The sequence below is a fragment of the Luteibacter sp. 1214 genome, from assembly GCF_031455395.1.
Taxonomy (GTDB): Bacteria; Pseudomonadota; Gammaproteobacteria; order Xanthomonadales; family Rhodanobacteraceae; genus Luteibacter; species Luteibacter mycovicinus.
On the sequence record NZ_JAVDSQ010000001.1, the window covers coordinates 516,348 to 574,018 of the forward strand.

Below are 57,671 nucleotides of genomic sequence, written 5' to 3' on the forward strand. Positions count from 1 at the left end.
AGCGTTTTATCGCCAAGCACACCCGGCTGATGAGCGCCGATCAACGGCGTAACCACCGGAACATCCAGTACGTCATGAACAAGCAGCGACCGCCCCTGGGCGACATCGCCCGGAACATCTCCGTCGGCGGCTACAAGTCGACGCTGAAAGTGTTGCTGCACAAGTTCTTCGGCGTGGCGATCGGCTGACCGGCATGGCATTGGCGATCAACAAGACGCGCGGCGCCGCCATCGTATTGCTGGCGATGCTGTTCGTGCAGATTCCGCTGGGGCACAGCACCACCAGCAAATCGCACGTCAACGTCTACCACCTCCTGTTGCTGCTCATGCCGGTGCTGTACATCCCGGCGGCACGCTACCTCAAGCTCAACCCCGCCACGGCGTTTATCGCCACGATGACGGCGACGGCTATCGCCGCCTCCGCGACCTATGGCGGCGGCGTCCGTTCCACGCTGATCCTGTTCGTGGCGGCGTCGTATTTCCTCGGCGTGGTCTTCGGGCGCAAGCTGCAGGATATCGAGCTGCGCAAGATCTTCATCTGGATGCTGGGCTGCTGCCTGACCTTCGTCATCCTTCGCGATCTGGTCTACGCCGGCAGCCTGGGCGCGGTCTATGCGCGTACCGAGGGCGCGTCGAGCATCCTGTACATGTCGACCGGTGGCCGCAACATCGAGGCAAGCCTGCTTGCCCTGCTTTCCATTCTGTTGCTTGGCACCCGTGTTTATCCGATCGCGGCGGGCATCGCGCTGCTGACCAGCGGCATGATGCTGTCGCGAGCGGGGCTGGTGGGTGCCGCCGTGTCGATCGGCATCGCCTGCTGGCGTGCACGCAAATCCCGCCACTATTACTTCTTCAACTTCTTCGGCATCGCGATGGGCGTGCTGCTCGTCGGCCTGGTGCTGTCGTCGGTGATCGACATCCCCGTGCTGGACCGCTTCAACCTCAACGCCGAGACCCAGCTCGCGCACAAGAACGTCGGCCGCCTGGCGCTGTGGACCACCGCGGGCACCGCCCTGCACCAGAACATTCTCGGTTACGGCGTCGGCAACGGCGTGCCGGTGATGGAGCAGCTGTCCGGCCTCACCTTCGTCGAGAACAACGTTCACAACATCTACCTCCAGTTCCTTCTGGAAGGCGGCGTGCAGTCGTTGCTGCTCTTCCTGCTGATGGCGGCACAGATCCTGTTCACGCGTACGGAGGGCCAGCAGCGCAACATCAAGTTCTTCCTGCTGTGCTACCTGATGTTGGCCTTCATCGAGTTCAGCGGTTACGAGGCCTACTTCTGGTTTTTCGTCGGCATGTTCTACGCCCGCCACGACCTGCGCAAGATTCGCCTGCGTGAGGAAGCGAAGGAGCGGATGAAGATCCGCGCCAACGTACTTAAGCATCGCGACACCCTGCCCGCTCCGGATCCGAACCATGCTTGATGATTTTCGCGCCGACGTACGCCGCCTGAAGTCGCTGCCCGGTTACCGTGGCCTGGTCTGGTGGATGCTCGACCAGTCGTTCTGGGTGATCCTGACCTATCGCCTGATCTCCGGCACCCGGGGCACGGTGTTGCACACGCCGTTCCGCGTCTTCGAGAAGATCGCGGAATTCATGTTCAAGTGCTATGTGCCGTCCACCGCGACGATCGGTCCGGGGCTGGTGATCTACCACGCGTTCGGCATCATCATCAACGGCAAGAGCACGATCGGGTCCAACTGCACGATCTACGCGCGCGTGTGCCTTGGCAACCGTTTCCCCGGCGACGGTACGCCCACCATCGGCAACAACGTGACCATCGGCACGGGGGCCTGCATCTTTGGGCCCGTGGTCATCCCCGATAACTACGTGGTGAAGGCCAACGCGGTCATCACCCCATCGTCCTTCACCCCGCCCAACGTTGGAGCACCGTCATGAGCGAGGCCGATGTGCGCCTGTCGATCATCATCATCACCTGGAACGAACTCGGGAACCTGGAGCGCTGCCTCCACTCCCTGATGGACAAGGTGGATTTCAGCCGCGACGAAGTGATCGTCGTGGACAACGGCTCACGCGATGGCAGCGCCGAATTCGTGGCCACGCTGCCCCAGATTCGTTATTTTCCGCTCGACAGCAATTATGGCGTCGGCCCCGCACGTAACCGGGGCCTGTTCCTCGCGCGCGGCAAATACTGCATGACGCTGGATAACGACACGATCTTCCTGACCAGCGATCCGGGCACCATCGTCGACGAATTCTTCCAGTCGCATCCCGATGCGGGCGTGGTCGGTTTCGAACTGCTGAATGTGGACCGCACCCGGCAGGACTCCACCCGCCGCTTCCCGCGTTTCTATCAGCCCATCGCGGCGCGTATCGCGGCCACCCGTAAGCTCGGCTTCGTGCAGCGCGAACTGGACCGCCACCTGATGGTGGACACCACCTTCGACGACAGCAACGATCCGCTTGAAGTCGACTACGTCCTCGGCGCCAACCAGACGTTCACCAAGAAGGTCGCCGCCTTGCTGATGGGTTATGACGACCGGATCTTCTTCGGTCCGGAAGACGCCGAGTTCTGCGTGCGCACCCGCAAGCTGGGCCTGCGCAACTACTACAGCCGGAAGATCTCCGTCGTGCACGACTACAAGCGTCGAACACGTAAGTTCTCCCGCCTCACCATCAAGCACCTCGCCGGCTTCGCCTACATGCTGAAAAAGCATGGCGGCGTGTACCGCTACTCGCTGAGCGAGCGCCGCTGATACCGGAGACGTCACCATGCACCGTCGCAGTTTTCTTCGTCAGTCCGTATGGGCCGCAGGCGCGATCGCCGTTCTGCCCCTGACCTCGCTTCGCGCCGCTGGCGCGGGCACCGGTAAGACTTACTACGTGGATGGCGGCGGGGGTAACGACGGACACGACGGGAGCAGCGCCACGCAGGCCTGGCGTAGCCTCGACCGACTGAACAAAACCCGCTTCGGGCCGGGCGACCGCATCCTGTTCAGGCGTGGAAGTGACTATCCGGGAGCGTTTCTGCCGAAGGGCTCCGGTAGTGCGAACGCGCCCGTCGTCGTCGATGCCTATGGCGAGGGAGCGCTGCCGCATCTGCATGCGGACGGTGGCGCCCCGTCGACCCTGCGCCTTCAGAACGTCGAATACTGGACGGTGCGCAATCTGGAGATTTCGAACAAGGGACCGCAGATGGCACCGCGGCGCACGGCGGTGCACCTCTATCACGAGGACTTTGGCATCGCCCACGGCATCGTCCTGCAAGGTCTGCACATCCACGATGTGAACGGCACGCCGGTCAAGAAGGACGGCGGTGGCAGCGCGATCCTCGTCCAGGCAAAGACGAAAGACAAGCCCACGCGCTACCAGGACCTGTCCATCACCGACAACACGATCGAGCGCACTGCACGGGACGGCATCCTGTTCCTCGGCGCCGGCAGCCGCAAGGCCGGGCTGGCCACGGGTGTGGTGGTGCGCGGTAATCGCATCAGCGGCGTCCCCGGCGACTGCATTCTGGTGAAAGGCTGCGACGGCGCGCTGGTAGAGCGCAACACGGTGAGTCGGTGTGGCGCCCTTCCCCGTGGTGAAGCGGCCGCGGGCATCTGGCCGTTCGACAGCGACAACACGCTGATCCAGTACAACGAAGTCAGCGACCATAAGGCGTATGCCGACGGCCAGGCGTACGACGCGGACTTCAACTGCCGCGGTACGGTGATCCAGTACAACTACAGCCACGACAATATCGGTGGCATGGCGCTGGTCTGCAACGATGGCCGCAACGCGTCCGACGTCGGCAACACCGGTACGATCGTGCGTTTCAACGTCAGCATCAACGACGCCCTGCGCAAGACCGACAGCGCGTCGCTGAGGATCTCGGGCCCCGTGGCGGGAAGCCAGATCTACAACAACATCATCATCATTCCCGAAAAGCCGATCGCCGGCGCCGAAGTCACCGTCTTCAAGGCGACCAGCTGGAAAGGGGTGCCCGACGACACGGCGATCCACGACAACATCGTAGTGTCGCCGCAAGCCCCGGGCATCGACATGAGCAAAGCCACCCAGACGAAGCTGGGGGATAACGCCGTCTTTGCGGACAGGGATGTCACGGCGTCGGCCAGCCAGCTCCGCACCGCGCGTGCCGACACGGGTATGCTCGCACGCTTCCGGGAGCACCGGCCCTCGCTGGCCCAGGTCAATGCGCTGGTCAAGGCCTGTTTCGCCAACGGCAAGCCGGTACCCAATGCGCTGGAGCTGATCGGCAAGCTGACCGGCTAGGGTCAGGTCCGCGGTACGGTGGCCCGGTCCGGCGCGGGTGCGCGGCGGGCCGCCAGCCGCTGGATGAGGCGCTTTCCGAGCGCCTGACCCGGCACCTCGACGAGGTGATAGGTGATCGTGGCTAGCACCACCGTCCCCGCCAGAGCGACGACGACCGTGGCGCCGAAGTACATGTCCGGACTCAGGTGATCGCCGGCATGCACCCTCGCCAGCAGCTTGCGGGCCACCTGCAGCATGAAGAAATGCACCAGGTAACCGCTGAAGCTGATCTTCCCTATATGCCTCATCGGCACGGTCACCAGCCAGCGATACGGCTGACGGTAGAGGCACAGCGTGATCAGGCCGAAAGCCAGGCCGTACAGAAAGACGGCCCGCGGATCGTCGGTCAGCTGCGGAACGACCAGCAGGGTCAGGACGCCCAGCGCGAACAGCGCCGCATTGGCACGCCGATTCCCCTCGTGGAAGAACCTCGTCAGTGCGCCGGTTTGCCCGAACAGGATGAAGTAGGCGCAGATGCCGCACAGGAAGATCGGCAGCTGGTTAGGCAGCCAGACAAAGACAAAGCGCTCCCAGAGGTCGCCGTCGGCGATCGGCGGATGGGCGACGAGCGCGGGCCAGGTCAGAACATCGATGAGCAGGATGACGCAAAGCGCTGCGAAGGCTTTGGGGAAATCGCGAAGCGCAAGAAATACCAGCGGGAAGACGATGTAGAACGACATCTCCACGCCGATCGACCAGCCGCCGGGGACCACATCGTTCGCGCCCAGAAGCCACGCGGGGTTCCATCCGTTAATGAAGCCGAGCGTACCCAGCAGCGTTCCCGGCGGCGGTAGCGCCTGACCTTTCATGACCACCGGTGCCAGACAGTAAACGCCGAACGCGATGTAAAACATCGGTGCGATACGGAAAAAACGGCGGATGTAGAAGTTCAGCCACTCATGCGACTCGCCGCCACGCTTACCGGCGGACAGGAACAACGTGAGCGCGCTGACCACGAAGAACAGCTGCACTCCACGCGCGCCCTGGGCGGCATAGCGACTCAGCCATCCCGACATGCTCGCCTGGTGCCCCATGGCCTGGTACATCTCGACATTGCGCTGCGCATGGCTCAGCAGCACACCGATAATGGCGACACCACGCAGGGCATCGATGAAATCGAGCTGTACCCTGGGCCGCGCCTGCATCAGCCGAAGCCGGGGTCGAGATGCCAGCGCCACGCGCTGGCGAGGATGTCGTCGAGGCGCGTAATGCGTGGCTCCCACCCTAGCTCGAGCCGCGCCAGTTCACTGGATGCGACCAGGGTCGCCGGATCGCCGGCGCGACGTGGCGCGATCTCGTGAGGCACCGGCTTGCCGGTTACGCGCTCGGCCGCGGCGATGACCTCCCGTACGCTGAAGCCTTCGCCATTGCCCAGGTTGAAGCGGAATGCGCCTTCATGGGTGGCAAGGTAGTCGATGGCGAGCAAGTGAGCCGACGCCAGGTCGTTGACGTGAACGTAGTCACGGACGCAGGTCCCGTCGCGGGTGTCGTAGTCGTCGCCGAACACCTTCAGCGCCGCGCCCTGCCCCAGCACCGCCTTCAGGACGTTGGGAATCAGATGGGTCTCGGGGTCGTGCGCCTCGCCGATGGAACCGCCGGGATCCGCACCGGCCGCGTTGAAATAGCGCAACGCGACCGACCTGAGTCCGTACGCGCGGGCCGCATCCTCGAGCACGTGCTCGATCATCAGCTTGCTCTGGCCGTACGGATTGATCGGCGCCGTGGCGTGACCCTCGTCGATGTGCTCCGCGTGGGGATTGCCGAATACCGCCGCCGTCGACGAGAAGACCAGACGCTGGACACCCGCCTCGTTCATGGCGGAAAGAAGGACCAGCGTATTGGCCACGTTGTTACGGTAGTAAGCGTACGGATCGACTACCGATTCACCCACCAGCGACCGCGCGCAGAAGTGGATCACCGCATCGAAACGATGCGTCGCGAAGACGCGAGCCAGCCGCGCCGCATCGCCGATATCGCCATGGGCGAATGTCACGCCCCTGGGGACCGCCTGACGGTGGCCTGTCGACAGATTGTCGTAGACCACCACCTCATGCTGGTTGGCCAGCAGGTAACGCACCATATGCGAGCCCACATAGCCCGCACCGCCACAGATCAGAAGCTTCAAGCGATATTCCCGGTTTCGTGGATGGAGTGCTGGCTCAGCGCGACTCTTCGACCGCGGCCGAGGGTGTCGGCAGCGCCGCGTTTCCGGGTGACGGGGAGGCGCTGCCGCCCTCGCTATGCACAAACCCCTTGAAGATCGTGAGGAAGATGATGCGAAGATCGAACGCGACCGACCAGTGGTTGATGTAATAAAGGTCGTGCTCGATGCGCTTGACCAGATCGGTGTCGCCACGCCAGCCGTTGATCTGCGCCCAGCCGGTGATACCGGCCTTGACCATGTGCTTGTGCATGTAGCCCGCGATCTCGCCCTTGAACTTCTCGACGAACATCGGACGCTCGGGGCGCGGACCCACGATGGACATGTCGCCGCGGAGCACGTTGAGGAACTGCGGGAGCTCGTCCAGGCTGGTGCCGCGAATGAAGCGGCCGAAGCGGGTGACCGTCTTGGCCGACGCATTGCCCCACTGCACGGCCTTGTTCTTCTCCATGTCCACAGGCATCGAGCGGAACTTCAGCATTTCGAACTCTTTGCCGTCCAGGCCAACACGACGCTGGCGATACAGGACGGGACCGGGACTGGACAGCTTGACGCCGATCGCAAGCGCGACCATCAGCGGCGAGATCATCAGCAGGATCGCGCCGGCGATCAGGCGGTCCTCGATGTCCTTGAGCAGCCAGGCATTGCCCAGTAGCGGGCTCTCGCGCAGCGTGACGAGCGGCACGCCCGCCACGTCTTCCATGCGGTGATTGATCAACTGACGGCCCAGCATGTCCGGCACGAACTTCACCGTCATGACGTGCTGGTCCATACGATCGAGCACGTAGTTGATCGCGCGGTTGGCGCTGACCGGCAGCGCGACGAGAACCTGGTCCCACTCTCCCGACGCCAGCACTTTGTCCAGGTCCAGCAACGCACCTGCCAGCGGCACGCCACTTGGCACGCCGTTGTCGTAACTCGTGCGCACATAAGCGGTGATCTTCATGCCGAGTGCCGGGCTGGACTCGACCTGGTCGATCATGTGCAGTCCGGAATCGGTCGCACCGATCAACAGGCACCGACTGATGCCCACGCCGCGCTCGCGAAGGCGGTGCGTGGCGCGATGGGCGACGACTCGCACCAGCGCCATGAATGACAGGCCCAATATAAACGTCAGCGACACCCAGCCACGCGAATACAAATCGCTGACTTTGAGCAGATAGCCGAGCGCGATGAGCGCAGCAAAGGCGACAGACCACGATGCTGCGATGCGGCAATATTGCCCGACGGGGCGCTCACCGATGGGCTGATCATAAACACGGAATGCGGCCGATGCGCTGAGCGTCGACAACAACAGTATAACGAGCGCCACTGAATAGACGCTGTTCATCGCTACCGTGTCGAATCGGACGTAGTAGGCCAGGAAACCGGCCGATACTGCGCAGATAGGATCGCTCGCACGGAGCTCTAGATCCACTAACGCATTGAATTTGGTCAGTTGCATGACAGGTACCTTCTTCCGACGCGACAATGCCGTGATTAACGGCCTGCCCAGGTACGTGCCCCCTGTGGAACCGGGTTGTCCTGTCCGGGGACGCCCAACGGCCCAACACGTTTCAGATGGACTCCGGCATTCCGCCGGAATCCGTCATTCAACACTTCTCAGTGTGAGTCTTTCGACAACTCATGCTGCACCGCCAGAAAATTGGCGGCAATCCAACATATCCTAATTTGCGGCTCGCGTCACAAAAAGAATCGCCCCATTCTGTCGTTCAGCTGATTGCCTTGCACTTAACATCGATATGGCAGTGAATGGATCCCGCGTTTGCGCGAATAAACCGCGTTCATGAATGTCTGCAACGCGTGTACGCATCGATTCACCCACTGGAGATGACGACCATGAGACGTCTGCTTTTTGCTTGCGCGATTCTTGCCGTTGCGGCTCCGATCTGGGCTCAGAGTCAACGTGCCACAACCCAGCCCGGCACGCCTGAGAACCCGCAAAACAACGGCCAACAGCCCCGCGTGGCCGACCCGAACCAGGCACGCCAGGCATCGAAGGGCTCACTCGCACCGGCCCGTGTCGGACCAGGCACCGCAGCGATGGCGGCTGCTACCGGAGCAACGGCCAACAACACCAGCGGCACCGGAAATGACGGTACGGGTGGCACCGGCGGTACGGGTGGGACGGGTGGAACCGGAGGCACCGGCGGCACGGGAGGCACGCGCTGAGCGGGCATCGACTCAGGTTCTGGACGTCTAAATGTCCATTCACGTTCCCGAGCCATTAATGCTCGATCGGTTTAAGTGGGGCGTTAAGCAATCGCCGCCTGGCGCTCCGACTGAAGGATCCCGTACACGATGAAGTTCCTGCCGATTCTCGGTCTGGCCGGGTGCCTGCTATTGAATGCATGCGTCCTGGCACCCGGCCAGCACATGAAGACCGGTGAGTTGAACGACAAGGAAAGCGCGACCGGAAGCCGCTACCAGCTCGTTCCGATCACGCCCAAGCTGATCGCGATGGATCGCGCCACCGCCACCGGGCGGGGCGTCGACCCCAGTCTCATCTCCTACCAGCCGGATCCCTATCGCATCGGTCCGGGAGATTCGCTGTACATCACGATCTGGGAGCACCCGGAACTCACCTCCCCCGCCGGTTCACAGCAGCAGACGGGTGCCAATGGACGACTCGTGCGGCCCGACGGCACGCTCTTTTATCCCTATGTCGGCTTGATCAACGCCGGTGGCATGACGGTGGAAGAACTTCGCCAGGCCATCACTGACCGCCTGACGAAGTACATCGAGAAGCCCCAGGTCGACATCAGCATCATCAGCTACGCCAGCCAGCGGGTCACACTGGGCGGTGCCTTCGTCAGGACCGATCCACAGAACATCACCGTGACACCGCTCACGCTCGCTCAGGCGGTCGGGACGGCAGGCGTCAATGCCCAGCTGGCCGACCTGTCGGATGTCGTGCTCCGGCGTGATAACCGGGAATACCACATCGATCTGGACGCACTGTCGCGCTCGCGCGACGGCGGCAAGGACATCTACCTGAAGGGCGGTGACAGCGTTTACCTGCCTTACAACGACCGGCACGAGGCATACGTTATCGGTGAAGTGCTGAGGCCGCAGGCGATTTCTTTCAAAACCAGCGACCTCACTCTCACCCAGGCCCTGGGCCGCACGGGCGGTCTCAGCCAGACCAGCGCGAACGGCAAGTCGGTCTATGTCATCCGTGGCGTCGAAGACATGGAGAAGGCGCCGGCGACGATTTTTCAGCTGGACAACACCTCCCCGGCGTCCTTCGCCGTCGCATCGCAGTTCTCAGTCAAACCGGGCGACGTCATTTTCGTCGGGCCCGCTGGAATTACGCGCTGGAACCGCTTCATCAGCCAGCTGCTGCCGCTCTCGGGGCTGATCAGCAATGCCGCCACGACGCAATACAACCTGGATCGCGACAGCCAGCTCTAGCTCTGATCGCGTTCCGCTCCATTTTTACGAGCTAAACAGGCGACATCGATGAAGGTCACTATATTCGGCACCGGTTATGTGGGACTGGTCACCGGCGCTTGCCTCGCGGAAATGGGCAATCACGTGGTGTGCGTGGACGTCGACGAGGCCAAGGTGGAAGGGCTTCGCAAAGGCGTCATTCCGATCTACGAGCCCGGCCTCGAGCCGATCGTCAAGCGTAACTATGCTTCCGGGCAGCTCGATTTCACGACCGATCCGGAACCCGCTATCGCGCACGGCGAGCTGATTTTCATCGCGGTGGGTACGCCACCCGATGAAGATGGCAGCGCCGATATGAAGTACGTATTGAGCGTTGCCCGCACCATCGGCAAGCATATCGATGGCTACGCGGTGGTCGTGAACAAATCCACCGTACCCGTGGGTACGGCTGACCGCGTGAGGACCACGATCGCCGAAGTCCTCGGAGAGCGCGGTGCGAAGGTCGACTTCGACGTGGTCTCCAACCCGGAGTTCCTGAAGGAAGGCGATGCGGTCGAAGACTGCCTGCGCCCGGACCGCATCGTGGTCGGCTCGTCCAGCGAGCGCGCCGTGGCGCGCCTGCGGAAGCTGTACGCGCCGTTCAACCGCAACCATGACCGCATGGTCGTGATGGATGAGCGCTCCGCGGAGCTGACCAAGTATGCGGCCAACGCGATGCTCGCGACCAAGATCAGCTTCATGAACGAAATCGCGAACATCGCCGAGCGTGTCGGCGCCGACGTCGAACTGGTGCGCCAGGGCATCGGCGCGGATCCGCGCATCGGTTACCACTTCATCTATCCCGGTGCCGGTTATGGCGGCTCCTGCTTCCCCAAGGATGTACAGGCACTGGAGCGGATCGCTCGCGGTCACGGTTACGACGCGCGCCTTCTCAGCATGGTCGAAGCGGTGAATGCCGACCAGAAGACCCGGCTGTTCGCGCAGATCCAGCGCCACTTCGGGGGTGACGTTAAAGGCAAGACCGTCGCTCTGTGGGGTCTTGCGTTCAAACCGAATACCGATGACATGCGCGAAGCGCCAAGCCGCCGCCTGATCGAGGCACTGTGGAAAGCGGGCGCTAAAGTCCGCGCCTTCGACCCGGAGGCCAGGGAGGAAACCACGCGTATCTACGGCGATCGCGGCGACGATCTCGTGCTGTGCGACAGCGCATACGACGCACTCAATGGGGCCGATGTGCTGGCACTGGTCACCGAGTGGAAGGCCTTCCGCAGTCCGGACTTCGCACGGATCAAGGCGGCACTGAAGACGCCGGCGATCTTCGATGGGCGCAATCTCTACGACCCCGTGACGGTCGAAGAAGCGGGTATCGCTTATTACGGCATTGGCCGCGGGCGTTCGCTGCAACGCTAAAGCGCTGAAGCAGAGCTTCAGCGAGATAAGAAAGCCGCGCCCTGAAAGGGGCGCGGCTTTTTTTTGCAGCTGAAATAACGGTCAGTCGCCGATCTTGTTGAGGTTCTTGTCGAACAGATCGCTGTCGAGATCGTTGGTCATCGTGTAAAGCGTGTAGCGCTTGTTGAGACGCGCTCCGCCATCGCGCTGCAAGGGCTCCCACAGCAACGTGGCCCGGCTGCGCGACGACCGCGGCAGCAGCATGTCGAACGGAATGGACACATAGATGCCCTTGTCGAAGCTGCCTTCGCCGTAGCCCGCGCTGCCCGACTTGTTGGTAATCGTGGCGTACGCGCCCATGCGTGCCCCATTGGCGAACTGGCGTGACACGTCGACCGTCGTACCCCAGTCGCCGGCAAGGTAACGGCCCACGCTCACGGCGAGCGTCACGTTATGGAATCCGGTATCGAGGTATCCGGTCGCCTGCCCCGTAATCACGTGGTAGCGGCGGAAGGAGAAATCCTGATCGAAACCGCGCGACTTGACCCAGTTCAGGTCCGCCCCGAAGGCCCAGTGCTGACCGAACGGACGGTACAAGACTTCGCCACCGGCACCGCCATACATGCTTTCGAGCATGCCCGCGTACGCCAGGCCGTAAAGGTCTTCGCCCAGCTTGTGCGTGCCCGTGACCTGGAAGTTCGGCATGGTGATATCCGAGCTGGTCAGATACTGCCGGACATTGGTGCGGACCCGTGGCAGATTGCTGGGCGCGTCGTACTTGAACTTGTCGTAGTTGTTGGCGATGTTGACCGCCAGCACCCCGTCCACCCACAGATTGCGCGTGATGTTGAACGTGCCCGACGCGGCGCCGTAGATCTGGTACAGAACGAAAGCGTCGGGACCACCGAGGTTCTGCTGATAGCCGAGCGAGGTGCCACCGGAGAAGCGCTTGAGCGGCGCCCGGTAAAGCACCTCCTCTTCCTGCGCGGTCACCGGGTCCTGCTCCACGCTGCGACGGAACGTCTGCAGGTCGATCCGGTTGTCCAGCAACTCGATGAACTTAGGACGATGGACGCTGGTGTCCACCGTGGCCAGACCATTGCGTTCGGACCTGACGGTCAGCCAGTCGATACTGCCGTCGACGCGGTTATCGATGATGCGCGTCGCGCGGCCGACGCCCTCGGCGTTATAGAAAAAGCGATCCTGCTGGCCATGAATGACCAGCTCCGAGCCGCGACGACCGATGCTGCTGACGTTGATGCCTGCGTTGTCGTTGAGGGTCCTGGCCACTTCGCGCCAGTCGACCTGATCGGGGGGACGTCGCGAACGAGCCGACGAGTCCGCCGTAAGGTTGCCCCCGCCTTCAGAGCCCGGTGACACGGCTCCCGAGGGTGGCGGCGTCGCTTCCGGAGATGCCGAATCGGCCGTTCCCCTCATCGCCCTGTCACCAGTCGCTTCCGGAGGAGCCGCCACGGGTGTGCTCTCGAACGCCACGGCCTCCGGCTTCGGATCGTTCAGTTTGGGCGGATCGACATGCGTCGCCAGATTGCTGTGCAGGTTGATCGCGGCGGTCGCCACCTTGCCGCGCTCGTAGCCGAGCGTCAGGTCGACATTGCGGTTGACCCGGAATACGGCGCCCAGGTTGATCGGCCACCGCTGCGGCTGATTGTTGCTCTGCGGCTGATGTTTGTAGTCGTTGCCATCGAGTTCGGCCTTGAGGACCAGCCAGTCCCACGGCGATCGGTACTCGACGCCTCCGAAGAAACCCGGACGTCCGCGCAGGAACTTGTTGATGCTCAGCGCACCCGTCGCACCGGAACCGCTGCTCGGCCGCGTGCTGAACTTGTCGCTGATGATATTCAGCGGGTTGGCGATATCGCCGCGGTTGCCGATGTAGCCCCAGGCCAGACCCAGGCTGAAATCGAATGGCCCTGCCCGCTTGCTGGTGACGATGTATTCGCTCGAGAACAGGCCGGTACCGCCGATGTCGCGCGCGCCGACCGCCACGGCGGGAAGCCAGCGGCTTTCCTCCCACAAGCGGATCTTGGCGTCGATCGACTTGTCCTTATACGTCTGGCTACCGCTGAGGTAAGCCGGTCCATACGGCCGGTTACTTACGTTGGTATAGCGGAACGACCCTTCCAGCCAGGGTAGCGGCTGCATGGATACGCTGTAATTCGTATAGGGCGTCGTACGGCTCAGGACGAAGCTGAACTCGCCTTCCTGCGCCATGCGTGCCGTTGGCGACTGCAGGAGGCCCACGCCACCGAAGTCGCTCTGCGTATAGGTTTCCTGCGCGAGCACGCACGTCGCTCCGCCCGCCCAGAGGGCAAGGCCGGCGCAGCAGCCATGCAGCGCGACCCGCCGCGTGACGCGCCGTCGACGTCGAGGCGCCCGCATTAGCGCGCGCCCTCGTCGTTCAACAACTGCGTGGCGAGAAACGCGGCAATGTCATGGTTGAAGTCATCGTCGGCGGCGCCGGCGATGGCCTTGTTATCGAACGGCACGTAGATCCAGGCCCCCGGCGCCAGCACCCGTGGCGCATCGCGATTCCACAAGGCGATGTTCTGCTGGAATACCGCGCCGTCGGGCTGCACGACGAAAATCATATTGGGATCGGCAGCTTTTGAAACGGGACAATCCTTCAGGTAGTCGCGGGCGTCACGGAAGCCGACCTGGGGCAAGCGGCAGGGTTCATTCACCGCGCCGACCACGCGGATGTCCCGCGGACGCGTTGGGTAGAAAAGGCGATCGCCGTCATGCACCGGCCAGTTGTCGGCCGGCGTGACCTCGAGGCGGAACGGATCCAGAGCGGACAGGGTCCGGCGACCCGTCACCGGCAAACTGGCGAACCAGCGCTGGAAAGCGGCCGCGCCTATCGACAGATCCTCCTGACCCTTCGCCATGGCCTGACGACGGATGGCACCCAGCTCATACTCCAGACCGGCGCGCAGACGCAACTGATCCCGCTGCAGGGCGGGCTGAAGCCACGCGGCGCCGAGCAGATAGGCATCCGGAGAGACGCCTGCCGCCAGTGCCGGGGCCGACAGGCGGGCTCCAGCCGGATAGACGTCCGAACCCGGTCGGGCCACGGCGCCGTCGACGGTCACGGTCACACCGCTCTGCGCGAACGACGGCCCGGCCATGGCCACGAGCAGCGAAAACAGCGCGACGCCCCTCACGCGGCGGGCTCGCGATACGGTCGCAGCTGGATCAGCTCCAGCGGGTAATCCGGGGCCACGTACTGGCGGCTCTTCCAGATAAAACCGTCCGCCGGGTCGACCCAGTAGCGATTGTCGAAGTGCACGCCCTGCGCGGTCAGCGACTCGTCCACACGTCTCAGACGATGCACCTTGCCCAGGATTTCGACATCTTCCAGCCCTTTCGGCTCGAGCTGCGCCCGAAGGATGACGCCATACCGGTAATCCGGCGACCAGTCCATCCGACGGCTATAGCTGACTGGCCCGCTGAGCCGCTGCAGGCCCTGATGAAAGGGGTTTTCGCCCGGGAAGGCCGACGCATCCAGGTTCTGGGGAAGGCCGACGGTACGAGCGATCACGCCGTCTCGCGTGAACACGATATCGTGGTTGCCGCCGTACCAGCCGAGCTCGCCCTGCTCCGTCTTCGCCAGGATCAGAATCGCCTGGCCGGCGGGAGAATTCGCCTGCAATTGAAAATACGGCGAGGCCGCCACGGACTCGGGGGTGGCATCCACTTTGTCTCCCTGAAACGCGAGACGCACACTCTCGACACTGCCAAGCGACACCGTCGAGCAACCGGCGAGCAACGCCAGCACCAGTGCGAACCCACCGGGGAACAGAAAACTTAGCGCGACGCGGGCGCGTTGTGTCTCAGGCCAAGCCAAAATCAGTGATGGGTCCGTTAAGTAAATGTCGAGCCCCAGCGTCGTGGCAAACGGGGCGATGCGAGGACAACACTGACAGTGGATCTACCCTACGAACACTACATGACCGATGCGGACTGAAAACTGACTGACGTCACGACGCGCGCCTATAAATACTTCAACCATCCGCTGACGGCACCATCGATCAGTTTGTATACATGTTCGAAGGCCGGGCGTTGTTGGCGGTAGGGGTCGGGAATGTCGGCTCCCGCGCCCCAGCGATCCAGCAGAAAGACCTTCCCGCTTACCTCAGGCGCCATCCGACCGATTTCCGCGATGTGTCGCTTCTCCATGGCAAGGATCAGATCGGATTGGCGCAGCAGTGCGTTATCGGCCTGCCGGGCGCGGTGAGCCGCGCCATCCACGCCGTGTTCACGCAACAGCTCCAGCGAGGTCGCATCCATCGCGTGGCCAACGAGTGCGCCGAGGCCGGCGCTGCTCACCTGGGCGCGATGATCGCCACCGAGGCGATGCCGTAGCAGGTATTCCGCGGTGGGACTGCGGCAGATGTTGCCGACACAGACAATCAGTATCCGTTCGAACATAGGTGCTGCGATACTCCGGGTCGTAGACAGACATAAGCGATGAGCGCAACCGACATGATAGCGACACACGAGTGCATGGCATGACCCTGTGGCAAGCCATCACCAGTTTCGGCGACAGCGCACTACTGCTTCCCCTGATTACATGGACCGGTATCTGCCTGCTGGTGCCGGCACCCCAGTGGCGGGATGTCCGGCGCTGGGGCTTCGCCGTCGCGACGGCGGGCGGCATCGTCTGCCTCTCCAAGCTGCTATTCATGGCCTGGGGTATCGGACCGCCCGGACTCAACTACACCGGCTTCAGCGGTCATACGACGCTGGCGATACTGGTATGGCCCTCGCTAGGCGCCCTGCTCGCGCGGGACGGCAACGTCCGCATACGACGCACAGCGATCGCCGCGGGTTGCCTGATCGGGGCAGGCGTGGCCGTCTCCCGACTGGTACTGAAGGTGCACAGTCCCTCGGAAGTCTGGCTGGGCGCGCTGCTGGGAACCGCCGTCATGGCCTGGTTCGTACGCGGCGTTGAACCGACCCTCCACGAGTCGCGCTCCGACGCACGGCGGCGCATCCTCATCCTCGCGTTGGGCGCGGTGGCCATCTTCGTACTGTGCTATGGCCGCGTGTTTCCCTCTCAACATGTCCTCAAGGACGTCGCGCTCTGGCTCAGCGGCCACAGCGACGTTTTCACCCGCCGTATTCGCCTGGACTCTCCATGACCGCGCCGAGGCCCTTTGAGAACAGCCTCTGGCTGCCCCGGCTGGTGGAGGCGCGCGCCGCCATGATTCAGTCGGCCGGTGACACCGCCCTGGCCGCCGACGAACTGCGGCGGTACCAGAAGTTCGCCAGGCCGGGACAGCCCTCGGCTCACATCGTCCAGCTGCGGCAAAGGCAGGCGGCGGCCCGGCAGGCGACGGCGCGAGCGAAGCAGGCCTTCCTGAAGGCCGCGATGGAGTTCACGCGTGAGGCGGAGCTCCTTCCACCACCGCGCGTCACGCTCGAGGCCTTCGTACTGGACTGGCTGGATGCGCACCCCGACGCCACGCCCACGTCGACGCCATGACGCGTATCGACGGGGAAACGCGCGCCCATGCCCACGTCAACGTTGCGTTGCGCTTCCCACGGCCGCCTGCATCGCACGGTAGTCGCTTGGCGTCATACCGACAGTCGCCTTGAACTGGCGCGCAAACGCGCTCTGATCGACGAAGCCGCAGGCCATGCCGATCGACGCCACGTTATCGTCACCGCCAAGGAGACGCATGGCCGCTTCGATACGCAGCTTGGTCAGCACCTGCTGCGGTGTCAGCTGGAAGACGCGGCGGAAGTGCCGCTCGAGCTGCGCGACCGACAACCCGGCCAGCTCGGCCAGGGTGGGGATGCGCACCCCCTCGCCGTGGTGCTCCTGCATGTACGCAAGAACGCGTCGCAACCGTTCGTAAGTAGGATGCTTGCCGTCCGGCAGACCGAGATCGCGCGAGATGCCGATCACCCCGCGGATGTCGCCACGCGACGACACCAGCGGGCGCTTGCAGGTGAGACACCACCCCGGCGCGCGGTTGCTGAAGATGTGCACCTCCAGCTGGTTCTCGATGACTTCGCCCGCCAGTACGCGCCGGTCCTGAGCCGCATACGACCCGCCCATCATCGCCGGAAACAATTCCGTGACTCCCCGGCCGATGATGTCGCCCCGACGCTTCAGCCCCAGACGTCTCACGAGGGTCAGATTGGCATGCGTGTACCGCCCTTCGGTGTCCTTGACGAAGAACACGACGTCGGGTAACGCGTCGAACAGCGGTTCGAGCTCATCGGCGGAAATCTTCATGGGCCTGGGGCTCCTCCGGGGCGGCAACGGCGACCTGTCACGGCAATGAAGAGATGCCGCAACGCATCATAAAGCCGATAGAACCGGGAATTGCAAGCCTCGCAGCGTTCCACCCCGTCGCTGGCGGCGGATCGGACGTTATGCCAAATTCCGCATCCGTCATCGGTAAAGCTTTCTATACGCAGACAGGCCGCCCCGGTGAGCATGGAAGCCATGCATCACATCGAATTCATCGACTCACACACTGGCGGCGAACCTACCCGGGTCGTCCTCTCCGGCTTTCCCGATCTGGGCGACGGCCCACTGGCCGGTCGCCGTCAGCTCATGCGCGAAAGGTACGACGCCTGGCGGCAGGCGATCGCGTGCGAGCCGCGCGGCTCGGACACGATGGTCGGCGCGCTCCTGCTGGAACCGACCGACCCGTCGTCGTGCGCAGCGGTGATCTTTTTCAACAACGTCGGCTACCTCGGCATGTGCGGCCACGGCACCATCGGCCTCATCCGCACACTGCAGCATCTCGGCCGCATCGCCCCCGGCCGGCATCGTCTCGAGACACCGGTCGGCGTCGTCGGTATCGAGCTGCTGGACGACGGACGCGTGTCGATCGACAACGTCGAGAGCTACCGCTATCGCCGTAACGTATCGGTGGCTGTGGAAGGCCATGGCCCGGTCACGGGCGATGTCGCCTGGGGCGGCAACTGGTTTTTCATCACGAGCCAGTCTCCCCTGCCCCTCACGCTGGCCAACCAGCGGGCGCTGACCGCGTACACGGAAGCGATCCGCGCCGGTCTGGAACGCGACGGCATCACCGGCGCGAACGACGAAGAAATCGACCATATCGAGCTCAACGGGCCGGACGAGGAGAGCGGCGGCGACGGACGTAACTTCGTCCTCTGCCCCGGCATGGCCTACGACCGTTCGCCCTGCGGGACAGGCACCAGCGCCAAGGTCGCGTGCCTGGCCGCCGATGGCAAGCTCGATCCGGGTCAGGTGTGGCGCCAGGCCGGCATCCTCGGCAGCCTGTTCGAGGCGACTTACAAGCACGGCGAGCGCGGCGTTCTTCCGCGTATCACGGGCAGCGCGCACGTGACCATGCAGGGCACCATCCTGATCGACGAGGCCGACCCGCTGGCCTGGGGCATCGGCGCCGCGTGAGCACGTACGATCTGATCGTCATCGGTGCCGGCATCGTCGGCGCCGCCTGCGCCGAGCAGGCCACCGCCGAGGGCCTCAAGGTCGCGATCGTGGAGCCCGCCACCGTCGGGGGCGGCGCCACCGCCGCCGCCATGGGTCACCTGGTGGCCATGGACGATGACCCGGCGGAATTCGCACTGTCGCGATATTCGCTCGGTCTGTGGGAAGCCTTCGCCGAACTGCCCGCCGCGGAGTTCAGCCGCTGCGGCACATTGTGGGTGGCCAGTAACGACGATGAACTGGCACGCATTCCCGACAAGCTGGCACGTCTGACCGACGCGGGCGTCGTCGCCGAAGCCGTGGACGCCGCCGGTCTGTACGAACTCGAGCCGATGCTCGCCGCCGACTTGCGCGGCGGGCTGCTGATTCCGCGGGAAGCGGTGGTCTATCCACCGGCCGTCGCGCGGCATCTGGTCGACCTCGCGCTCGAACGTGGGGCCACGCTGCACCGGCAATACGCGTTCCGGCTGCAACCGGGTGGTGTCGTACTGCAGGACGGAGGCAAGCTGCACGGTCCGGTACTCGTCGCCACCGGATGCGCCTTGCCGCGACTGCTGCCACGACTGCCGATCCGCGCGCGGAAAGGTCACCTTGTGATTACCGAACGCTACGGGCAGCGAGTCAATCACCAGTTGCTCGAACTCGGCTATGCGGACAGCGCTCACGGTGCCGATGCGGCAAGCGTGGCGTTCAACGTGCAGCCGCGCCCGACCGGGCAGATCCTCATCGGCTCCTCCCGCGAATACGACGCGGCGGATGCGGACGTCTCGATGGATATGGTCCGGATGATGCTGCAGCGAAGCTTCCGGTTCCTTCCATGGTTGCGAGAGCTCGATGCGTTGCGCGTGTGGACGGGCTTCCGCCCCGTCAGTACCGACGGCTTACCGTACCTGGGCCGCGTACCTGGCATGGCCGACACCTGGGTCGCGGCCGGTCATGAGGGGCTGGGCGTCACCACGTCGCTTGGCAGCGCACGCTTGCTTATCGATCAGCTGCTCGGCCGACCGACGGCCATCGACGCCGCGCCTTACGATCCAGCGCGGGTGGCTTTATGACGGCGCGGGAAGCACGTCTCATCGTGGACGGCGTCATCAGGCGCGTACCGGCCAGCATCACTGTCGCCGCCGCCCTGCTCAGCCTCGACCTGCCGTTCCGCCGCTCCGTCAGCGGTCAACACCGTGCCGCCCTGTGCGGCATGGGTGTCTGCTTCGAATGCCGGGTGCGTATCGACGGCGTCGCGCAACAGCGCGCCTGCCAGGTCACGGTCCGCGATGGCATGACGGTAGACAGCGAATGAGCGACACCTTCGACATCGCCATCGTCGGTGCGGGTCCCGCGGGTCTTGCCGCGGCGGCCGCCGCAGCCACACACGGGCGGCGCGTCGTGCTGATCGACAGCCAGCCGAAGCCCGGCGGCCAGGTATGGCGTCACGACGTACGACACGGCTATCCCGCCATGGCCGATCGCAGCATCCGTGAGGCCTTGTCATCGCGTGGTGTGACCTGGGTGGCCGAGACGCAGGTCATCGCCACGGAAGCCAGCCATCTTCTGCTGCAGGATCCGCGACGCGGTTACCTGCTGCCGTACCGTTCGCTGATCATCGCGACGGGCGCACGCGAGTTACTCATGCCTTTTCCGGGCTGGACGCTGCCGGGTGTGGTCGGGGCGGGTGGTTTGCAGGCCCTGGTCAAGCAAGGCTGGGCCCTGCGTGGACGACGTGTACTTGTCGCCGGTAGCGGACCGCTGCTTCTTGCCGCCGCGGCGACGGCACGAAAGCACGGCGCCATCGTCACCGGCATTCATGAGCAGGCGTCGACCGGTGAGCTTCACCGCTTCGCCCGCAGCCTCTGGCGCTGGCCGGCGAAGCTCGCACAGGCCGCCGCCTTGCAGGTCTCGCTTCGCGGTATCGACTACCGCCACGGCAGCGTCGTGACCGAGGCCGTCGGCGAGCACGCCGTGTCGGCCGCACTGATCGAGCGCGCCGGGCATGTGCAACGCGTCGACTGCGACGTACTCGCGGTCGGCTTCGGTCTCGTCCCGGATCTGACGCTCGCCCGCCAGATCGGCTGCGCGACGCGCGCCGACACGCTTCATCCTCAGGTCGATGTCGATACCCATCAGCGCACCAGCCTCGACGATACGTTCGCCGCGGGCGAGAGCTGCGGTATCGGTGGCCGCGACTGCGCGCGTCTCGAAGGCCGGATCGCCGGGCTGGCCGCTGCCGGCGTCGCGATACCCGATGCGCTCCTGCGTCGACGCGATCACGCGCGGGCCTTCGCGACCCTGTTGCGCGAGCATTTCGCGTTGTCACCGCGCGTCCGTGAGCTCGCCCGCGACGACACCCTGATATGTCGCTGCGAAGACGTGTCCTTCGGTGCCGTCCGCGCCCATGGGGACCCTCGCAGCGCCAAGCTCGCCACGCGCTGCGGCATGGGCGCCTGCCAGGGCCGCGTATGCGGCGCGGCCATGACCGAGCTCGGTCTGGGTGCGCGCACCGATGCGCGCCCGCCCTTTTTCCCTGCCCGCCTGTCCACCCTGGGCGAGCCGGATTTTCCCAGTTCCCTTCCTGCATCGAGAGGCATCCAAGCATGAGCAACGCAACTTTCTGGCACGGCGTCCTTCCCGCCATCACCACGCCATTCAAGGCCGATGGCCAGGTCGACCACGAGTTTCTCGCCAAACATGCGCTGCAGATGATCGACGCCGGCTGCAAGGGCATCGTGCCGCTGGGCTCGCTCGGCGAAGCCGCCACGCTGAGCTACGACGAGAAGACGGCCATCCTGCGGACGCTGGTCAAGGCGCTCGACGGCCGCGCGCCCGTCATTCCGGGTATTGCCTCGCTCTCCACCGACGAAGCCGTACGGCTGGCGCAAGACGCCAGGGCCATCGGTTGTTCGGCCCTCATGGTGTTGCCGCCATACGTCTACTCCACGGACTGGCGGGAGATGAGCGCGCACGTGAAGGCCGTGATCGCCGCGACCGACCTCCCGTGCATGCTGTACAACAACCCGGTGGCGTACAAGACCGACTTCACGCCGGCGCAGATCGCCGAGCTGGCGGGTCAGTTCCCCAACCTGCAGGCCGTCAAGGAATCTTCCGCCGATGTGCGGCGCTTCGCCGCCATCCGTGCGCTCGCCGGCGATCGTCTCGAACTGCTTGTCGGCATGGACGACGCGCTGGTCGAAGGCGTCAGCATGGGTGCGGTCGGCTGGATCGCCGGCCTGGTCAATGCGTATCCGGCCGAATCGGTGAAGCTGTTCGAGCTGGCCCGCGATGGCGGTGCCAAGGCCGCGGAATCCCTGTATGCCTGGTTCCTCCCGCTTCTCCGCCTCGATACCGTGCCGACCTTCGTACAGCTGATCAAGCTGGTGCAGTCGCGCGTCGGCATGGGCAGCGAAACCGTGCGCGCGCCGCGCCTGCCGGTGGCCGGCGCCGAGCGCGACGCGGCGATGAAGGTGATCGACCACGCAATCGCCACCCGGCCGGGAGTCTGATCCATGGCCGAGCAGCCGCAGGTTCTGATCGGTGGCCAGTGGCGCGCCGCCGACGCGCCCACCGGCTCGTTCCACGCGGAAGATCCCACGCGTGGTGAAGCCATCGGGCCGTCGTTTCCCGTCAGCGGCGCGGACGACGTGGAGGCGGCGCTCGCAGCCGCCACGGCGGTCGCCGGTGAACTGGCCGCCGTGCCGCCCGAGCGCATCGCCGATTTCCTCGAGCGCTACGCGGCGGCGATCGACGCCGATGCCGAAACGCTCGTGTCCCTGGCCGCCGCGGAAACGGCACTGCCCGCCGAGCCGCGACTGCGCTCGGTCGAACTCCCGCGTGCCAGCGGACAGCTGCGTCAGGCGGCACGCGCGGTGCGTGAACACAGCTGGAGCGATCCGGTCATCGACACGGCCAGTGGTCTGCGAGCGCATCGCGCACCGCTGGGCAAGCCGGTACTGGTGTTCGGACCGAACAATTTTCCGTTCGCCTTCAACGCGATCGCGGGCAGCGACTTCGCCTCGGCCATCGCGGCACGCAATCCCGTGATCGCCAAGGCGCACCCGTCGCACCCGGCGACCTCACAACGGCTCGCCGAGCTGGCGCACGAGGCGGTCCTGGCCTCGGGCCTGCCGGCCGCCTCGGTGCAGATGCTGTATCACTTCGATAACGCGATCGGCGCGGCCCTCGCTTCCGACGCGCGGCTGGGTGCGATCGGTTTCACCGGCAGCCGCGCCGGTGGCCTCGCGCTGAAGTCCGCCGCCGATGGCGCGGGTGTCCCCATCTACGCCGAGATGTCCAGCGTCAACCCGGTGTTCCTGCTGCCGGGTGCGCTTGCGGAAGATGCCGAAGCACTCGCCACGGCCTTTTTCACGTCCTGCACGATGGGCAGTGGCCAGTTCTGCACCAACCCCGGCATCGTCATCGTGCCCACCGGTGAGGATGGCGATGCGTTCGTCGCCAGCGCCACGGCGCAGTTCGCCGCGGCGACGCCCCGCGTCCTGTTTTCGCGCGGTGTGCAGGAGGGCCTGATGCGCGCCGTGGGCGCGTTGAGGAAAGCGGGCGCCACCGTGCTCGCCGGTGGGGCCACCGGCGACGACGCGGGTTACCGTTTCCAGCCGACCCTGCTCAGCGTCGATGCCGCGGCCTTCGTCGCCGATAAAGGCGCGTTGCAGACGGAGGCTTTCGGTCCGGTCAGTCTGCTCGTCCGTGCCGACGGCGATGACGACTTCGCCGCCATCGCGCGAGCCTTCGAGGGCAACCTCACCGGAACGATGTACCGCGCGACGGATGGCAGCGACGATGCGTCGTGGCAATCCATCGCCCGGCATCTGCGCGAGCGCGTCGGTCGCCTCATCGCCAATCGCATGCCGACCGGCGTGGCGGTCAGCCCCGCCATGAATCACGGTGGCCCGTTCCCCTCGACGAGCCATGCCGGCTTCACCGCCGTGGGCATGCCGTCGGCGATTCACCGCTTCACGGCGCTGCACAGCTACGACAACGTGCCCGATGCCCTGCTTCCGCCGGAACTGCGCGACCGCAATGCTGGCGGCGTGCAGCGACGGATCGACGGCCGCTGGACCGATGCGGACGTGGGTGACGCCGCATGAGCACGCAGATCGGACACCTGACCCCGGAGCAGGCCCGCGAGGCCTGCACACCGTGGACGCAACTTGCGCCACGCATCGGCCGGGACGAGTACCTTGCTCGCCTGGAGCGCGCGCAACGCCTGCTCGATGCCGCTGGCGCAGGTGCGCTGCTGGTCACGGCCGGCACGTCGCTACGTTATTTCACCGGGATCCCCTGGGGCGCCACCGAGCGGCTCGTCGCGATGCTGCTTCCGCGACGGGGCGAGCCGGTATTGATCTGCCCCGCGTTCGAGGAAGGTTCGCTGCGCGCCGAACTGGCCCATCCGATGACGATGGCGTTCTGGGAAGAGCACGAGGACCCCTGCGCGCTGGTCGCCGCGTGCATGGCCTCACGCGGCGCGAGTACGCTGGCCCTGGACCCCGCGGCGCCGTTCAACGTGTTCACGGGGCTCGCGCACACACTGGGGACCCGCGATATCGTCGATGCGACACCGGTGATCGACGGGTGCCGGGCACGCAAGTCGGCGACGGAACTCGCCCTGATGAAGCAAGCCTGCGCGATGACGCTGAAAGTGCAGGCGCTCGCCGCCGGCATGCTGCACGAGGGCATCGCCGCCGGTGACGTGAAGCGCTTTATCGACGGCGCCCATCGCGCGCTGGGCGCGGACAACGGTTCCACGTTCTGTATCGTGCAGTTCGGTGTGGCCACGTCGTATCCCCATGGCGTGCCGGGCGAGCAGTACCTCGAGAAAGACCAGGTCGTCCTGATCGATACGGGTTGCAGCGTGGCCGGCTACCAGTCGGACATCACACGTACCTACGTCTTCGGCACACCGGACGCCGAGCAGTCGCGCATCTGGAACCTGGAACGCGCGGCACAACAGGCGGCTTTCGACGCAGTGCGCCCCGGCGTGCCTTGTGCGGACATCGACGCCGCCGCGCGACGTGTGATCGAGGCCGGCGGTCTGGGGCCGGACTATCGCCTGCCGGGTCTGCCGCATCGTACGGGCCACGGCTGCGGAATGGCCATCCACGAGGCGCCGTACCTCGTCCGTGGCAACACGGCACCTCTCGCACCGGGGAACTGCTGCAGCGACGAACCCATGATCGTCGTTCCCGGCCGGTTCGGCATCCGCCTCGAGGACCATTTCTACGTCACCGACGACGGTGGCGCATGGTTCACCGCGCCGTCGCCTTCGATCGAGCAACCGTTTGCCTGATTGTGCACAATGCCGCATCGTCACCGGGCAATGTCTTCTAGCCGCCCGGTGACGCTCGCGCGAGCATCGGGTGATACGTTCCAGAGGGGAATCGCATGACCCGTTTTCCAGCCGTCCGCGGCCTCGTTCTCGCGTGCCTGCTGGCCGCGCCATACGCCTCCGCTCAAGCGGCCGACGCGCCTGCCAGGGCCTTCGACGCGCTCGTCGCCGAGCGCTGGGAATACCAGCTGAAGGAAAGTCCGGAACTCGCCACGACCATCGGCGATTACCGCTATAACGACCGCTGGACCGATTATTCGCTGGCTCACGTCGCTGTCGACGGCAAGGCCACCGCCGATTTCCTGCGCCGGTTCGAAGCCGTGGACGTGTCCCAGCTCGACGAGCAGCGCCGCCTCAGTCAGGCCATGGCCGTGCGCGAGCTGAAGGACCACCTCGAAGCCATCCGCCTCAAGAATCACGAGATGGTGCTGGATCAGATCGGTGGCGTGCAGCTTCAGCTTCCCGGCTTCGTTCCGACCATCCCGTTCGACAGCACACGCCACTACGAGGACTACCTCGCCCGCCTCAGGGCGATCCCAGGCATCGTCGACCAGCTGATCGCCGCATCGCGCGCAGGGATGGCCGATGGGCTCATGCAGCCGCGCTATCTGCTCGAAAAGGTCGCCGTGCAGGCGCGGCAGATCGCCGATCCGGCGGGCGAAGCCAATGTCTTCGGCCAGCCGGCCGCGCATATCCCGGACAGCGTGTCGGCGAAGGACAAGGCGCGGCTGAAACAGGCGATCCTCGCCACTGTGGATAACGAGGTGCGCCCCGCGTATCGCAAACTGGCGAACTTCGTCGCCAACGACTACGCCCCGCACGGCCGTACGCAGGAAGGGATCTGGTCCCTGCCCGACGGTGACGCAAGGTATCGCTATGCCATCCACACACAAACCACCACCGACCTCGACCCGAAGCGCATCCATCAGATCGGTCTGGATGAAGTAGAGCGGATCGAAGGCGAGATGACCGCCATCGCGAAACAGCTCGGCTACGCCGACCTGCCCGCCTTCCGCGCCGCCGTCGCAAAGGACCCGAAACGCTACGCCACCTCGCGCGAGCAGATTCTCGACGGCTACCGCAAGTACATCGCCGGTATGCAGCCCGAACTGCCGAAACTCTTCGGCCATCTGCCGACCACGGCCCTGTACGTGCAGGCCGTGGAGGCCTACCGCGAGAAAGACGCCGCCGGCGCCGAATACCATCAGGGTACGCCCGACGGCAAGCGTCCCGGTGTGGTCTTCGTCAACACGGGCGACTTCGCCCAGCGCACGCTCTACACCATCGAAGACACCGCGTATCACGAAGGCGTACCGGGCCATCATCTGCAGATCTCGATCGCGCAGAGCCTGCCGCTACCGCCATTCCGTCAGCAGGCCGGGTACAACGCGTACATCGAAGGATGGGCACTTTATGCGGAGCGCCTCGCCAAAGAGGCCGGCTTCTACAAGGACCCGTACAACGACTACGGCCGTCTGAGCGGCGATCTGCTGCGCGCCGACCGTCTCGTGCTCGACAGCGGCGTGCATGCGCTGCACTGGACGCGCAAGCAGATGATCGACTTCTTCCACGCCCATCCGGCCGAGGACGAGCCGAGCATGCAGGCCGAGACCGACCGTTACATCGCGTGGCCGGGCCAGGCCCTCGGTTACAAGCTCGGCCAGCTCAAGTTTCTGGAACTTCGTCAGCGGGCCGAGAAGGCCCTCGGCACCGCCTTCGACATCCGCGCCTTCCACGATGAAATGCTCTCGGGCGGCGCCATGCCGCTGGAACTGCTGGATGCGCGCACCGATGCATGGATCGCCGCACAGAAGGCCGCAAAGCCCACCTCGCACTGATCGGAGAGTCTCATGGCCCGTCCATCCGCCCGTCTTGCCTGCCTGCTCGGCATCGTCACTTTCGCCGCCCCTGTGCTCGCCGACGACGCGACTCGACGGTTCCATGAGATAGCCAGCCGCGAGTACGCGTGGCGCCAGGCCCAGTTCGCCGGCGCGGATGACGAAGACGGTCCGGCCAGACCGGCCGACCGCCTTCCCAAAGTCGACGCCGCCACCCAGGCCGCACGCGAGGCCTACTGGACGAAGGTCGTGGAACAGCTCCAGGCGATCGATCCCGCGCAGCTGAAAGGCGAAGACCCGGTCAACTACGCGGTCTTCCGCCAGCAGGTCGACGTCCTGCTGGCCGACCAGCGCTTCAGGACGTGGCAGATGCCGTTCAACGCGGACTCGGCGTTCTGGAGCAACCTCGGCTTCAGCGCGCGCGCCACGTTCACCGACGCGGATGCGTACCGGAACTATCTCGGGCGCCTGCGCGATGTACCGCGGTATTTCGACGAACAGATCGCGGATATGCGGCTGGGCCTGGCACGTGGCTTCAGCCAGCCGAAGCTCGTGGTGAGCAGTCAGTACGACGGCATACGCACGGTGGCGGACGCGGAAGGCGACGCCAATCTCTTCTACACGCCATTCCTGAAAATGCCGGCGACGATTCCCGCCGCCGAGCAGGCACGTCTGCGCGACGAAGCGAAGAAGACGATCGCGGCGCAGGTCCGCCCGGCTTACGCGAAGCTGCTGGCCTTCATGAAGAATGAGTATTACCCGAAGGCGCGCGACGGTCTCGCGGCCGAGGACCTGCCCGACGGCAAGGCGTTTTACCGTTCGCAGATCCTCGAGTACACCACGCTGGACCGAAGTCCCGACGATATCCACGCGCTGGGACTCAAGGAAATGGCGGACATCCACGGCCAGATGCTGGCGGTGATGAAAGAGGTCGACTTCAAGGGAAGTTTTCCCGACTTCCTGCAATTCCTCCGTACAGACCCGCAGTTCTACGCAAAGACACCCGACGAACTGCTGAAGGACGCCGCGTGGATCGCGAAGGAAGTGGATGCCGTGGTCGGCGATTACATCGGACTGCTGCCGCGCCGCCGCTTTGCGATCAAACCGGTGCCTGACGATCTCGCACCGATCTACACGGGTGGCCGCGGCGGCCCGGGCATCTATCTGGTCAACACGTATAACCTGCCCGCTCGCCCGCTTTACTCCCTGCCCGCGCTGACCCTGCACGAATCCTCACCGGGGCACGCCTTGCAGATGCCTCTCGCCGCCGAGACCACCGGCCTGCCCGACTACCGCCGTTTCAGCTACATCTCGGCATACGGTGAGGGCTGGGCGCTTTATTGCGAGTATCTCGGTCAGGAGATGGGCATCTATCACACGCCGTACGAGCGCTTCGGTTATCTCAGCTATCAGGCGTGGCGCGCCGCCCGTCTGGTCGTCGACACCGGCATCCATCATCTGCACTGGACGCGTGAGCAGGCACGCCAGTACCTGCGCGACAACACCGCGCTGGCGGAGCACGAGATCGACACCGAGGTGGATCGCTACATCGCCTGGCCGGCGCAGGCGCTGTCGTACTACCTCGGCGAGATGGCGATCCGTGACGGACGCGAGCGTGCGACGAAGGCGCTGGGCGAGCACTTCGACATCCGCGCCTTCCACGACACGGTGCTGTCCACCGGTTCCGTGCCGCTGCCGGTGCTGAACCAGCGTATCGACGCGTTTATCGCGGGCGGCGGCAAATCACCGTATGCCGAGGGGGCGCACTGATATGAGCGATGCACCCCGCGACGCACAAGGCCATTTCCAGAAGCGACTGACACTGGTCGATCTCACCTTCATCGGACTGGGCGCGATCTTCGGCTCGGGCTGGCTCTTCGCAGCGGGGCATGTGGCCGCACTCGCGGGACCCGCCGGCATTCTTTCCTGGCTGATCGGCGGAGCCGCCGTCTTGCTGCTCGGTCTGGTCTACTGCGAACTCGGTGCGGCACTGCCGCGAGCCGGCGGTGCGGTGCGTTACCCGGAGTACTCGCACGGCGCGCTGCTTGGCTCCCTGATGGGTTTCATCACCCTGATCGCGTTTTCCAGCCTGATCGCCATCGAGACCGTCGCATGCCGGCAGTACGCCGCCGCGTGGCTGCCCGGGCTGAACGTGCCCGGCAGCACCCATGCGAGCGTCCTCGGCTGGTTCGTGCAGCTGGCCCTGTTGCTGCTGTTCTTCGCGCTGAACTACTACAGCGTGAAGACCTTCGCAAAAGCCAACAACATCATCAGCGTCTTCAAGTTCGTGGTACCCGTGCTGGTCATCGTGATGCTGCTGACCCACTTTCATCCGGGCAACCTGAGCATCCACGGCCTCATGCCGAACGGGCTGTCCGGTGTCGAAGCCGCCGTGTCGGCGGGCGGCATCATCTTCGCCTACCTCGGCCTGACGCCGATCGTGTCCGTGGCCAGCGAGGTGCGCGAGCCGCAACGGACGATTCCCATCGCGTTGATCCTGTCGGTGCTGCTGTCGACAGTGATCTACGTGCTGCTGCAGCTGGCCTTCCTCGGTGGCATCCCGACCGACCTCCTGTCGGGAGGCTGGAGCGGTATGGACAAGGCGTTCGCCCTTCCCTATCACGACATCGCGCTCGCGCTCGGTTTCGGCTGGCTGGCGACGCTGGTGGTCTGCGACGCGGTGATTTCGCCCAGCGGCACCGGCAACATCTACATGAACGCCACACCGCGCATCGTCTACGGCTGGGCGCGCAGTGGCGGCTTTCTGCCCTCGCTTACGCGGATCGACCTCAAGTCGGGCATTCCGCGTCCTGCGCTATGGCTTACGCTGGCCCTGTCCATCTTCTGGACGTTGCCCTTTCCGTCGTGGGAGGCGCTGATCCAGGTGGTGTCCGCCGCGCTGGTGCTCAGTTATGCCGTGGCCCCCGTCACGGTCGCCGCGCTTCGCCGGAGCGCGCCTGAGCTCGACCGGCCGTTTCGTGTCCGCGGTTTCGCGGTGATCGGACCGGTGTCGTTCGCGGTGGCCGGCTTGATCGTCTACTGGTCCGGCTGGGGCACGGTGTCGTGGTTGCTCGGACTGCAGGTCGCCGCGTTCGTTGTCTATGTCGTGGTGAAACGCGCCGTGGGCGCGGCGCGTGACGTGCTCGCACAGCAGGTGCGTTCGGCGCTGTGGCTGATCGGGTTCTATCTCGTGATCATGCTGGTGTCGGCGTTCGGGACCTTCGGCGGAAACGGCGTCGTGGCGCATCCGTGGGATTCCGTCACGGTGTTTGTCGCGTCGCTGGGCATTTATTACTGGGGCGCAGCGACAGGGTTACCTGCGTCCGCGCTGGCTTTGGATGATGACGATGATTGAGAGCGAACGCGCGGCGATGGGCCGGCGGGATTTCATGCGGACTCTCGCTGCGGCGAGTGCCGCGGTGGGGGTTGGGACGGTGTCGGCTGAAGGGCTGTTTCGGGGCGACCTGGCATCGCCAGCGGGGCTGGCTCCTACAACAGCAGGCACGCCATCGCCAGCGAGTCCTCTACCCGCTCATGCAGGAGCCAGCCCTGCTGGCGATGCTCCCCGCGTCCCGCTCGATGAGGTCCCTCGCGAAGGCTTCGCCCACCTGGGCGGTTTCTCGCTCGACGACCGGGCCTGGCACGTCGAAGAGGACCTCACCCATCCCGATGGTGCGCTCATAATCACCGACGGCAAACAAGCGGTCGTTCTGCACAAGCGCACCGAGGCCACCTGGGACGAAGCACCGAAGCCCTATCTCGGCCTCGCGCTTGCCGACATCGCGGTCTCCGGCCCGGATCTGCTCGCCGACCGCCTGCTCGCCTCCGGCCAGCCCGACGAAGCAAATGTACGCCTCGCCGCCCCACCCCCGGCGTCGGTACTGGACCCCGAAAACTACTACGGCCGCCTCCCGTGGACGACCTTCGTCGGCACGCGGCAGTGCCTGGATACGATGCCGGTCTACACCTCCGGCAGCACGCGCGGGTACCACGCCGATCAGGTCTTCGCCGATCTGCATGACCCGAAGAAGGTCGCCCGTCGCCGCGAGGGACTCCTCGGCGGCTGGCTCCCCGCGGTACACAAGGTCGTACCGCTCGATCAGCATCGCTGGTACGACGTGATCGTCTTCGCCGATGTCGATGCCAGCGATCGTTTCGTCGTACAGACCTGGCACCGTACCGCGCTGGTCGAGCGCGGCGCGATCACGAAAGTCGTCTACGGGCACAGCTACCCGGCTTACCCGCCCCGGCGCGAACCGCCCGGAGCGGAGGCGTTCTACGCTGCCCTGTTGCGCTTTCACGACCGCTGGCATGCCGAGCTGGCCGACGCGTCCCAGGCCGAGATCCCCGCACCGGGCTGGGCCGACATGGCGCGCTTCGCCTTCGCGCGCGAACTGGTGGTGCGACCGGAAGGCACCTACCCCAAATACGGCGCCGTCGATCGCGACTACTACGGCAACGAATACGACGGCTTCCAGGACACCTTCACCAGTTCGCTTTACGCCAATCTCGAATGGGGCCGATTCGCCCAGGCCACCGCGGTGTTCGACGGCTACTTCAGCGACTTCGTCCAGGACGACGGCATGATCAACATGCGCGGCGCCGAGACGGCGCAGTTCGGGCTGACCCTGTCGCTGATCGCACGTTACGTGGCCTACACCGGCGACGTCGCGCTGTGCCGCAAACATCGACGCAAGATCGAAGCGACCGCGGCCATCCTCATCGAACTGCATGACGCATCCCTGCAGCTCGCCGCGAGCGCACCCGGCTACGGCCTGATCCATGGATGGAACGAGTCGGACGCCTGCCTGTTCCCCGATCCTTCGCTCTGGTGGAAACCCTACTTCGCCAACAGCGCCCTCGCCGCGCGCGGTCTCGCGGACATCGCGGCCATCTGGCAGCGCATCGCACCCCACGACGCGGCGAACGCGTTGTTGTGGACCCGGCGAGCCGATACGCTTCGCCAACGTGTGACCGAAAGCGTCCGCGTCAGCGTACGCCACGACCTCAAGCCTCCCTACGTCGGGCCGCTGCCGGGCGTCACCCGGACGTTCCGCGAAGCGCTGGCCGAAGAGCACCCCAGCGAACAGCAATGGCCGCATCGCGCTTATGCGGAACTGCTGCAGGCGGATGTCCTGCCCGACGATCTCGCCCATCTCGTGATCGACGCGATGCGAGGCCATGGTGCGACCAGTCTCGGCGTGGTCGCGAACATCGGCCCGGTCGATCCGAAAAGTCGCGACATCCTCGGCTTCATTTCCTATGGCTACGCGCAACAGCTGCTGCGCCTTGGCCGGGTGGACGAATATCTGCTGTTCCTCTACGCGCATCGTTATCACGCGCACACGCCGGGCAGCTGGACCGCCGGTGAGGTCACCGATATCACCGGAGGCATGCCGCTGTTCTGCATACCCGCCCAGATGACGATTCCGTTGCTGCTGCGCTGGGCCTTCGTGTTCGACGACAGCGCGGGCGACGTCCTGTTGCTCGGTCGTGCGCTTCCCTCGGCGTGGCTGGTGGAGGAGAAGCCGCTGTCGATCGCCGATGCGCCGACGCGCTGGGGACGTTGCGGCCTGGCGATCCGGCGAGAAAAGCATGGCCTGACGGCGTCGGTCACGCTCCCCGCCAGCGGCACGCCGCGCGAGATCTGGCTCACGCTGCGCGCACCCGAAGGACGCACCGCCGGCAACGCGCACGTCGACGGCAAAGCGGTGGCGGCCGCCGATCGTCGTGGCGACGAGATTCGCCTGCGAGGGCGTGCCGGGCAGCGTCTCGTGGTCACACTTCAGTTCTCATGACATCGGTGTGCGGGATTCCGCATCGACGCACCGCAAATGACACAAGACGGTCCGTCCATGTGACGGCACGATGAAACAGCGCATCGGGGGGTGCGTTCCATAAGCATCGGGGGTGGCATGCAGGGTTCCGACAAACGCAGGCGGTTTCTGAAGACGGGGGCACTGGCCTTCGCAAGCGCCCTCGCCGTACCCCGCGTGCGCGCCTTCGACACCGCCGACCCGGCCAGCGTCGCCGCCAGCGCGGCACGCGAAAAGCCGGTATGCCGGATGCAACCCTTCGCCCTGAATCAGGTCCGTTTACTCGACAGCGACTTCAGCCGTGCCGCGGCGATCAACCTCGAGTATCTGCATAGTCTGCCGGTCGACCGGCTCGCGCACAGTTTCCGTGTGCAGGCGGGCCAGCCATCCTCGGCCAGACCGTTCGGCGGCTGGGAAAAACCCGACTGCGAACTGCGCGGCCACTTTACCGGTGGCCACTACCTCTCCGCCGCGGCGCTGGCCTGGGCCGCGCAGGGCGACGCCACGATGAAGGCGCGCGGCGACGAACTGGTCGCCATCCTGGCCAGCTGCCAGCGCCCGAACGGGTACCTCAGCGCCTTCCCCGAATCGTTCTTCGATCGCCTCAGCGCCGGCGAAAAGGTATGGGCGCCGTTCTACACCCTCCATAAGATCCAGGCCGGCATGCTCGACATGTACCGGCTGGCCGGCAACAAGCAGGCGCTCGCCGTGGCCACCGGCATCGGCAACTGGACCGTGCGCTGGCTCAACGGTTTTTCCGACGCCGACATGGCGCACATTCTGAAAACCGAATACGGCGGCATGAACGAGTCGATGGTGGATCTCTACGCCATCACCGGAAACAGCCGCTATCTCGATGCCGCGCACCGCTTCGACCAGGCCTCTCTGTTCGAACCGCTCGCCTCGCATCGCGACGAGCTCAAGGGACTGCACAGCAACACGCAGATCCCCAAGATCATCGGAGCGGCGCGTCGTTACGAACTGACCGGTGAACCACGCTACCGTCGTATCGCCGAGTTCTTCTGGGAGACCGTCACGCAGAACCGCACCTACGCGACAGGCGGATCCAGCAACGACGAGTTCTGGAACACCGGTCCGGGTGACCTCAGGGGCCAGCTGGGACTGTATGCCGCCGAGTGCTGTGTCGCGTACAACCTGCTCAAGCTGACGCGCCACGTCTACGCGTGGAACGGCGACCCGCGCGCCTTCGACTACTACGAGCGCAACCTGTACAACGCGCGCCTCGGCACGCAGGACGCGCAGGGCATGAAGCTCTACTACTACTCGCTGCGCCCCGGCGGAGCCAAGTTCTACAACTCCCCCACCGACTCGTTCTGGTGTTGTACGGGCAGCGGCGCCGAGGAGTTCGCGCGCTTCAACGATGCGATCTACTTCCGCGACGACGATGCGCTGCACGTCAACCTCTTTATCGCGTCCGAACTCGACTGGCCTGAGATGGGTCTCACGCTCCGCCAGGAGACCGATTTTCCGCGAGAAGCCGCCACACGCCTCCGCTTCACACTGACGCAGCCTCGCGAGATCGCGCTGAACCTTCGCATCCCTTCGTGGATCGCGCCTGGGGCGCGCGTCGAAGTGAACGGCGAAGCCCTCGACACCTTCGCCTCGCCCGGCAGCTACCTGACCATCAAGCGTACCTGGCAGTCCGGCGATCGTGTGTCGCTGACGCTGCCCATGACCCTGCGCAGTGTGCCGCTGCCGGGTGACGATCATCTGCAGGCCATCACATACGGGCCGATCGTGCTCGCCGCGCGCCTCGGCGCGAAAGGCCTCACGCACGACCAGCAATACGGCCGCTACGACGCGGGCCCCTCACCCGAGCCGAAGCCGCAACCCGCTCCGCAGATCGCGCCGGACGAGGCTGACCCGCTCGCATGGCTTGCCCCCGGGGACAAGCCGCTGACCTACCGCGCCACCACACGCCACGGCGTGGTCGATGTCGCACCGCTCAACACGATCCAGGGTGAACGCTACGCCGTGTACTGGCAGACCGAAGGGTCCGCCACCGACGCTGGCTGAACCGGGGGAACGGCCACACGCCGTTCGACGAGGAAACGCACCGGGCCCGGTGCGACGCGCTAGCGCGCGCAGGGAAACGCTTCACCTGCCCAGCGACCGGTCTGCCGACCGGCCGACGGAGTTTTGCACCCTATCGCCACCGCCAACGAGGGAAGCCATGTATTTACGTCATCGCACCAGGCACGACCGCTCGTGTTGTCCGACCTCCTCCAGGCGCTTCGCCGGCACGACGCTTCATGCCGCGCTTTGTCTCGCCCTGCTGGGAAGCAGCGGCGCCACGTTTGCCCAGGACACCACCGGCGCCACGAGCTCCGACGCCAAAACACTGGATGCCGTGACCGTCACCGGTTCGCGGATCCGCCGCGTCGATACCGAAACCGCCAACCCCGTGGTCACGGTGGATCGTGCGGCGATCGAAGCCACCGGCAAGCCGACCCTCGGCGATCTCGTGCAGGAACTCCCTTCGATCGCAGGCAACGCGACCAACCCGAACACGAACAACGGCGGCGGTACGGGCGCGTCCACCGTTTCGCTACGCGGCCTCGGCGACAAGCGCACGCTGATCCTCGTCAACGGCGTACGTCTCGCTTATAACGACGTCAACGCCATTCCCGCCAGCATGATCGAGCGCGTGGAGGTGCTCAGCGATGGCGCCTCGGCCGTTTACGGCTCGGATGCCATCGGCGGCGTGGTCAACTTCATCCTGCGCGATCATTACGATGGGGTGCAGATCTCCAGCGACTTCGGAACCAGCCGGCAGAGCGACGGCAACCGGCGCAACTTCTCGCTGACCGCCGGCCACACCGGCAGCAACTACAGCATCATCGCCGGCCTCTCCTACAGCGACATCGACGCGGTCTCGGCCGCGGCGCGCGACTATTCGAAGGACGCGCTCTACCTGATCGACGGCGCGTCGGTGAAGCAAGGCTCGTCGGCCACGCCGGGCGGCTCGATCAACTTCAACGACGGCTCCGCCGCTTCCGATGCCCTGGCCGCGTCGTCCGGTTGCTCACGCGTCACCCTCAACCCGGGTGTGACCGGCGCGACCGGCCGGGGCGACTTCCACTGCTATGGCGGCAGCGATTCGTACAACTACCAGCCCTATAACTTGCTACAGACTCCGCAGAAACGCACGAATGCCTTCGTACTGGGCAAATACCAGATCACGCCCTCGGTACAGGCATACGTCAACGGTTATTTCAGCAAGACCAGGTCGTCGTCGGTGATAGCGCCGATTCCGATCTTCGCCAACGGGGACAACTTTCTCGTCTCGGCCGACAGCTACTACAACCCGTACGGCGTGAACTTCGGTACCGACCGTACCACCGGCACCTCGTACAACGACCTCAACTCGCGGGCCACGGTCCTCGGCAACCGGAGTTACCAGTACAACACGTACAACCTGCAGCTCAATCCCGGCCTGCGCGGCTCGTTCGGCAACAGCAGCTGGCAGTGGGACGCGGATATCAACTATGGTCGCGTGCGTCAGATCTCGCGCAACAACGGCTTCCTCGATTACGACGCATTCAATCAGGCGGTCGGCCCGTCGTTTCTCGATAGCGACGGCAGCGTGCGCTGCGGTACCGCGGGCAATGCCATCGCCGGCTGCACGCCGCTGGACATCTTCAACCTCAATTCGGCGTCCAGCCTCGCCACGCTGCAGTCGATGATCGTCAACCCGACGGTCACCAGCGTGTACACCGTGAAGCAGTTCGAGGCCAACGCGAACGGCGATCTCTTCGACCTGCCCGCCGGTACGGTGAGCCTCGCGACGGGCCTCTCGTACCGCAAGGAGAGCACGTCCACCTCGGCCGACTCCCTCTGGACCGGCGACGAAAACGGGCTTTGCGGCGTCATCGAGTACTGCGCGTCCACGCTGGCAGGCAGTTTCAACGTCAAGGAAGCCTATGCCGAAGCCCTCGTACCTCTGCTTTCGGACCTGCCCGGCATCCGCTCGCTGAATCTGACCGTGGGCTCGCGCTGGTCCGACTACAGCACCGTCGGCAGCAAGACCAACAGCAAGGTCTCGCTCGAGTGGCGTCCGGTCGACGACCTGCTGCTGCGCGGCACGGTCTCGCAGGTGTTCCGTGCGCCCAACACCAGTGAACTCTACGCGGGGGTGGCCGGCGACGCGGCAACCGCCAACGACCCCTGCAACGGCTATACCGGCGGCCATGAGGCGGCCTGCGCCAACGTGCCGACCGACGGCTCGTATCGCCAGGCCGATGGCCAGGTTTCGGGCAAGGCGTCGGGCTCGGTGCTCGCCGGCTATCAGCTCAAGCCGGAGACCGGTCGCTCGTACGACGTCGGCTTCGTCTACGATCCGCACTGGCTCGACGGCCTGTCCTTCAGCGTGGACAGCTGGAAGATCAACCTGAAAGACACGATTTCCACCGTGTCCGCGCAGACGGTGATGAACCAGTGCTATTCCAATCCGTCCAGCGCGTTCTGCGCCCTGATCCACCGCAACGGCAACGGTACGATCAATTACATCGCCGAGCCCACCGTCAACCTCGGCAAGCTGTGGGCGGCGGGAACGGATTTCGGCCTGGCCTATCGCTTTCCTGAAACGAGCTTCGGCAAGTTCAACGCGTCGCTCAACGGCACGTACATGAAGCGCTACGACGTCAACCCGGACACGACCGATCCCAGCTCGGTGGTGATCCACAACGCGGGCATGTACACGTACTCGTATGGCAACTTCCCGCGGTGGCGCGGCCTGGGCACCCTCAACTGGTCGATGGGTGACTGGAGCGCGTCATGGCGCATGCGTTACGTCGGCCGCTCGCAGATCGGCAGCGACGATCTGACCCAGGGTCTCTCGGCCGACTCCGATGTCGCGGGCGTCGAGCGTAAGGTGGGCGCGTACGTCTACCACAACATCCAGGTAGGCTATAACGTGCAGCCATGGCATACCCGCTTCGACCTGGGTATCGACAACGTCGCCGACAAACAGCCGCCCCTCTACTATTCCAACAACGTGACCAACGCCAATACCGACGTCGCCACCTACGACCTGCTCGGCCGCTATTACTGGGTCCGCGCGACGGTGTCGTTTTGATCCGCACCGTTCTGGCTGGGTGCTGCCTTGCCGTGGCGAGCGCTTCCGCGCTCGCCACGGATATGCCCAGCGTCGTACACGCGAACGGGCGGCACGCGCTGCAGGTCGACGGCAAGCCGTTTACGGTGCTCGCCGTGCAGCTGCACAACTCCAGTGCGTGGCCGGCGGTGCTGCCCGAGGTCTGGGACGACGTGCTTGCCCTGCATCCCAATACACTTGAGGCGCCGGTGTACTGGGAGCAGTTCGAGCCATCTCCCGGCAAACACGATACGACCAATCTAGATGCGCTTATCGCGGGCGCTCGCTCGCATGGGCTTCGTCTGGTGGTGCTCTGGTTCGGCAGCTGGAAGAACGGGCAGATGCACTATGTGCCGGAATGGATGAAATCCGACCCGGTGCATTACCCACGGGCGCTCGACGAACACGGCACGCCGCAGGAAGACATGTCGCCGTATGCGGAATCCAACCTGCATGCGGATGAGACGGCCTTCGCCGCACTCATGGATCACCTGCGCAAGGTCGACGGCGACCGGCATACGGTCATCATGGTGCAGGTGGAGAACGAACCGGGAAGCATCGGTGCGATCCGGGACCATTCGCCGGCCGCTGAGAAAGCCTTTGCCGCGCCGGTGCCGGATGCGCTGACGCGGGCGCTCCGTCGTCCTCCCGGTGGCGACTGGACGGCAACGTTCGGGGCCGACGCCGACGAGCAATTCAACGCCTATGGCATCTCGCGCTACATCGATCAGGTCGCCTCCGCTGGCAAGGCCCGCTACCCGTTACCGATGTACGTCAACACATGGCTGCGCTACAAGGGCAAACACATGCCTGGCTACGACTATCCCAGCGGCGGCGCCACCTGGAACGTGCTCGACACCTGGAAGGTCAGCGCGTCGCACATCGACTTCATCGGCACCGATCTCTACAGCACCGATTACAACGAGTTTACGAAGGTCGTCGGGCAGTACACGCGGGCGGACAATCCGCCGTGGATCTCCGAGACGGGGTTCGAGGCGGGGAATGCGCCTTACCTGTTCCATGTACTTGCGCAGGGCGGCGTGGGTTTTTCGATCTTCGGTATCGATCATCCGGCGGATACGCCTGAGGTCAAGGCGGCTATCGAGGCGCATGCGCGGAACTTCGCGCTGGTTGGGCCGATTCAGGGGCTGGTTGCCGACGCAGCGTTTCGCGGGACACTGAAAGCTGCCGTCGAGCAACGTGGGCAGGCGAAGTCGGACGTTGCGCTGGGCGGTGGCTGGACGGCGCATGTGTCGTATGGGGCACCTTCGTGGGGAGACGCACCGCCGGAATTGCCGGGTAACCCCGCCGCCGATGGGCATGTGCTGTTTATTCCGCTGGGTAAGGACGAGTATTTGCTCGTTGGGTTCCATGCACGAGTGGAGTTCGAGCGGGATCGTTCCGACAAGCGGATGGGTCAGGTGCTGCGGGTTGAGGAAGGCGCTTACGAAGGAGGGGTCTGGAAGGCGCGTCGCTGGTGGAACGGCGATGAGACGGACTATGGGATCAATCTGGGTCAGAAGCCGGTTTACCTGAAGGTCCGCCTTGGGGACTACTGAGCCAAGGCGGAAAGTTTGTTTTAGCTCAGGCTCATGACCGGCGCCTTCGATGGCCGCGCTATTTCCTGCTGAGCCTGTTGTTGTTGCTGCTGTTCCTGCTGCTGCACCAGAGCCCTGCCCTGCTCTTCGGCCTGCGGCCACGCCGCACTGCTTCGATCCAACGGCGTCTCCAAAGCCTGCATCGTCTCTACCCACGCCATCTTCCGGTCGAGGCCATGCACGCTTTGCAGGTTGCCTTCCACCGCGAACGCCCGGCTCGCGTCGTCGCTCAGCATAACGTGATCGATCCCGCGCATGCCTTCCGCGGTGGCGGCCACGGTCAGTGAGCCTGCAAAGCGCGAATCGCGAGGGCTGGGCGCAACACCGTGCTCCGCGTTCAGCTTGGCGATGCCATCCATCGCCTGGCGGAACATACCGTTCGCTGGATGAGCGGGCTGGTCGAGCCTGTGTTTATCGCTCAGAAGCCACTGCATCGGAGACTGGTCCTTCGGCATCGGATTCCGCTTCTCCGTGTTCACCGGGCTGTGCGGCACAGGATTCTCGATGCTCTGAATGTCTCTGATGTTGTGGGTGGGACGCAGGGCATCCTTTCCGGACACGTCGACCGGCGCACGAATCCGTACTTCGGAGCCAGGGCCACCACTTCCGGGTAAAACAATATGCTTCTCGCGGTGGATTCCGGCGTGATTCAAGGCAGCCCACGTGAAGTCGACGCAGTTGTTTCGGACGTCCTGGTATTGCATGTTGAAACCAAATTTTCCAGCATCATGGCCAAACTCGTTCAAGCGATCGAACTGGTCCTTTGTGATCTCCATGGTCCTTGCATAGACCGGCTTGCTGTAGTTATCGACATCGCTGTCATAACGGCGACCCGGGCCTGAAGCGCTTCCATGCTCGATGGGCGCGAATCCAAAGCTTCTCTTGTTACCCGTTGCGTCCTCGGTACTGAAATACATATGTCCCGGCAACGATGTACCGCCATCTAGCAACAGTGGCGTTCCGGGTGCCGCAACATAAATCGTCACGGCATACTTTCTTTCTGGCATCCATTTCCTCCTACTTTCCTGTGTTGTAGAACTGATCGATTACAAGCTCCGCATGAACGCCTTCGAAGACAGGCAAATCGAAGGCGGTTTCCACTCTCGCCCTGTAGTGCCCGTAGCCCTCCGCGTAAAAGCCTCCGGCAACAACGTATTCCATGCTCCCGTCGTTGCCATCGGGTTGAAGATGAAGCAGGGGCTGCACTGGTCGTGACGTCGACGGATTCCATAGCCTCGACTTGCCGTAAGCAGCGTACATGCCGCTCATGTCCAGGACATTCATCGGCGATAAAACTTCACCGTCGACCTTCCACACCTGAGCACGTATCGCGGGACTCGCCTTTCTTACGAACTCAATCGTTGCCTGATGCGCGACCGGAAATTCCACCGCCAGCATAAAGCGCCGACTCAGATCCGCCTCTTCCTCACGCAACCAGAAATCGATCGTCGTTGTGTTCCCTGATTTGGCCAAGGAAAAGCCTTGTCTTATGGGTATGCCGCCAGCTACCGGCGCTGCTGAACGATTACCGCAACCAGCACAAAGTGCACCAAGCATCAAAACCACTAACCAGCAGAAAAGGTTCCCAAATAAATGCGTGCGACGGCTAGTTCTAAGTGATGTGTCTGACATCCCTATCTCCTACTTCGCTGTGTTGTACGCCTGGCCAATCACGATTTCTGTAGGTACATTTTTCAACCAATCCAAGTCAAGCACGGTTTTGATTCGTGCCACGTAGTGACCATAACCGTCGGCGCAGAAAGAGCCCAAGACACTCCCCTCACGCACCTCGTCGCCAACGAAGGGGTGGAGGTGCAATTCCGATGGAAATGAACCCGATGGCAATCGCGTCTTCGCCACATTCACGCGACAAGCCCCCGTGATAGGCACCGCGTTGAAGATATCGATAGGCGCATGTTTCTCGCCACTCACCCGCCAGATTTCCGCGTGCACTGCAGGCGTTGTCGTCCCAATGAGACGCGTAACATTCCGCAGTATGTGCGGATGTTCGACAGCAACCATGAAATGTCGTGACAGGTCAGCGTCGCCTTCGCGCAGCCAGAAGTCGACCGTTAATGTGCTTCCGGCTTTGTCGAGGTAGAACGCGCGCCGTACCGGCATATCCCCAGGTGCTGGTGCAGTCGTTTCTTGCCTGCACGCACTGGCGAACAGCAGGAGGCACGCAAGCGGCCACGTAGCGAATTTGTACTTGGACTTCTTCATCCCTTTCCAGTCGCCTCGCGGCGTACGGTGCATTCCCTTTCTCCAAGGGGCTGAAGGATGAAGAAGTCTATGGGAACACGTCAAGCCACGGACGCTGACACAGCTATTCTCAAAGAACGAAAAAAGGGAACATTGGTCGCGATTCTCAATACACCGCGTAGCTTTTTTACTAGCTTATGCCTGTTGCCTGCGGAATCGCATTCCACGCATCGCAGGCAACCATCGTTCAGAGCGGTGAGAGCGCGGAACGTTGTCACTGAGGTTTTTCTTGCCGATAGCATCCGGCGCGTAACCGTGTGGCCGACTGGCAGTGACGGACGTCGCAATCCACTTCTCCAGCACACCGCCCCGTGCCCGGTCTCGGGCAGGCCGATGAGAGTCATCGTTGAGCGATGGTGGCATGTCTGTGGAATTGAGGCATGCCACAACTCGGGGCGGGTGGGATCGCCAGCAGGGCTGGCTCCTACCGGAGCTGGCTACTGCTCACTCATCAGGGAGACAGCGATGGAAAAGTATGGAACGGTGGGTGAAGGCAGCCTGTGCCCTGATCCGGATGCGAGCGGGCGCGCAATGTGCGTCGCGCGCCCATGTAAAGATGGAATGGGACCGCTTTCAATGGGTTGGGAGCGATGTCGGCCGATGTAACAGCCGCGCCACCAGCGCGATCAAAGCGAAACCACCACCGAGCAGGCACACGCCGAGCCACCCCGCACGGCGCCACGCTTCGGCGGAGGCGAACGAACCGATCGCTCCACCGACGAACATGGTGGTCATGAACAACGTATTGAGACGGCTCTTGAACTCGGGGTGCAGACCGTAGATCAGGTGCTGATGCGACACCAGCGCGATCTGCACGCCGAAGTCGAGCACGATAACGCCGATGATGAGACCGGCAAGCGTCGGCCAGATCGCGAAGATGCCCCACGCCACGACCGTCGCTGCCGCACCCAGCGAGATGACGATCCACGGACCTTTGCGGTCCGCGACGCGTCCGGCGAGTGGCGCCATCGCGACGCCCACGGCACCGACCACGCCGAACAAGCCGGCGGAGGCGGCGCCAAGATTGAGCGGCGGCTGCTCGAGGCGGAGCGCAAGGACCGTCCAGAACGCCGAGAACGAGGCAAAGATCATGGCCTGCGTAAGCGCGGCACGACGCAGCAGCGGTTCGCCGCGCCACAGACTGACCAGTGAACCGAACAGCTCGGCAAAACCCACACGGCGTGGCGGGCGGTGCTCCGGCAGGCGCAGCGCCATGAGCAGGGCCGCCAGGAGCGCGATGGGCACGGCGATCCAGAACATCACTCGCCAGCCGGCCGCGCTCGACACAAAGCCGGCGATCGTCCGGCTCAACAGGATGCCGGTGAGCAGGCCGCTCATCACTGTGCCCACCGCCGCACCACGTTTCGACGGCTCGGACAGAATGGTCGCGAACGGAACGATCTGCTGCGCCACCGTCGCGGCCGCACCGACGATCACGGAGGCGAAGGCCAGTGTCGCGAGGCCGGGCGCGAGCGCGGCGACGACCAGCGCGATCGCCAGCAGGATGAACTGGAGCACGATCAGGCGGCGGCGCTCGAACGCGTCACCCAACGGCACGAGGAACAACAGCCCCGCCGCGTAGCCCAGCTGCGTCAGCATCGGCACCCAGCGCTCGACGGCGCCGTCGTGCAGGTCGCGGCCCATGATGCCGAGCATCGGCTGGTTGTAGTAGATGTTGGCGACGGCGAGGCCGGCGGCCAGTGCCATGGCATACAGGGTGCTACGCGGCAGGCCGCTGCCCTGTGTGGCGTTACTCATCGTGAAAGCTCCGGGTCGGTGGTGCCGTAAGAATGATCGTGCATTGCACCACACCCGGGCTTGGATGTTTCGTCAGCGCCACGCGGGTATCCGCCGTAGCGACCGTCCTGGCGAATCGAGGGGTCGCCGCGGTGCGTTGACAGAGGGCCGACCGGCGAGCCGCTGAAACGCACGATTGCACAATCCCTGAACGCGGCAAGGGGTACACCATGGAGGATTCCCACACGGACAGGATCCACTCATGTCGAAGCTCGATGCCGCCTTTATCGAACACCAGAAACAGCGCCTCGAAGACCTGCGCGCCCAGCTGATCGCCACGGGCGATGCGGCGGGGGCCGACGAGTCGGCGCTTCAGACCGCCGCCGGTGGCGAGCCGCAGGACGAAGGCGACGACGGCGATCGCTTCGCCCAGCAGGATGCGGACGAGGCCCTGCTGTCGCACAACGAAAACCGCCTCGGCGACATCAACCGCGCCCTCGAGAAGATCGCCGATGGCACCTATGGCATCTCGGATGGCAATGGTGAGCCCATTCCGCGCGAGCGCCTGGAAGCCGTTCCGGAAACCCGCTACACCGTCGAGGAAATGGCCGAACGCGAGCGCCTCGCCCAGCGCTGATCGTCTGCGGCGACACTTTGTGTTGATCAAAAGTCACGCCTCGTCAAAATGGAGGCAATTGCGTTCTAGCCGGAACGTTTCCCGCTTCCGCAAGATGTCACGGGACAATCAAGGAGACACCCCGTGAGCGATTCAACCTCCCTCGGCGCTGGCCACGATGCCAGCCGCCGCAATTTCGTCGTCGGCGCGGGGACCCTCGCCGCGGGCACGCTCGTTGGCGCGAGCGTGCTTGCCTCCGGCGTCAATGCCGCGCCGGCCGCAACGACCCATTCCTCTTCCAAAACCAGCAAGAAGGTAGGCGACATGTCTTTCATCACGACCAAAGACGGCACCGAGATCTATTACAAGGATTGGGGTACCGGTCAGCCGATCGTCTTCCATCACGGTTGGCCGCTGAGCTCGGACGACTGGGATGCCCAGATGATGTTCTTCCTGAACAATGGCTTCCGCGTAATCGCGCATGACCGTCGTGGTCACGGCCGTTCGTCGCAGACCGCGACCGGCAACGACATGGACACGTATGCGGCCGACGTCGCGGAACTCACCACGCACCTCGACCTGAAGAACGCCGTGCATATCGGTCACTCGACCGGCGGTGGCGAAGTGGCGCGCTACGTCGCCCGTCATGGCAAAGGCCGCGTGGCCAAGGCCGTGCTGGTCAGCGCCGTGCCGCCGATCATGCTCAAGACCGCGGCCAATCCGGGTGGCCTGGATATCTCGGTGTTCGACGGCTTCCGCAAGGCGCTCGCCGATAACCGCGCGCAGTTCTACCGTGAAGTGCCGATCCCGTTCTACGGCTTCAACCGTCCGGGCGTGAAGACCCTCGACGGCGTGGTCGACAACTGGTGGCGCCAGGGCATGATGGGCGGTGCCAAGGCCCACTACGACTGCATCAAGGCCTTCTCGGAAACCGACTTCACCGAAGACCTCAAGGCGATCACGGTGCCGACGCTCGTGCTGCACGGCGACGACGACCAGATCGTTCCTTACCAGGACGCGGGCGTACTCTCCGCCAAGCTGGTGCCGGGCGCGCAGCTGAAGCTCTACAAGGGCTACCCGCACGGCATGCTGACCGTCCACGCGGACGTCCTCAACAAAGACCTGCTGGACTTCATCAAGGCCTGATGTGACGCGAAGGGCCCGACGTGACGCGAAGGGCCCGACGTCACGCGCTTTCTGTAGGAGCGGGCCCTGCCCGCGAAACCCTCGGGGCATAACGCTGGCGCAATGAGGTGCAAAGCCTCATTCGCCACGTTTATCCGTGAGGGTTCGCGAGCGGGCTCGCTCCTGCTACAGCTGCTTCGAAACAACGGTACCTAGCTCTTTGAACCACGCGGCTCGCTGCTCAGCCGTTGAGGTGGTGTCGCGGAGGAAGGCGCCGACCACGGCACGCTTGCCGTTGGGCGCGGTAATGATCGCCATATCGTTCCACGCGGCGATACGATCGCCATTGCTGGCACCCGTACCCGTCTTGTCCGCGATGCTGAAGCCCGCTGGCAGCCCCGCGCGGATGCGATTCGGAATGACCTGAGCCCGCATCATGTCGAGCAGGCGCTTGGTCGATGCAGCCGAGAGCAACTCGCCAGCCTGCAACTTGCGCAGGAACGTCGCGGCGCCGTCCAGCGTCGTTGTGTTCTCCTGCATCACGATCGCGGCCTCGTAGCCCTTCAGCAGCCGCGCCGATTCTTGCACGGTCGTTTCGTGCAGAGGTGGCTCCGCGCCTTGGGCCAGACCTTCGAACACATGCCCCACCGCGCGCTCATCCATATCGATGCGCATGCCCTCGACGCCCTTGTCCTTGAGGTATGCCGTGACCACCTGGCCGCCACCGACCAGTTTCAAGAGCGCGTCCACGGCCGTGTTGTCGCTCTGCGTAACCGCGGCAGTCATCAGTTCGCTGACGGTGACATCGATCGGGCCCTTAGCGGCGCGCGCGCCAATCGACGGGACGGCGGAACCGGCCGTGACGTCGGCCGGTGTGACGTGCACTTTCTGGTCGAGGCGGAGCTTGCCTGCATCCACCTGATGCAGAACGGCGGCCGACACGGGTGCCTTGAAGGTGCTCATCAGCATATAGGCCCGGTCGTCGTTGACCTTAGCCGAGGCGCTGCCATCCAGATCGACGACGATGATGCCGAATTTGGCGGGCTTGGCCTGATCGGCGAGCTTTTGCAGGGAGGCCTGCAGCGTCGCGGACTTGTCGGCGGCGATGGCCGAGCCGGCGGCCAGGGCCAGCGATAACGCGAGGAAGGTGTGCTTCAGCATGGGAGCGCCTTGGGGGGGATGACCGAGGCGCCATGCTGCCGCATGGTTCTGCGTTTTTGGTGGCAAATCGGGGGCCGGTGGGAGCTTTGACCGGCAGCGGCTGTTGTAGGAGCCAGGCCTGCTGGCGATGGGGGGGGTGTACGGCGAGCACCCATCGCCAGCAGGGCTGGCTCCTACATAAAGCGACCACCGGAAACTGGGCTCAGCTCTTCTTCAAGCGCTTTTGCTGGAACGGATAGAACCGCTCTTCGCGCAGTTCGTGCTCGATCTGCTCCAGGCTCTTGCCCATCGTCTCGGGCACGAGGTAGTAGATGAAGACCAGAGCACCGAGCGAGATCACCGCGTAGAGCCAGAACGTATGCGACGCGCCCAGCCAGGTGACCAGCGACAGCGTGCTCAAGGTGACCAGCAGATCGAAGAACCAGTGGCTGAAGGCGCCCAGGCTCGCGCCCTTGCCGCGAACGAACAGCGGGTATACCTCGGAGTTGATCAGCCAGATGCAGACGCCGAAGCCACCGCAGTTCAGCATCAGGTACGCGGCCAGACAGGCGACGACCAGCACGCGACTCACGTCGGTCTGCGGCCCCTGCCCTTCGAACAGGATGCCCATCACCACGAGCGCCACGATCGAGCCGGGAATCATCCACAGCAGGTAACGACGGCGCCCGATCTTGTCGACCAGGATGCTTCCGATGACCGTCATGACGACCACGAGCAGCGTGCTGCCGCCGGTGCCGAGCACGGCCCATTTGTCCGAGAAGCCGGCCTTGGTGAGGATGGTCGGCGCGTAATAGATCAGCGCGTTGTTGCCGGTGATCTGCGAGAACATGGAGATGCTCGCGCCCACGATGATGGCCGGACGGATCCAGGGCTTGGCGAAATCCTTCCAGCGCCCGGTTTCCTCGTTCTGGGAAACGCCCTCGATCTCGACGACTTCCGCTTCGGCCGCGCGACGGTCGCCGCGAACCCGCTCGAGCACGTCGATGGCTTCATTCTTGCGACCCTGCGTCACCAGCCAGCGCGGGCTCTCCGGGAGAATGAACATGCCACCCAGCAGGATCACCGCCGGAACCACACCGAGACCGAACATCCAGCGCCAGTGTTCGCCGAGCAGGAATCCGGTGAAGTACGCCACGGTGATGCCGAACACCACCATGAACTGAAACAGCACCACCATCTTGCCCCGGTGCTTCGGCGGCGACACCTCGGCGATGTAGACGGGAATGATCTGTGTGGAACTGCCGGCCGACAGGCCGAGCAGGAAACGCGCCGCGATCAGCATCTCGACGCTGCCCGACATGGCCGAGGCGATCGAGCCAAGCGCGAACAGCACGCCGACGAAGATCACCATGCGTCGGCGACCGAACCGGTCGGACAGCGGGCCGGTACCGAGGCAACCGAACAAGGCACCGAAGATGATCGCGCCGGTGACGAGCTGCTTGGTGGTGTCGTCGAGAGCGAACTCACGACCGAGGCCCAGAAGCGCGACGCCGATCACGCCGGTGTCGTAGCCGAACAAAAGGCCGCCGAGCGCGGCGATGACCGCGATACCGACGACCAGGGCGGTGCTGCCGCCCTCGCTGTCGACCTTGGATGGGGTTACCGCATGCATGCGTTTCTCCTGGGAGGATGAAGAAGCCCTCGCCCCCGCGAGTTGTTCTTGAACGAGATCACGCCGCCACGCTCACGCGCACACGGAAATCCGCCTTCGGTGCCGTCAAAGCGATGCGGCGGGCATTCGGCTCGTCGGTGTTTTCGATCCAGTCGAGCGCGGCCTGGCGGTCGCGGCCGTAGCGCATGTGCCGCGCGAGCAATTGCTCATGGCGCTGTGCGTCGTCGACGTCGACGAACCAGACCTCGTCGAGCAGGCCCTGGACGTCTTGCCAGGGACCTTCATCCAGCAGCAGGTAGTTGCCTTCGGTAATGACCAGACGTACATCGGACGGCACGGCGATCTCGCCGGCGATCGGCTCTTCGATTTCACGATGAAACGCCGGTGCGTAGACCGTCTCGCCCGGCACCGGCGAGCTAAGGCGGCGCAGCAAGGCGACATAGCCCGCCGCGTCGAACGTATCGGAGGCGCCCTTACGGGCGGCCCTGCCCAGACGGGCGAGCTCGGCATTGGCGAGATGGAAACCGTCCATCGGTACGCCGACGGCGACGTCGCCGGCGTATGCGAGCAATTGCGCCACGAGGGTGGATTTACCGGCGCCCGGTAGTCCCGCGATGCCGAGGATGCGGCGTCCGCTGCCTTCCATGAGCGCGTCCAGGCGCTCCCTTGCGGAGGATTCGATCATGCCGATGCCAGACAAAAAGACCGACAAAAGCTAATGATCCGAATGTGTGCATGAGATGAATCGCGTCATATATGGCGATGGACGGGTCCCTGACAGAGACATTCGCCGTCTTCGTTCGCATGACCCAGCAAGGCGTCGAGCAAGTCCCCGGACGGCGTCCACTGTCCGATGGCCGGATGAATCAGCATCGCCTTGCGTGCTTCGAGACGGCGGTCGTTGAGCACCGATGCGATCGCGGCACGTTCGTACGCCTTGACCGAGCGCACCAGACCGTTCACCGCATCCGGCAATGGCGCGATGGGACGGGGCACGATCGCGTCCAGCGAGATATCCGACGCGATCTCCACGATGTCGTTATCGGGCAGATCGGGCAAGGCGCCACGATTGCGCGTGTTGACGACGATACGCGCCGGTTTCGCACCGGTCAGCGCGCTCATCACGTCGATGGCGATGCGGTGGTAACCGGTCGCTACGCGGAAGGGGTCGACCTGCAGGCTGACCCCCTGATCGAACGCGGAACCACCCTCGGCTTCGAGCTTCATGTACGAGCCGGAACGCTGGTTGAGGTACGCGGCGTAGATATCCACGGCCGCGTCGCCGTCGCCCGCGTCCAGACGCGCGGTCAGCGTCGCCAGCAGATCATCGTTGAGTCTCTGAATTTCGCCACCGCGGCTCCCGCCCTGCCTGCGCTGGTTGTCCAGCGCGCGCTGGCGCTCGTAGTAGAAGAAAAGGTACTCCGTGGGAATGAGCCGCAGCGTGCGGATCATGTCGAAGTCGAACAACGGCGCCAGATAGAGCTGACGTAGCAGATCATCGCTGGCAAGCAGCGTGTCGATGACCTCCTCGCCCCGAACGCGCACGCCGCGTACCCAGCCGAGGTGGTTCAGGCCAACGTAGTCGCACTCGACCTCGTCGGCCGGCTCGCCCAGCGCATGCGCGATATTGTGAAACAGCTCCGTCGGCGTATCGCAGATGCCGACGATGCGGGCCTTGCTATGGTCGGTCACGGCCTGCGTGATCAGGCCGGCGGGGTTGGTGAAGTTGACCAGCCACGCCTGCGGGCTCAGCTTCTCGACGAGTTTCGCCTGCTCTATCGCGACAGGAATGGTGCGCAGGGCCATGGCGACGCCGGCGGGGCCCGTCGTCTCCTGCCCCGGATATCCCTGCGCGATGGATGCGCGTTCGTCGGCGGCGCGACCGGCGATACCGCCGATACGAATGCTGTTGAGCACGAAGTCGGCGCCTTCGATGGTGTCTTCCATCGAGGTGCCGCCACGTAGCCGCAGCGCGCCGCCCGAGCGACGGATCACGGCATTGCCCAGGCCGACCATGATCCGCAGCCGCTCGGGATCGGGGTCGTAGAGGACCATTTCGGCCGCGCCGAGCGCCTCGGCGGCTTCGTTGACGCCGAACACGACAAGCGGAGACCGGACACCGCCGCCTCCGATCAATGCGATCTTACGATCCGTACGTTTGCTCACGAAGTGTCCTTAATGGCTGGGGATGGGGAAGCGATTCAAGGGCGCCGGCGGCCGTCGTACACAACGCCCCGCAGATGCAACCGCGCTCGACGCAGCCATCGATGGACTCGCCATCGAGCAGCCCGTCGATGACGCCCGCGTCGAAGGCATCGCCCGCACCGGTGGAGTCGACCGCTTCGATGCGCGGCGCCGGCACCCGGCGCAGACCGCGTGCATCGGCGATCCACGCACCACGGGCGCCCTGTTTCATGACGGCACGAGCGATACCGGCCGCGGCGGACCAGGCCTCATAGGACGAGGGGGCGTCGTCGCCGCATAACAGCGCGACTTCCTTGTCGTTGGGCAGGAAGAGGTCGACATCGCGGCAACTGAGCCGGTTGACAGGGTCTTGCAGCCACGCCGGGCTGTAGCCGACGTCGAGGGAGGTCGTACACCCCGCCTCACGCAACAGCGGAAGCAGGGTCGAGGCAAGGTCGCGCGGCAGCGGCATGGCGAAATGCACATGACGGGCGGCGGACAGATCCACCACGATCTCCGACGTCGCCAGCAGTTCCGGGAGCGAGCGGTTGACGCCGGGATAAGTGAAAAACGATCGATCCTCCACCGTCGAGACGCTCACGGTGATGCCGGTGCCGTCGCTGCCCAGCCGGATACCGTCCATGCTGACACCGAATTCGCCCAGACGGCCTTCGAACCAGTCGAGGTCGGCATCGCCGATCAGTCCGACCAGGCGGACACGGCGTCCGAGCCGCGACAAGGCACAGGCGGTATTGATCGTTCCGCCGCCGAGTTCGCGCACGTAGTTCTCGGCGATCACTTCTTCGCCGGGGCCGGGCCAGGAGGGAAAGCCGCTGAAGACGTGATCGGCGTAGATCTCTCCGACGACGGCGACATCCCATGATTTCAGCGATGGGGAAATGGCCACGTGCGGGACCTCCGTGCTTGCCACAGGAAAAGAAGCGTGCCCGCGAGGACCGCGACCACGGCGGCGACGATGGACGAGGTGCCCGCCGTCGCCACGAGATACAGCCAGCCGATGACGCTGACGACCAGCGGCAGCGGATACAGCGGCATGCGAAACACGTCGGCGTCGGCGCGGCGACGACGCAGGGCCACCACGGCGAAGCACTGCGCGATGTACTGAAACAGGATCTGCGTGACCATCAGCGTCGCGATCAGATGCTCCAGTGACAGGAAGCAGGCCGCGGCGGACGTCGCACCCACGAACAGGAGCGACACCGTGGGAAACCCGCCCCGCGGATGCAGGCGCGCGAAGACGGGAAAGAACTGGCCGTCCGCCGCCGCCGCGTACGGCACGCGTGAGTAGCCCAGCAACACCACCAGCGCCGATCCCCAGCTGGCCAGAAGAATCAGGAGCACGGCCAGCGTGCCGCCCGTGCGACCGTGGATCGCCTGCATGAAGTCGGCGACCACGGCCTTCGAGTGCGCCGCCTGCTCCCAGGGCAGTACGCCGAGAATGCTGAGGTTGAGGCCCAGATACAGCACGGCCACCAGCGGAATGGAAACGAGCACCGCCATCGGAATGGTGCGCCGCGGCCGCTTCACCTCACCGCCCAGCATGCAGACGTTGTTGTAACCGCCGTAGTCGTACACCGCGATCAGGGCGACCGCGCCGAGGCCCAGCCAGAACCCGTGAGATGAGTCGACGTGTGCCTGGAAGAAGTGGCTTGCGATCGTCATGTCGAAGTGCCTGATGCCACTGATCACGATCCATGCGCACGCGATCACGACGATCGCGCTGACCAGCACGGACAGCCGCTGGATCTGACCCACCCGCCGATAGAGCACGGCCGTGTTGAGCAGACACAAGCCGGCGGCGACGAGCGCCCTGCCCGTTTCCCCCAGGGACGGGATGAGGAAGCCCGCGTACTGGGCGAAACCCACCGCCGCCGAACCGATGGAAAGCGGCGCGGTGAGCAGCGTCTGCCAGAGGTAGAGGAAACCGAACAGACGGCCGGCTTTGTCGCGGCCATAAGCCTCGCGCAGGTAATGGTAGGGACCGCCGGATTCGGGAATGGTGGAGCCAAGTTCGGCCCAGACCAGACCGTCGCAGAGGCACAGCAGTGCGCCGGCGACCCAGCCCAGCAGCACCGAGGGTCCTGCCAGGGCCGAGAGGGCGAGCGGGATGGTCACGAACGGCCCGATGCCGATCATGTTGAGGACGTTGGCGGAAAGCCCGCCCCAGAAGCCGATGGCTCGCGGCGGTATGGCGGATGTTCCTGGTGCTACCGCGTTCGCGGTCGGGGTGGCTGTCGCTCTCATGATTCGCGGCCCGTTTCCGGGTAGCTTCGGCCAGCACCTGACGCCAACAGGGTCGGCTCCCACCGGGCTGCGGGGTCCTGCTCCTGGTAGGAGCCAGCCCTGCTGGCGACCGGTGCCTGCCCCACCCCATGCAAACTATCGGCAGCAGCAATCACCGCCCCCTCCACCCGATGCAGATCCAACACCAGCACCTCGTTCTCCCCCGCCTTCAACCACGGACCCGGACAGAACAACCGAAGCTGCGGCCCGACACTCCAGTACCGCCCCAGCAACCGCCCGTTGACCCACAGATACCCCTTCACCCACCCACTCATGTCGAGATAAACGTCGCCAGGTACATCCACATGAAGCGCCGCCCTGAAGAACACCCCACCTCGCGACGGTGCCGCCTTCAACGGCTTGAGACCGCGAACCCACGCATCGTCCAGCGGCAACGGCCACGCCTCGACCTCATGCAGGGCGACACCATCGAGCGTCACCGGCCCGATGAGCCCTTTGTGGTCACCCAGCCGCGGCCCGAAATTGATGTGGCCGAAGGTATCGACAAGGACCTCGACGGTCGCCTCGCCCGAGGCACGCGCAGGCAGCGTCACATCGGGCCGCGAATTGAGCGACGCATGCTCGACCCGTGACACGACAGCCGTTTCACGCCCATCGACATGCACGACGGCATAATCGCGCACGTTCTCCAGCCGCAGAACGCTGCCGGCGGCGATCCGCTTGCGATAAACGACCAGTCCCTGATCCTGGCCGAACAGGATCTCGTTCGGACCGGGCGATGGCAGCCTGACCGGCTCGCCCGGAAGGTTGTCCCAGAGCGACGCGAACGGCACAGGCGTCACCGGTGAAAACGTGGCCGAGGGAGGAGCTCCGGGCATCGCGGGCGGCGTGACTCCCGCGCTCTCCACGATCACCCGGCGCAACGCCGCGTAGTGCGGCGTGGCACGCCCCCGCTCATCGATGGGTGCACCGTAGTCGTAGCTGGTGATGACGGGCTGGAACTGCGAGCCGTCGTCCTCCGCATTGGCTCCCGCGGTCAGACCGAAGTTGGTCCCGCCGTGCACCACATACAGGTTGAAGGAATACCCGGCGCGCATGATCTCCCGAAGCGGCTCGACGAGGTCCCTGGTCGCGAAGGCCGGCTCACCCCAGTGCGTAAGCCAGCCGGGATAACCCTCGCCCAGCCACACGGGCGACTCGCCCGCGAAGCTCCGGCCCTTGAGCATGTCCGCGACGTCCGCACCATCGAGGCCAAGCGCCATGCCTTTCGGATAGGCCTTACGCCGCTGCAGGTCCTTCCAGCCATCCGACACGGAGAACGGTCCCGCGATGCCGTGCTCCCGCCATAGGTCGCGCAGCGCCTCCAGATAGCCGACATCGTCGGCGAACATCGAATACTCGTTCTCGACCTGCAACATCAGCACGGGACCACCCGCCCCTGCCGTCAGCGGAGCGATACGCGGTGCGAGCGCGGCGATATAGCGACGCACCGCCGCCATGTAACGGGGATCGTCACGCGTGCGCAGGCGGGTATCCGGATCGCGCAGGAGCCATGCCGGCAGACCGCCGTTCGTCCACTCACCGCAGATGTACGGACCCGGGCGCAGATACACCCACATCCCCTCCTCCGCGCACAAGCGGATGAAGGCCACGATGTCGCGATTGTCGCTTTCGAAATCGAACACGCCGGGCTCGCGCTCGTGGTGATTCCACATCACGTAGATCGCCACGGTATTGAGACCCATCGCACGTGCCATCCGGATGCGATGACGCCAGTGCTCACGCGCGATCCGCGCCGGATGCATCTCGCCACTGCGTATCTGGAACGGCTTCCCGTCGAGAAGAAACGTACGCTTGCCGAAGGCGAACGCATGTCCGCGCCCGTCCGGTGCCACCGCCGAAGCGGCGACACCGGACGGCCCCGCCCACGCGCGACCGGCGAACGCCAGTGGCGTGAGCAAGGACAGAGCGAGGAACCGACGTCGTTGCATGCTCAGAACGAGTACTTCACGGTCAACAGGGTGGTCATGCCCGCATCCACGATATCGGAGTTGGCCAGACTGTTCCTGCCGATGTGCGACCAGTAGGAGTACTGCTTGGTCAGGTTGCTGATCTGCAAATCGAACTGCAGGCCGTTATTCATGAGGTAACCCGCATGCAGGTCGACGCGGCGGATCGGACGGATCCACAGGTCGTCCCACGGATTGCCCTGATTGAGGAAGTCGTAGGTCGACAGGTAGGAGCCCGTGTAGTGGTAGCTGAGGTTGAGCGAGAAACCGGCCTTCTCGTAGAACAGCTCGGCGTTGGCCATGCGCTGTGGAGCCGACTGCAGCCTTTCGTTCTCGAAGCCGTCGCGGCCCAGGTCGACCTTCGAATTCTGCCGCGTGGCGTTGACGCTGAAGCCCAGGCCATCGAAGGGCTCAGGCAGGTTCTGGAACTTCTGCCTGTACGTGGCTTCGAGACCGTAGACATGCCCGTCCCCGCCGTTGGTCGGCGTCTTGGTGAGGACGGTACCCACACCGGACGTGTTCGGATTGGCCTGGCCGCCGCCGCTGTCGTAGATGTAGTTGCGCAGCTTCTTGTAGTAGCTGGCCAGGGACACGTAACCGCCGCTCTGCGTCGTCCACTCGGCGCCCAGATCCACATTGGTGGCCTTGATCGGGCTCAGGTTCGGGTTGCCGCTGGTGATCGTCGTCACGCCATCGGACACACTGATCTGCGAACCGCCGCCCAGCTGCACGAAGGCCGGTCGCGTGTAGCTCTGCCAGATCGCGCCGCGATACACGATGTTGCCGTCCGGGCGGAAATTGATGAACAGGCTGCCGAGCGGCTCGTTGTAGATGGTCCGGTTATTGGAGAAGTAGCCCGGCGCCTCGTTGCCGTCGGCATCGGTCGGCGTCGTCCAGAACGTGTTGTGGATGGAGGTGTGCTCGAAGCGCACACCGGGAATGATCTCCCACGGACCGCTCTGGAACGTGGCCATGCCGTACGCGGCACTGACCGCTTCCGTGCCGCGCATGGTGTCGCAGTTGTAGTTGTTGAAGTCCAGCTTGCCGCAGGTATCCAGATCCGACGGCTGGACGTGGGCCGCGATGAGCGCGGCGACCGCGGCACGACTGACTTCCGGCGTCCGCCAGTCGAATTTGCCAGGGAAAATCTGATTGTAATAGCCCTTGAAGATGCCGAGGTCGTCGAGGGTCGTGGTGCCATCGTTGATGCCACCGGTCGACCAGTCGCGGTTGGTAAACTCGCGCGAACTGTCGCTGTACTTCACGCCGAACTTGACCGACTGCAGCACGCCGCTGTCGAAGTCATAGCGCAGATCGAGTTTGGCGCCGCCGCGCTTCTGGCCGGAGCGGATGTCGGTGACCTCGCCATAATCGTTGGCGTACATGTTCTGCACGTTGTTGACGGAGTTCTGCAAACCCGGCGTCAGCACGGGGTACGGGAAGCCGTTGCCGCCGTAGCTCAGCAGCGAACTGCGGTTATACGCGAAGTTGTCCTGCGAATACTTGTCCTCGCGCCCGTCGATCTCGACGTGTTCGGGTCGGTCGTTGCGGCCGATGCTCCAGAAGACGTTGGGCGAAATCGTCCATCCGCCGGCGGTCTTGTCCGCACCGAACTGGATCGTGGCCAGGTCTGCCCGCTCCGGGTTGGTCTCGAACCAGAAGCGGTTGGCGATGCGCCCGATGTTCGGCGTGTACACGCCTGGCGTGGAGGTCGGTACGTACGTCACGTCCTGCGGCAAAAGCTGGTTATACGTGGTGTTCTGCTCGGTCAGCGCATACGCGTAAGTCATTCGCGCATAGGCTTTGAGCGTCGGGTCCACGTTCCAGTCGAACGAGATATTGCCGCCGTAGCGGCGCTCGAACCCCGACGCGATGCCGACGTTGCTGCCGAGGCTGGTCAGGTTGTGAGCGGGGTCGTACCCGGGCGCGCTGTCGCCTTCCGCGGTCGCGTGAAGAAATGCCCAGGAACCGTCGTTGGACGCACTTTCCGCCGCACCGATCTCGCTGTTGGCGATGTTGCGGTAGTCGTAATAGCCGCTTACGTAAATGCCGAACTGTTTCTCGGCACCGAACTTGCCTTGCAGTTCCCCGGCCAGACCGCTGCCGAGGCCGCTGCCGCCGTAGTCGCGCGCACGGCTTTCCACGCGTCCGCTGGCGGTGACGCTGCCGCTGAAATCCTTCCTGAAATCGAAGGCGCTCGGCGTGCGAAAGTCGATCGTCCCGCCGATCGCGTCGCCGTCCATGTCGGCGGTCGAGGTCTTGTTGAGTACGATGGTCTGCAAGCCCGACGGTGGCAGCAGGCTCAGCTGTACGCTGCGGCTATATGGCATGCCCTGGGCCACGTTGCTGCCGTTCACCAGATTGACGTTGTACTCGGACGGCAGGCCACGCACCGAGGTGAACATGCCCTCGCCGCGCGCCGCGCCGTCGATGCCGCCGAAATAGCCGGAGCCCGTAGTCGTTACGTTGACGCCGGACATCAGGCCCAGTGCCTCCGCCACGTTGTGCACGGCGGTGTGCTGCAGGTCGGCTGCCGACAACACGTCCACCGTGTTGATGGAATCCATGCGCATGTTGGTCGCGTCGTAGCGGTTGGCCACGACGCTGAGCGCCTTCATCTGCACGGCCTTGTCCGGCTTGGCGGCCGGGTCCTTTGTATCCGTAGCCGCTTTGACCGGCGGCGGCGTTGACGGCGCTGGCGCAGCGTCCTGCGCAAACGCCCCATTGGCCAATACCGCACACACGGCCACGACCAGACACTTCTTGTTGAAAACCTTATCGATACCCACGATCCACCCCCACCCCGAAAGTGCTCTGAAAAAAGGCTGACCAGCGGGTTCGTCGCGCGGTCCGGACATGGAGGCTCGTGCACGCTCGCGTCAGCGGGCATGCGTCGACATCACGACGGACGGGTGAACGTGCCGATCAGTTTGGTCGGACGATCAGAGGGAGGTTTGCGGGGGCGAGTAGCCGGCGACACACTTGCCGCGGGAACGCAGGGCGCTGAGTTTGTTTCGCGCGAGGATCGGAAGGCCATCGGCCCTCACATGCACGAACGGACGACCTGCGAAGGCGCAGCTGGCGTTCTGATTGGAATCGGGGCGACGCATCGTAGCGGTCTGTCCGTCATTCATCGCGAGCTGCGTGCCGGCATACCCCAAGGATGCCGGAGGAATACGCGGTATGACGTTCGTCGAACGCACCGCGTGGAGCAACATATAGCGCACTGTAAAAAGGGCGTCAACGGCCAAAAATGCATAGACGTCCGCCTATTGCAACGCACCACGAGACTTTGCGCCCGGATGAACCAGGCCGCAGG

46 protein-coding genes (1 of these 46 only partly in view) are annotated in these 57,671 nt (G+C 64.5%); 26 read left to right on the forward strand and 20 right to left on the reverse strand.

From position 1 onward, the window contains the following. The 5 genes in view from J2X57_RS02025 to J2X57_RS02045 are tightly spaced (at most 16 nt apart) and all read left to right on the forward strand, a layout consistent with a single transcriptional unit that may run on beyond the window. Window positions 1-188: the 3' end of a glycosyltransferase family 2 protein gene (locus J2X57_RS02025; RefSeq protein ID WP_052191234.1), read on the forward strand. The gene continues 730 nt to the left of window position 1, outside the view; 188 of the gene's 918 nt are visible here — the last part of the coding sequence; the start codon falls outside the window, past its left edge; the stop codon is at window positions 186-188. 5 nt (window positions 189-193) lie between these two features. After that, a complete protein-coding gene (locus J2X57_RS02030) occupies window positions 194-1,426 on the forward strand; it encodes an O-antigen ligase family protein (RefSeq protein ID WP_090352111.1) in 1,233 nt (410 codons plus the stop codon). Then, complete coding sequence (locus J2X57_RS02035; RefSeq protein ID WP_309863208.1) at window positions 1,419-1,901, forward strand: hypothetical protein; 483 nt, start codon at window positions 1,419-1,421, stop codon at window positions 1,899-1,901. The genes J2X57_RS02030 and J2X57_RS02035 overlap by 8 nt, the downstream gene beginning before the upstream one ends. After that, window positions 1,898-2,719: a glycosyltransferase gene (locus J2X57_RS02040; protein WP_036113393.1), complete on the forward strand. Its 822-nt coding sequence runs from the start codon at window positions 1,898-1,900 to the stop codon at window positions 2,717-2,719. The genes J2X57_RS02035 and J2X57_RS02040 overlap by 4 nt, the downstream gene beginning before the upstream one ends. A gap of 16 nt (window positions 2,720-2,735) precedes the next feature. Then, window positions 2,736-4,241, forward strand: coding sequence for a right-handed parallel beta-helix repeat-containing protein (locus tag J2X57_RS02045; protein WP_309863211.1), 1,506 nt, complete (start codon window positions 2,736-2,738; stop codon window positions 4,239-4,241). Window positions 4,242-4,243: 2 nt separating this feature from the next. Here J2X57_RS02045 and J2X57_RS02050 read toward each other — a convergent pair whose 3' ends face one another. From J2X57_RS02050 to J2X57_RS02060, 3 genes are read right to left on the reverse strand one after another with little or no spacing between them, the layout of a single operon-like run. Continuing rightward, on the reverse strand, window positions 4,244-5,425 hold the full coding sequence (locus J2X57_RS02050) for an acyltransferase (protein ID WP_309863213.1): 1,182 nt from the start codon (window positions 5,423-5,425) through the stop codon (window positions 4,244-4,246). Next, window positions 5,425-6,405 carry a UDP-glucose 4-epimerase GalE gene (gene galE, locus J2X57_RS02055; RefSeq protein WP_308845827.1) on the reverse strand — a complete coding sequence of 327 codons (981 nt, stop codon included), beginning with the start codon at window positions 6,403-6,405 and terminating at the stop codon, window positions 5,425-5,427. Before galE ends, J2X57_RS02050 begins: the two co-directional genes overlap by 1 nt. 34 nt (window positions 6,406-6,439) lie before the next feature. Next, complete coding sequence (locus J2X57_RS02060; RefSeq protein WP_308845828.1) at window positions 6,440-7,885, reverse strand: undecaprenyl-phosphate glucose phosphotransferase; 1,446 nt, start codon at window positions 7,883-7,885, stop codon at window positions 6,440-6,442. 395 nt (window positions 7,886-8,280) lie between these two features. Between J2X57_RS02060 and J2X57_RS02065 the strand changes: the two genes are divergently transcribed. The 3 genes from J2X57_RS02065 (at window position 8,281) to J2X57_RS02075 (ending at window position 11,244) form a co-directional block, all read left to right on the forward strand. Continuing rightward, complete coding sequence (locus J2X57_RS02065) at window positions 8,281-8,613, forward strand: hypothetical protein (protein ID WP_309863217.1); 333 nt, start codon at window positions 8,281-8,283, stop codon at window positions 8,611-8,613. Window positions 8,614-8,742: 129 nt separating this feature from the next. Then, window positions 8,743-9,855, forward strand: coding sequence for a polysaccharide biosynthesis/export family protein (locus tag J2X57_RS02070; RefSeq protein WP_036113405.1), 1,113 nt, complete (start codon window positions 8,743-8,745; stop codon window positions 9,853-9,855). Window positions 9,856-9,903: 48 nt separating this feature from the next. Then, complete coding sequence (locus tag J2X57_RS02075) at window positions 9,904-11,244, forward strand: UDP-glucose/GDP-mannose dehydrogenase family protein (protein ID WP_309863220.1); 1,341 nt, start codon at window positions 9,904-9,906, stop codon at window positions 11,242-11,244. A gap of 81 nt (window positions 11,245-11,325) precedes the next feature. On the opposite strand, the gene J2X57_RS02080 is transcribed toward J2X57_RS02075, so the two are convergent. From J2X57_RS02080 to J2X57_RS02095, 4 genes are all read right to left on the reverse strand, one after another. Further along, window positions 11,326-13,527, reverse strand: coding sequence for a YjbH domain-containing protein (locus J2X57_RS02080; protein WP_309863224.1), 2,202 nt, complete (start codon window positions 13,525-13,527; stop codon window positions 11,326-11,328). Window positions 13,528-13,622: 95 nt separating this feature from the next. Then, complete coding sequence (locus tag J2X57_RS02085) at window positions 13,623-14,405, reverse strand: capsule biosynthesis GfcC family protein (RefSeq protein ID WP_309863227.1); 783 nt, start codon at window positions 14,403-14,405, stop codon at window positions 13,623-13,625. Next, entirely contained in the window at window positions 14,402-15,088 is a 687-nt protein-coding gene (locus tag J2X57_RS02090) for a YjbF family lipoprotein (RefSeq protein ID WP_197062388.1), read from the reverse strand. The genes J2X57_RS02085 and J2X57_RS02090 overlap by 4 nt, the downstream gene beginning before the upstream one ends. Before the next feature lie 146 nt (window positions 15,089-15,234). Further along, on the reverse strand, window positions 15,235-15,672 hold the full coding sequence (locus tag J2X57_RS02095) for a low molecular weight protein-tyrosine-phosphatase (RefSeq protein ID WP_036113418.1): 438 nt from the start codon (window positions 15,670-15,672) through the stop codon (window positions 15,235-15,237). An 80-nt stretch (window positions 15,673-15,752) separates the two neighbouring features. Between J2X57_RS02095 and J2X57_RS02100 the strand changes: the two genes are divergently transcribed. Together J2X57_RS02100 and J2X57_RS02105 are read left to right on the forward strand one after the other, a co-directional pair. Then, window positions 15,753-16,385, forward strand: coding sequence for a phosphatase PAP2 family protein (locus tag J2X57_RS02100; protein ID WP_309863232.1), 633 nt, complete (start codon window positions 15,753-15,755; stop codon window positions 16,383-16,385). Then, window positions 16,382-16,729, forward strand: a complete 348-nt coding sequence (locus tag J2X57_RS02105) for a hypothetical protein (RefSeq protein WP_051943685.1) — start codon at window positions 16,382-16,384, stop codon at window positions 16,727-16,729. Before J2X57_RS02100 ends, J2X57_RS02105 begins: the two co-directional genes overlap by 4 nt. A 36-nt stretch (window positions 16,730-16,765) precedes the next feature. Here J2X57_RS02105 and J2X57_RS02110 read toward each other — a convergent pair whose 3' ends face one another. After that, the gene (locus J2X57_RS02110; RefSeq protein ID WP_036113425.1) at window positions 16,766-17,488 is read right to left on the reverse strand and encodes an AraC family transcriptional regulator; all 723 of its coding nucleotides are present in this window, start codon (window positions 17,486-17,488) and stop codon (window positions 16,766-16,768) included. A gap of 213 nt (window positions 17,489-17,701) precedes the next feature. Between J2X57_RS02110 and J2X57_RS02115 the strand changes: the two genes are divergently transcribed. The 14 genes from J2X57_RS02115 (at window position 17,702) to J2X57_RS02180 (ending at window position 39,342) form a co-directional block, all read left to right on the forward strand. After that, the gene (locus J2X57_RS02115; protein WP_309863240.1) at window positions 17,702-18,643 is read left to right on the forward strand and encodes a 4-hydroxyproline epimerase; all 942 of its coding nucleotides are present in this window, start codon (window positions 17,702-17,704) and stop codon (window positions 18,641-18,643) included. Beyond that, window positions 18,640-19,737: an FAD-dependent oxidoreductase gene (locus tag J2X57_RS02120; protein WP_308845836.1), complete on the forward strand. Its 1,098-nt coding sequence runs from the start codon at window positions 18,640-18,642 to the stop codon at window positions 19,735-19,737. Before J2X57_RS02115 ends, J2X57_RS02120 begins: the two co-directional genes overlap by 4 nt. Then, window positions 19,734-19,979, forward strand: a complete 246-nt coding sequence (locus tag J2X57_RS02125; RefSeq protein ID WP_308845837.1) for a (2Fe-2S)-binding protein — start codon at window positions 19,734-19,736, stop codon at window positions 19,977-19,979. Before J2X57_RS02120 ends, J2X57_RS02125 begins: the two co-directional genes overlap by 4 nt. Further along, window positions 19,976-21,274 carry an FAD/NAD(P)-binding oxidoreductase gene (locus J2X57_RS02130; RefSeq protein WP_309863244.1) on the forward strand — a complete coding sequence of 433 codons (1,299 nt, stop codon included), beginning with the start codon at window positions 19,976-19,978 and terminating at the stop codon, window positions 21,272-21,274. The genes J2X57_RS02125 and J2X57_RS02130 overlap by 4 nt, the downstream gene beginning before the upstream one ends. Then, complete coding sequence (locus J2X57_RS02135; RefSeq protein WP_036113440.1) at window positions 21,271-22,176, forward strand: dihydrodipicolinate synthase family protein; 906 nt, start codon at window positions 21,271-21,273, stop codon at window positions 22,174-22,176. The genes J2X57_RS02130 and J2X57_RS02135 overlap by 4 nt, the downstream gene beginning before the upstream one ends. A gap of 3 nt (window positions 22,177-22,179) precedes the next feature. Further along, complete coding sequence (locus J2X57_RS02140) at window positions 22,180-23,775, forward strand: aldehyde dehydrogenase family protein (RefSeq protein ID WP_309863249.1); 1,596 nt, start codon at window positions 22,180-22,182, stop codon at window positions 23,773-23,775. Beyond that, window positions 23,772-24,974 carry a Xaa-Pro peptidase family protein gene (locus tag J2X57_RS02145; RefSeq protein ID WP_043693871.1) on the forward strand — a complete coding sequence of 401 codons (1,203 nt, stop codon included), beginning with the start codon at window positions 23,772-23,774 and terminating at the stop codon, window positions 24,972-24,974. The genes J2X57_RS02140 and J2X57_RS02145 overlap by 4 nt, the downstream gene beginning before the upstream one ends. A gap of 95 nt (window positions 24,975-25,069) precedes the next feature. Then, window positions 25,070-26,851, forward strand: a complete 1,782-nt coding sequence (locus tag J2X57_RS02150; protein ID WP_309863252.1) for a DUF885 family protein — start codon at window positions 25,070-25,072, stop codon at window positions 26,849-26,851. A 12-nt stretch (window positions 26,852-26,863) separates the two neighbouring features. Continuing rightward, window positions 26,864-28,621 carry a DUF885 family protein gene (locus J2X57_RS02155; RefSeq protein WP_309863255.1) on the forward strand — a complete coding sequence of 586 codons (1,758 nt, stop codon included), beginning with the start codon at window positions 26,864-26,866 and terminating at the stop codon, window positions 28,619-28,621. A gap of 1 nt (window position 28,622) precedes the next feature. Continuing rightward, a complete protein-coding gene (locus J2X57_RS02160; protein WP_309863258.1) occupies window positions 28,623-30,206 on the forward strand; it encodes an APC family permease in 1,584 nt (527 codons plus the stop codon). Between the two features lie 16 nt (window positions 30,207-30,222). Next, window positions 30,223-32,649: a Tat pathway signal protein gene (locus tag J2X57_RS02165; protein WP_309864355.1), complete on the forward strand. Its 2,427-nt coding sequence runs from the start codon at window positions 30,223-30,225 to the stop codon at window positions 32,647-32,649. 117 nt (window positions 32,650-32,766) lie between these two features. After that, window positions 32,767-34,704, forward strand: a complete 1,938-nt coding sequence (locus J2X57_RS02170; protein WP_309863261.1) for a glycoside hydrolase family 127 protein — start codon at window positions 32,767-32,769, stop codon at window positions 34,702-34,704. Window positions 34,705-34,963: 259 nt separating this feature from the next. After that, a complete protein-coding gene (locus tag J2X57_RS02175; protein ID WP_309864358.1) occupies window positions 34,964-37,765 on the forward strand; it encodes a TonB-dependent receptor in 2,802 nt (933 codons plus the stop codon). Window positions 37,766-37,827: 62 nt separating this feature from the next. After that, window positions 37,828-39,342: a DUF5597 domain-containing protein gene (locus J2X57_RS02180; protein WP_309864361.1), complete on the forward strand. Its 1,515-nt coding sequence runs from the start codon at window positions 37,828-37,830 to the stop codon at window positions 39,340-39,342. A gap of 20 nt (window positions 39,343-39,362) precedes the next feature. Here J2X57_RS02180 and J2X57_RS02185 read toward each other — a convergent pair whose 3' ends face one another. From J2X57_RS02185 to J2X57_RS02200, 4 genes are all read right to left on the reverse strand, one after another. After that, the gene (locus J2X57_RS02185; protein ID WP_309863263.1) at window positions 39,363-40,388 is read right to left on the reverse strand and encodes an XVIPCD domain-containing protein; all 1,026 of its coding nucleotides are present in this window, start codon (window positions 40,386-40,388) and stop codon (window positions 39,363-39,365) included. 10 nt (window positions 40,389-40,398) lie between these two features. Then, complete coding sequence (locus J2X57_RS02190) at window positions 40,399-41,013, reverse strand: hypothetical protein (protein WP_309863266.1); 615 nt, start codon at window positions 41,011-41,013, stop codon at window positions 40,399-40,401. 9 nt (window positions 41,014-41,022) lie between these two features. Then, window positions 41,023-41,604, reverse strand: a complete 582-nt coding sequence (locus J2X57_RS02195; RefSeq protein ID WP_309863269.1) for a hypothetical protein — start codon at window positions 41,602-41,604, stop codon at window positions 41,023-41,025. A gap of 612 nt (window positions 41,605-42,216) precedes the next feature. After that, window positions 42,217-43,401: an MFS transporter gene (locus J2X57_RS02200; RefSeq protein ID WP_309863271.1), complete on the reverse strand. Its 1,185-nt coding sequence runs from the start codon at window positions 43,399-43,401 to the stop codon at window positions 42,217-42,219. Between the two features lie 241 nt (window positions 43,402-43,642). On the opposite strand from J2X57_RS02200, the gene J2X57_RS02205 reads away from it, so the two are divergent. Together J2X57_RS02205 and J2X57_RS02210 are read left to right on the forward strand one after the other, a co-directional pair. Further along, window positions 43,643-44,017 carry a hypothetical protein gene (locus J2X57_RS02205; protein WP_036113460.1) on the forward strand — a complete coding sequence of 125 codons (375 nt, stop codon included), beginning with the start codon at window positions 43,643-43,645 and terminating at the stop codon, window positions 44,015-44,017. 303 nt (window positions 44,018-44,320) lie between these two features. Further along, window positions 44,321-45,142 carry an alpha/beta hydrolase gene (locus J2X57_RS02210; protein WP_309864363.1) on the forward strand — a complete coding sequence of 274 codons (822 nt, stop codon included), beginning with the start codon at window positions 44,321-44,323 and terminating at the stop codon, window positions 45,140-45,142. Window positions 45,143-45,307: 165 nt separating this feature from the next. Here J2X57_RS02210 and bla read toward each other — a convergent pair whose 3' ends face one another. The 8 genes from bla to J2X57_RS02250 form a co-directional block, all read right to left on the reverse strand. Further along, window positions 45,308-46,282, reverse strand: a complete 975-nt coding sequence (bla, locus tag J2X57_RS02215; protein WP_309863274.1) for a class A beta-lactamase — start codon at window positions 46,280-46,282, stop codon at window positions 45,308-45,310. 202 nt (window positions 46,283-46,484) lie between these two features. After that, window positions 46,485-47,894: a sugar porter family MFS transporter gene (locus J2X57_RS02220; protein ID WP_309863277.1), complete on the reverse strand. Its 1,410-nt coding sequence runs from the start codon at window positions 47,892-47,894 to the stop codon at window positions 46,485-46,487. Window positions 47,895-47,952: 58 nt separating this feature from the next. Next, the gene (locus tag J2X57_RS02225) at window positions 47,953-48,579 is read right to left on the reverse strand and encodes a nucleoside/nucleotide kinase family protein (protein WP_309863280.1); all 627 of its coding nucleotides are present in this window, start codon (window positions 48,577-48,579) and stop codon (window positions 47,953-47,955) included. 65 nt (window positions 48,580-48,644) lie between these two features. Continuing rightward, on the reverse strand, window positions 48,645-50,060 hold the full coding sequence (locus tag J2X57_RS02230) for a beta-glucosidase (protein ID WP_036113462.1): 1,416 nt from the start codon (window positions 50,058-50,060) through the stop codon (window positions 48,645-48,647). Beyond that, window positions 50,038-50,985 (reverse strand): carbohydrate kinase family protein, encoded by a 948-nt coding sequence (locus J2X57_RS02235; protein ID WP_309863284.1) that lies wholly within the window; start codon window positions 50,983-50,985, stop codon window positions 50,038-50,040. Before J2X57_RS02235 ends, J2X57_RS02230 begins: the two co-directional genes overlap by 23 nt. After that, window positions 50,964-52,343 (reverse strand): APC family permease, encoded by a 1,380-nt coding sequence (locus tag J2X57_RS02240; RefSeq protein ID WP_036113464.1) that lies wholly within the window; start codon window positions 52,341-52,343, stop codon window positions 50,964-50,966. Before J2X57_RS02240 ends, J2X57_RS02235 begins: the two co-directional genes overlap by 22 nt. Next, complete coding sequence (locus J2X57_RS02245) at window positions 52,340-54,334, reverse strand: beta-galactosidase (RefSeq protein ID WP_309863288.1); 1,995 nt, start codon at window positions 54,332-54,334, stop codon at window positions 52,340-52,342. The genes J2X57_RS02240 and J2X57_RS02245 overlap by 4 nt, the downstream gene beginning before the upstream one ends. A gap of 2 nt (window positions 54,335-54,336) precedes the next feature. Then, window positions 54,337-57,141 carry a TonB-dependent receptor gene (locus tag J2X57_RS02250; RefSeq protein ID WP_309863290.1) on the reverse strand — a complete coding sequence of 935 codons (2,805 nt, stop codon included), beginning with the start codon at window positions 57,139-57,141 and terminating at the stop codon, window positions 54,337-54,339. Between the last annotated feature and the right edge of the window lie 530 nt (window positions 57,142-57,671).

Bases quoted from the DNA above. Each gene is read 5' to 3' on its own strand.
- J2X57_RS02185 (WP_309863263.1), bottom strand. From the start codon at position 40,388: ATGCCAGAAAGAAAGTATGCCGTGACGATTTATGTTGCGGCACCCGGA.
- J2X57_RS02095 (WP_036113418.1), bottom strand. From the start codon at position 15,672: ATGTTCGAACGGATACTGATTGTCTGTGTCGGCAACATCTGCCGCAGT.
- J2X57_RS02220 (WP_309863277.1), bottom strand. From the start codon at position 47,894: ATGCATGCGGTAACCCCATCCAAGGTCGACAGCGAGGGCGGCAGCACC.
- J2X57_RS02140 (WP_309863249.1), top strand. From the start codon at position 22,180: ATGGCCGAGCAGCCGCAGGTTCTGATCGGTGGCCAGTGGCGCGCCGCC.
- bla (WP_309863274.1), bottom strand. From the start codon at position 46,282: ATGCTGAAGCACACCTTCCTCGCGTTATCGCTGGCCCTGGCCGCCGGC.
- J2X57_RS02030 (WP_090352111.1), top strand. From the start codon at position 194: ATGGCATTGGCGATCAACAAGACGCGCGGCGCCGCCATCGTATTGCTG.
- J2X57_RS02225 (WP_309863280.1), bottom strand. From the start codon at position 48,579: ATGATCGAATCCTCCGCAAGGGAGCGCCTGGACGCGCTCATGGAAGGC.
- J2X57_RS02195 (WP_309863269.1), bottom strand. From the start codon at position 41,604: ATGAAGAAGTCCAAGTACAAATTCGCTACGTGGCCGCTTGCGTGCCTC.
- J2X57_RS02105 (WP_051943685.1), top strand. From the start codon at position 16,382: ATGACCGCGCCGAGGCCCTTTGAGAACAGCCTCTGGCTGCCCCGGCTG.
- J2X57_RS02145 (WP_043693871.1), top strand. From the start codon at position 23,772: ATGAGCACGCAGATCGGACACCTGACCCCGGAGCAGGCCCGCGAGGCC.
- J2X57_RS02240 (WP_036113464.1), bottom strand. From the start codon at position 52,343: ATGAGAGCGACAGCCACCCCGACCGCGAACGCGGTAGCACCAGGAACA.
- J2X57_RS02160 (WP_309863258.1), top strand. From the start codon at position 28,623: ATGAGCGATGCACCCCGCGACGCACAAGGCCATTTCCAGAAGCGACTG.
- J2X57_RS02130 (WP_309863244.1), top strand. From the start codon at position 19,976: ATGAGCGACACCTTCGACATCGCCATCGTCGGTGCGGGTCCCGCGGGT.
- J2X57_RS02245 (WP_309863288.1), bottom strand. From the start codon at position 54,334: ATGCAACGACGTCGGTTCCTCGCTCTGTCCTTGCTCACGCCACTGGCG.
- J2X57_RS02050 (WP_309863213.1), bottom strand. From the start codon at position 5,425: ATGCAGGCGCGGCCCAGGGTACAGCTCGATTTCATCGATGCCCTGCGT.
- J2X57_RS02200 (WP_309863271.1), bottom strand. From the start codon at position 43,401: ATGAGTAACGCCACACAGGGCAGCGGCCTGCCGCGTAGCACCCTGTAT.
- J2X57_RS02190 (WP_309863266.1), bottom strand. From the start codon at position 41,013: ATGTCAGACACATCACTTAGAACTAGCCGTCGCACGCATTTATTTGGG.
- J2X57_RS02110 (WP_036113425.1), bottom strand. From the start codon at position 17,488: ATGAAGATTTCCGCCGATGAGCTCGAACCGCTGTTCGACGCGTTACCC.
- J2X57_RS02100 (WP_309863232.1), top strand. From the start codon at position 15,753: ATGACCCTGTGGCAAGCCATCACCAGTTTCGGCGACAGCGCACTACTG.
- J2X57_RS02070 (WP_036113405.1), top strand. From the start codon at position 8,743: ATGAAGTTCCTGCCGATTCTCGGTCTGGCCGGGTGCCTGCTATTGAAT.
- J2X57_RS02045 (WP_309863211.1), top strand. From the start codon at position 2,736: ATGCACCGTCGCAGTTTTCTTCGTCAGTCCGTATGGGCCGCAGGCGCG.
- J2X57_RS02040 (WP_036113393.1), top strand. From the start codon at position 1,898: ATGAGCGAGGCCGATGTGCGCCTGTCGATCATCATCATCACCTGGAAC.
- J2X57_RS02075 (WP_309863220.1), top strand. From the start codon at position 9,904: ATGAAGGTCACTATATTCGGCACCGGTTATGTGGGACTGGTCACCGGC.
- J2X57_RS02065 (WP_309863217.1), top strand. From the start codon at position 8,281: ATGAGACGTCTGCTTTTTGCTTGCGCGATTCTTGCCGTTGCGGCTCCG.
- J2X57_RS02115 (WP_309863240.1), top strand. From the start codon at position 17,702: ATGCATCACATCGAATTCATCGACTCACACACTGGCGGCGAACCTACC.
- J2X57_RS02205 (WP_036113460.1), top strand. From the start codon at position 43,643: ATGTCGAAGCTCGATGCCGCCTTTATCGAACACCAGAAACAGCGCCTC.
- J2X57_RS02125 (WP_308845837.1), top strand. From the start codon at position 19,734: ATGACGGCGCGGGAAGCACGTCTCATCGTGGACGGCGTCATCAGGCGC.
- J2X57_RS02165 (WP_309864355.1), top strand. From the start codon at position 30,223: ATGGGCCGGCGGGATTTCATGCGGACTCTCGCTGCGGCGAGTGCCGCG.
- J2X57_RS02135 (WP_036113440.1), top strand. From the start codon at position 21,271: ATGAGCAACGCAACTTTCTGGCACGGCGTCCTTCCCGCCATCACCACG.
- J2X57_RS02170 (WP_309863261.1), top strand. From the start codon at position 32,767: ATGCAGGGTTCCGACAAACGCAGGCGGTTTCTGAAGACGGGGGCACTG.
- J2X57_RS02150 (WP_309863252.1), top strand. From the start codon at position 25,070: ATGACCCGTTTTCCAGCCGTCCGCGGCCTCGTTCTCGCGTGCCTGCTG.
- J2X57_RS02180 (WP_309864361.1), top strand. From the start codon at position 37,828: ATGCCCAGCGTCGTACACGCGAACGGGCGGCACGCGCTGCAGGTCGAC.
- J2X57_RS02035 (WP_309863208.1), top strand. From the start codon at position 1,419: ATGCTTGATGATTTTCGCGCCGACGTACGCCGCCTGAAGTCGCTGCCC.
- J2X57_RS02060 (WP_308845828.1), bottom strand. From the start codon at position 7,885: ATGCAACTGACCAAATTCAATGCGTTAGTGGATCTAGAGCTCCGTGCG.
- J2X57_RS02155 (WP_309863255.1), top strand. From the start codon at position 26,864: ATGGCCCGTCCATCCGCCCGTCTTGCCTGCCTGCTCGGCATCGTCACT.
- J2X57_RS02210 (WP_309864363.1), top strand. From the start codon at position 44,321: ATGTCTTTCATCACGACCAAAGACGGCACCGAGATCTATTACAAGGAT.